Origin of the sequence: Enterobacter sp. RIT418 (assembly GCF_003057745.1) — a bacterium.
Taxonomy (GTDB): Bacteria; Pseudomonadota; Gammaproteobacteria; order Enterobacterales; family Enterobacteriaceae; genus Enterobacter.
The window spans coordinates 1-57,671 of record NZ_QBJD02000002.1; the positions used below are offsets into that span (position 1 = coordinate 1).

General features: G+C 60.1%; 42 protein-coding genes. 28 read left to right on the forward strand and 14 right to left on the reverse strand.

From position 1 onward, the window contains the following. Positions 1 to 501, reverse strand: a 501-nt coding sequence (locus DBY73_RS02310; RefSeq protein ID WP_181573194.1) for a type VI secretion system contractile sheath large subunit, incomplete at its 3' end; no start/stop codon positions are given. Between the two features lie 35 nt (positions 502 to 536). Then, positions 537 to 1,028, reverse strand: coding sequence for a type VI secretion system contractile sheath small subunit (gene tssB, locus DBY73_RS02315; RefSeq protein WP_112009617.1), 492 nt, complete (start codon positions 1,026 to 1,028; stop codon positions 537 to 539). 751 nt (positions 1,029 to 1,779) lie between these two features. Here tssB and DBY73_RS02320 point away from each other — a divergent pair. The 7 genes from DBY73_RS02320 to DBY73_RS02350 all read left to right on the forward strand — a co-directional run bounded on the left by DBY73_RS02320 (position 1,780) and on the right by DBY73_RS02350 (position 19,486). Beyond that, positions 1,780 to 2,136 carry a hypothetical protein gene (locus tag DBY73_RS02320; protein WP_112009618.1) on the forward strand — a complete coding sequence of 119 codons (357 nt, stop codon included), beginning with the start codon at positions 1,780 to 1,782 and terminating at the stop codon, positions 2,134 to 2,136. A 753-nt stretch (positions 2,137 to 2,889) separates the two neighbouring features. Then, complete coding sequence (locus DBY73_RS02325; protein WP_112009619.1) at positions 2,890 to 13,764, forward strand: BapA/Bap/LapF family large adhesin; 10,875 nt, start codon at positions 2,890 to 2,892, stop codon at positions 13,762 to 13,764. An 81-nt stretch (positions 13,765 to 13,845) separates the two neighbouring features. Continuing rightward, positions 13,846 to 15,249, forward strand: a complete 1,404-nt coding sequence (locus tag DBY73_RS02330) for a TolC family outer membrane protein (RefSeq protein WP_112009620.1) — start codon at positions 13,846 to 13,848, stop codon at positions 15,247 to 15,249. Next, entirely contained in the window at positions 15,246 to 17,447 is a 2,202-nt protein-coding gene (locus DBY73_RS02335; protein WP_112009621.1) for a type I secretion system permease/ATPase, read from the forward strand. Before DBY73_RS02330 ends, DBY73_RS02335 begins: the two co-directional genes overlap by 4 nt. A 10-nt stretch (positions 17,448 to 17,457) precedes the next feature. Then, positions 17,458 to 18,627, forward strand: coding sequence for an HlyD family efflux transporter periplasmic adaptor subunit (locus DBY73_RS02340; RefSeq protein WP_112009873.1), 1,170 nt, complete (start codon positions 17,458 to 17,460; stop codon positions 18,625 to 18,627). Positions 18,628 to 18,834: 207 nt separating this feature from the next. Then, positions 18,835 to 19,143: a type II toxin-antitoxin system RelE/ParE family toxin gene (locus DBY73_RS02345; RefSeq protein ID WP_112009874.1), complete on the forward strand. Its 309-nt coding sequence runs from the start codon at positions 18,835 to 18,837 to the stop codon at positions 19,141 to 19,143. 10 nt (positions 19,144 to 19,153) lie between these two features. After that, positions 19,154 to 19,486, forward strand: coding sequence for a HigA family addiction module antitoxin (locus DBY73_RS02350; protein WP_112009622.1), 333 nt, complete (start codon positions 19,154 to 19,156; stop codon positions 19,484 to 19,486). A gap of 63 nt (positions 19,487 to 19,549) precedes the next feature. Here the strand turns inward: DBY73_RS02350 and DBY73_RS02355 are convergent, their stop codons facing one another. Continuing rightward, the gene (locus DBY73_RS02355) at positions 19,550 to 20,731 is read right to left on the reverse strand and encodes a PLP-dependent aminotransferase family protein (protein ID WP_112009623.1); all 1,182 of its coding nucleotides are present in this window, start codon (positions 20,729 to 20,731) and stop codon (positions 19,550 to 19,552) included. Positions 20,732 to 21,100: 369 nt separating this feature from the next. Between DBY73_RS02355 and DBY73_RS02360 the strand changes: the two genes are divergently transcribed. The 5 genes from DBY73_RS02360 (at position 21,101) to DBY73_RS02380 (ending at position 32,620) form a co-directional block, all read left to right on the forward strand. Then, positions 21,101 to 22,723: a ShlB/FhaC/HecB family hemolysin secretion/activation protein gene (locus DBY73_RS02360; RefSeq protein ID WP_112009624.1), complete on the forward strand. Its 1,623-nt coding sequence runs from the start codon at positions 21,101 to 21,103 to the stop codon at positions 22,721 to 22,723. Next, positions 22,723 to 23,271, forward strand: coding sequence for a toxin-activating lysine-acyltransferase (locus DBY73_RS02365; protein ID WP_112009625.1), 549 nt, complete (start codon positions 22,723 to 22,725; stop codon positions 23,269 to 23,271). The genes DBY73_RS02360 and DBY73_RS02365 overlap by 1 nt, the downstream gene beginning before the upstream one ends. Beyond that, positions 23,264 to 31,606: a hemagglutinin repeat-containing protein gene (locus tag DBY73_RS02370; RefSeq protein ID WP_112009626.1), complete on the forward strand. Its 8,343-nt coding sequence runs from the start codon at positions 23,264 to 23,266 to the stop codon at positions 31,604 to 31,606. Before DBY73_RS02365 ends, DBY73_RS02370 begins: the two co-directional genes overlap by 8 nt. Next, positions 31,606 to 31,941, forward strand: coding sequence for a hypothetical protein (locus tag DBY73_RS02375; RefSeq protein WP_112009627.1), 336 nt, complete (start codon positions 31,606 to 31,608; stop codon positions 31,939 to 31,941). The genes DBY73_RS02370 and DBY73_RS02375 overlap by 1 nt, the downstream gene beginning before the upstream one ends. A 454-nt stretch (positions 31,942 to 32,395) precedes the next feature. Continuing rightward, complete coding sequence (locus DBY73_RS02380; protein ID WP_112009628.1) at positions 32,396 to 32,620, forward strand: hypothetical protein; 225 nt, start codon at positions 32,396 to 32,398, stop codon at positions 32,618 to 32,620. Positions 32,621 to 32,684: 64 nt separating this feature from the next. Here DBY73_RS02380 and DBY73_RS02385 read toward each other — a convergent pair whose 3' ends face one another. Beyond that, positions 32,685 to 33,566: a LysR family transcriptional regulator gene (locus DBY73_RS02385; protein WP_112009629.1), complete on the reverse strand. Its 882-nt coding sequence runs from the start codon at positions 33,564 to 33,566 to the stop codon at positions 32,685 to 32,687. A 97-nt stretch (positions 33,567 to 33,663) separates the two neighbouring features. Here DBY73_RS02385 and DBY73_RS02390 point away from each other — a divergent pair, with 97 nt between their 5' ends. After that, entirely contained in the window at positions 33,664 to 34,266 is a 603-nt protein-coding gene (locus DBY73_RS02390) for a short chain dehydrogenase (protein WP_112009630.1), read from the forward strand. On the opposite strand, the gene DBY73_RS02395 is transcribed toward DBY73_RS02390, so the two are convergent. The 7 genes from DBY73_RS02395 to DBY73_RS02425 all read right to left on the reverse strand — a co-directional run bounded on the left by DBY73_RS02395 (position 34,260) and on the right by DBY73_RS02425 (position 42,777). Further along, on the reverse strand, positions 34,260 to 34,994 hold the full coding sequence (locus tag DBY73_RS02395) for a class I SAM-dependent methyltransferase (protein WP_112009631.1): 735 nt from the start codon (positions 34,992 to 34,994) through the stop codon (positions 34,260 to 34,262). The two genes, DBY73_RS02390 and DBY73_RS02395, sit on opposite strands and share 7 nt — an antisense overlap. Before the next feature lie 102 nt (positions 34,995 to 35,096). After that, the gene (locus tag DBY73_RS02400; RefSeq protein WP_112009632.1) at positions 35,097 to 36,476 is read right to left on the reverse strand and encodes an amidohydrolase family protein; all 1,380 of its coding nucleotides are present in this window, start codon (positions 36,474 to 36,476) and stop codon (positions 35,097 to 35,099) included. Between the two features lies 1 nt (position 36,477). Then, a complete protein-coding gene (locus DBY73_RS02405; protein WP_112009633.1) occupies positions 36,478 to 37,434 on the reverse strand; it encodes a carbamate kinase family protein in 957 nt (318 codons plus the stop codon). A 117-nt stretch (positions 37,435 to 37,551) separates the two neighbouring features. Continuing rightward, entirely contained in the window at positions 37,552 to 39,096 is a 1,545-nt protein-coding gene (locus DBY73_RS02410; RefSeq protein WP_112009634.1) for a xanthine permease, read from the reverse strand. A gap of 11 nt (positions 39,097 to 39,107) precedes the next feature. After that, complete coding sequence (locus tag DBY73_RS02415; protein ID WP_181573195.1) at positions 39,108 to 40,523, reverse strand: DUF1116 domain-containing protein; 1,416 nt, start codon at positions 40,521 to 40,523, stop codon at positions 39,108 to 39,110. Further along, positions 40,523 to 42,064 (reverse strand): acyl-CoA synthetase FdrA, encoded by a 1,542-nt coding sequence (gene fdrA / locus DBY73_RS02420; RefSeq protein ID WP_112009635.1) that lies wholly within the window; start codon positions 42,062 to 42,064, stop codon positions 40,523 to 40,525. The genes DBY73_RS02415 and fdrA overlap by 1 nt, the downstream gene beginning before the upstream one ends. 107 nt (positions 42,065 to 42,171) lie before the next feature. Continuing rightward, positions 42,172 to 42,777: an ankyrin repeat domain-containing protein gene (locus DBY73_RS02425; RefSeq protein WP_112009636.1), complete on the reverse strand. Its 606-nt coding sequence runs from the start codon at positions 42,775 to 42,777 to the stop codon at positions 42,172 to 42,174. Positions 42,778 to 43,099: 322 nt separating this feature from the next. Between DBY73_RS02425 and DBY73_RS02430 the strand changes: the two genes are divergently transcribed. Then, positions 43,100 to 44,029, forward strand: a complete 930-nt coding sequence (locus tag DBY73_RS02430) for a LysR substrate-binding domain-containing protein (RefSeq protein WP_112009637.1) — start codon at positions 43,100 to 43,102, stop codon at positions 44,027 to 44,029. Here DBY73_RS02430 and DBY73_RS02435 read toward each other — a convergent pair. Beyond that, entirely contained in the window at positions 44,026 to 44,184 is a 159-nt protein-coding gene (locus tag DBY73_RS02435; protein ID WP_014884952.1) for a YqaE/Pmp3 family membrane protein, read from the reverse strand. The two genes, DBY73_RS02430 and DBY73_RS02435, sit on opposite strands and share 4 nt — an antisense overlap. 180 nt (positions 44,185 to 44,364) lie before the next feature. Between DBY73_RS02435 and DBY73_RS02440 the strand changes: the two genes are divergently transcribed. The 3 genes from DBY73_RS02440 to DBY73_RS02450 all read left to right on the forward strand — a co-directional run bounded on the left by DBY73_RS02440 (position 44,365) and on the right by DBY73_RS02450 (position 45,453). Then, positions 44,365 to 44,664, forward strand: a complete 300-nt coding sequence (locus tag DBY73_RS02440; RefSeq protein WP_112009638.1) for a metalloregulator ArsR/SmtB family transcription factor — start codon at positions 44,365 to 44,367, stop codon at positions 44,662 to 44,664. Positions 44,665 to 44,673: 9 nt separating this feature from the next. Beyond that, positions 44,674 to 45,195 (forward strand): rhodanese family protein, encoded by a 522-nt coding sequence (locus DBY73_RS02445; protein ID WP_112009639.1) that lies wholly within the window; start codon positions 44,674 to 44,676, stop codon positions 45,193 to 45,195. Between the two features lie 78 nt (positions 45,196 to 45,273). Beyond that, positions 45,274 to 45,453, forward strand: coding sequence for a hypothetical protein (locus DBY73_RS02450; RefSeq protein ID WP_112009640.1), 180 nt, complete (start codon positions 45,274 to 45,276; stop codon positions 45,451 to 45,453). 39 nt (positions 45,454 to 45,492) lie between these two features. Here the strand turns inward: DBY73_RS02450 and stpA are convergent, their stop codons facing one another. Continuing rightward, complete coding sequence (gene stpA, locus DBY73_RS02455; RefSeq protein WP_112009641.1) at positions 45,493 to 45,897, reverse strand: DNA-binding protein StpA; 405 nt, start codon at positions 45,895 to 45,897, stop codon at positions 45,493 to 45,495. Between the two features lie 619 nt (positions 45,898 to 46,516). Between stpA and alaE the strand changes: the two genes are divergently transcribed. Continuing rightward, entirely contained in the window at positions 46,517 to 46,966 is a 450-nt protein-coding gene (gene alaE / locus DBY73_RS02460) for an L-alanine exporter AlaE (protein ID WP_112009642.1), read from the forward strand. A 32-nt stretch (positions 46,967 to 46,998) separates the two neighbouring features. Here the strand turns inward: alaE and DBY73_RS02465 are convergent, their stop codons facing one another. Then, positions 46,999 to 47,343, reverse strand: a complete 345-nt coding sequence (locus DBY73_RS02465) for a DUF2002 family protein (protein ID WP_112009643.1) — start codon at positions 47,341 to 47,343, stop codon at positions 46,999 to 47,001. 160 nt (positions 47,344 to 47,503) lie between these two features. Between DBY73_RS02465 and DBY73_RS02470 the strand changes: the two genes are divergently transcribed. From DBY73_RS02470 to mprA, 10 genes are all read left to right on the forward strand, one after another. Continuing rightward, positions 47,504 to 47,830 carry a DUF883 domain-containing protein gene (locus DBY73_RS02470; RefSeq protein WP_112009644.1) on the forward strand — a complete coding sequence of 109 codons (327 nt, stop codon included), beginning with the start codon at positions 47,504 to 47,506 and terminating at the stop codon, positions 47,828 to 47,830. Positions 47,831 to 48,076: 246 nt separating this feature from the next. Next, on the forward strand, positions 48,077 to 48,316 hold the full coding sequence (nrdH, locus tag DBY73_RS02475; protein WP_112009645.1) for a glutaredoxin-like protein NrdH: 240 nt from the start codon (positions 48,077 to 48,079) through the stop codon (positions 48,314 to 48,316). After that, positions 48,313 to 48,723: a class Ib ribonucleoside-diphosphate reductase assembly flavoprotein NrdI gene (gene nrdI, locus DBY73_RS02480; protein ID WP_112009646.1), complete on the forward strand. Its 411-nt coding sequence runs from the start codon at positions 48,313 to 48,315 to the stop codon at positions 48,721 to 48,723. The genes nrdH and nrdI overlap by 4 nt, the downstream gene beginning before the upstream one ends. Continuing rightward, positions 48,696 to 50,840 (forward strand): class 1b ribonucleoside-diphosphate reductase subunit alpha, encoded by a 2,145-nt coding sequence (gene nrdE, locus DBY73_RS02485; RefSeq protein ID WP_112009647.1) that lies wholly within the window; start codon positions 48,696 to 48,698, stop codon positions 50,838 to 50,840. The genes nrdI and nrdE overlap by 28 nt, the downstream gene beginning before the upstream one ends. A gap of 9 nt (positions 50,841 to 50,849) precedes the next feature. After that, positions 50,850 to 51,809 (forward strand): class 1b ribonucleoside-diphosphate reductase subunit beta, encoded by a 960-nt coding sequence (gene nrdF / locus DBY73_RS02490; protein WP_112009648.1) that lies wholly within the window; start codon positions 50,850 to 50,852, stop codon positions 51,807 to 51,809. 333 nt (positions 51,810 to 52,142) lie between these two features. Next, positions 52,143 to 53,354, forward strand: coding sequence for a glycine betaine/L-proline ABC transporter ATP-binding protein ProV (gene proV, locus DBY73_RS02495; protein WP_112009649.1), 1,212 nt, complete (start codon positions 52,143 to 52,145; stop codon positions 53,352 to 53,354). Next, on the forward strand, positions 53,338 to 54,408 hold the full coding sequence (gene proW, locus DBY73_RS02500) for a glycine betaine/L-proline ABC transporter permease ProW (RefSeq protein WP_112009650.1): 1,071 nt from the start codon (positions 53,338 to 53,340) through the stop codon (positions 54,406 to 54,408). Before proV ends, proW begins: the two co-directional genes overlap by 17 nt. A 9-nt stretch (positions 54,409 to 54,417) precedes the next feature. Beyond that, the gene (proX, locus tag DBY73_RS02505; RefSeq protein ID WP_112009651.1) at positions 54,418 to 55,413 is read left to right on the forward strand and encodes a glycine betaine/L-proline ABC transporter substrate-binding protein ProX; all 996 of its coding nucleotides are present in this window, start codon (positions 54,418 to 54,420) and stop codon (positions 55,411 to 55,413) included. A 210-nt stretch (positions 55,414 to 55,623) separates the two neighbouring features. Further along, positions 55,624 to 56,808: an MFS transporter gene (locus DBY73_RS02510; protein ID WP_112009652.1), complete on the forward strand. Its 1,185-nt coding sequence runs from the start codon at positions 55,624 to 55,626 to the stop codon at positions 56,806 to 56,808. 313 nt (positions 56,809 to 57,121) lie between these two features. Then, entirely contained in the window at positions 57,122 to 57,652 is a 531-nt protein-coding gene (gene mprA / locus DBY73_RS02515; protein WP_112009653.1) for a transcriptional repressor MprA, read from the forward strand. Positions 57,653 to 57,671: the final 19 nt, after the last annotated feature.

The following is a 57,671-nucleotide window of genomic DNA, read 5'->3' on the forward strand; positions in this document are numbered from 1 at the left end:
GGTGTAGGTGTGCCAGTACAGGCCGCTTTGAATCAGTTCAGGCGCATCTTCGAAGTCCTGGCGCAGGTCGTCTTTCGAAACGTCCAGGATTTCGGTTTTCACGTTCTGGCGGTAGTCGGTGTTGTCCACCAGCTGCTTCAGGCCGCGCCACAGGGATTCCACCTTCTGGAACTCGTGGTGGTGCATCACCGCGTCGAGCTGGCGGCTGATCTGGAAGTCCAGTTCGGCGATGTGGTGGTCAATCAGCGTTTTGTCGAGTTTTTCCACCTGCTGTCCGGACTTGCGGATGCAGTCCATGAAGACCTGCATCGCGGCGGTCAGGCGTTCGCCCGCCGGGGCTTCGGACAGCGCCGCATCGTCCAGAAACGCGTTGATATCGCCCAGGCTTGACGCCGGAGCAAGATTAATTTTTTCAAAAAGAGACGCGTAAACGCCCTCTTTCTCAAGAACCGTGGTTTGCCCCTGTGCCGGGCTTGTTTCAGTATTAACAGACATCAGCATTCTCTCGTGTAATCCATTAAAAAAACGTGCGCGCCTTATTTCGGGGCAAGCGCGCTCATCTCATCGCGTAATTCCTGGGACAGCGCCGGATCTTTAAGAATTTTCTCGAGCTCTTTTCTGAAAGTGGCGTTATCCAGCAGATTGGATTTGAGGTCGCGTAATAAATTACGCATGGCCAGCATGGCGCGCAGCTGAGGGATCTGGCGTGCAACCTGCTCTGGCTCGAAGTCTTTCATATCTGAGAAGCGTAATTTCACGCTCTCCTCCGAGCCGTCGCCCGCCAGCGTATTCTTGACGGTAAGATTTACTTCCGGAGAAAATTCTGAGAGCACGCTGTTGAAGTTATTTTTGTTGACGTTGATTTTCTCTCTTTCAGATAACGGACGGGACTCTTTGCCATTACTGAAATCGCCAACGGTCAATAGCTTCAGAGGCAATTCAACTTTCTTTTGCGCTCCCCCCGTGTGTAAAGCCAGTTTTAAATTGATGCGTGCCTTAGGCACTTCGTTCTGGAACGTATCAGCCATAGCAGTCCCTTTCCTTAAGGAATGAAGAGTAATTGAACAGCGGTTTTTTAGCGAAGCCATAATAGAATAAAAATCCACCCAAGATCAACTTAGCAGATCAATGATCCATTTTAGGAATTTTATTAAGAATTTTCTTCTGAATTGAGGAGAGAAGCCTACTGCAAACGCAGCGTAAAAGAGGGTGGAGTCACTACTTATTAAACAAATGAAAGAATGATTATCTAATTATGTTAAAAATATTGGCTCAATACAACCTTACGGGCCGTAAATTGATATTTATCAATACAGAAAAAGCACACCTTGCGGGGAGCATAAGATACACAGCGTAAAAAGAAATTCAAACCGTTATGCTCCTTACACTGGGTCCATAATAAGACTTTCATTAATAATATGATATATCTTCTTAAATCCGAGAAAAAACCTAGGAATTTTCTTGCAGAAAAAACCGTGAGCCAGGATACAAAACGCAAAAGATAAGTTCGATTCCATACATTATGCAAAAACCCATCAATGAAAAATTCACTACATAAATACCCTCGACCGCCTTATTAATTGAAAGCGTGAATCCTCTACGCAGGCTCATGGCCAGAGCTAATGCTTCCGGGATATATTTTCTTACATGTGCTCCTTCTTATAAGAAAGCCCCTCGCGATAGCGCCACGATCCACTTACAGTTTTTTCCTGGAGACTCATCGGTTCGCTTATGTCATGCTGAATCCCGCTCATAACCGAAACGTTAAATGAGGATATTATGAAAAAAACAATCATTGCACTGTCTGCCGTTCTGCTGGCTTCTCCCGTTTTTGCTGCAACTACACACGCAACTGACGACACCGTAGCTGCGGCAAACGCTAACGCCAACGACGCAAAGCAAAAGCTGCATGAAGAGCAGAACAAGGGTGAAGAGCTGAAGCTTAAGCAGCAGCACGCCGCTGAAGGTAAAAGCGAGAGCTTTGGCAGCAAGGTGAGTGAAGATTCACAGAAAGCCTGGCATAAAACCAAAGAAGGCACTGAAAAAGGGTGGGATGCCACTAAAGAAGGTGCAGAGAAAGGCTGGAACAAAACCAAGCAAGGTGCCAGCGATTTAGAGAAAAAAGTTACCGAGTAATCCACGCTCGTTCAAAAGGCCGCCCTCGCGGCCTTTTTTCATTTTGCGGCTTCGCTTGCGTCACCGAAAAACTCATACATCCATCGTATTATCTCAACGAATTTATTGGAGTATTTTTTTCTACTCGGCTTGCGCGCATTATTATTTCCTGTGCCGTAGCATAACATTCATTATTCGCCATAATTTATTAAAAAAACATAAGAATACATCATATATCAAAATCACAAATACTTTACCCTATCTTAAACTCTATTTAAGCGACGTTAAACTAATAACAAAATATATTAATAAATAACGCTATTCCTTTATTTTCTCTTTACACCCCCACCACCGTGCAGCACCCAGGCGCGGCGCTACAGGCCGCACCACGCCTCAAAAGGTGAAACGTGAAACCATGTCTAAGGTCACAGTTGTTGTGCATCAAAATAAAATACCTGCCGATTACACAGGCTGGGTTTGCATATTTATAACTTTATGGCTATATCATTTTTAGGTCGTCTAAAATAATACCTCTATTAATCACAAGGTTTATATATCACGAAAAAATAAAAAGACAACGCCACTTCTAATAAATAATGAGATTCGCCCCTGATGTTGCCACTCTGATGCTGGCGGGCATCGGCCGCTCTAAAGAAATGTCACGGTGAGCGCTTTATTAATAACAGCGGCTCCGCCGGGAGCGCGTTTTCCCACATCACGGAGGGGGTAATGTCCTGCACGCCGTTTAAATAACTCTGCTGGAGTAATAATTGTATGAGCCAAATCTCTGTTATATCGAAACTTACTGGCGTGGAAACCACCACAGAGGGCACCCAGGTCGCACTGGACCACTCCTCTATCGTTAAGCTTCACGTAGCGCGAGCCGATATCGCTCACTACTCCCGCAGCGGTAACGATCTGGTGATATCACTTCATTCAGGTGAAGTGATTACGCTCAAAAATTTCTACGTTAACGACGCGCAGGGGGCGAGCCAGCTGGTGCTGGAAGAGAGTAACGGCGCGCTGTGGTGGATTGAAGATCCAACCGGCGTAGAACACTACGAAGCGATTTCCTCCGTCGATGCGCTGATAGCGTCATCGGGCTCCGATACCGGCGGCGCCGCGGTCTGGCCCTGGGTGCTGGGCGCTCTGGCGGTCGGCGGCGGCATTGCGCTGGCAGCCGGCGGCGGTGGAGGAGGTGGTGGTGGCGATGACGATAACGGCAACAACGGTAATCCTGGCAATCCGGGCAATCCGTCGACTCCCGACACGACGGCGCCTGGCGCACCATCGAATCTGAAGTTTTCCCCGGACGGCTCCACCGTGACCGGTTCCGCGGAGCCGGGCAGCACCATCACGCTGAAAGACAGCAGCGGCCACGTAGTGGGGACAGGCAAAGCCGGCAGCGACGGCAAATTTACGATTGAGCTTGGCACGCCCCTGACCAACGGCGAGCAGATCACCGCCACGGCAACGGACTCGTCGGGCAACACCAGCCAGGCCGGACACGTCACCGCGCCTGACCTCACCGTGCCGGACGCCCCGGACATTGTGACCGTTGACGACAACGTGGGTGCCGAAACGGGGCCGCTCTCCAACGGCCAGCGTACCGACGACGCTCGCCCAACCCTCAGCGGTATCTCAGAGGCCGGTGCCACCATCACGATTTACGACAACGGCAAGCAGATTGGCACTGCCAGGGCGGACGCCAGCGGCAAGTGGACCTTTACGCCGGGCACGGCCCTTTCTGAAGGAAGTCATTCGATCACCACCACCGCCACCGATGCCGCCGGAAACACCAGCGCGCCGTCAACGGCGGTGACCTTTATCGTCGATACCGTTGCCCCCGCGGCCCCCGTCGTCACCGCCATTACCGATGACGTGGCACCTAACACCGGCGCGCTCAGCAACGGCTCCAGCACCAATGACCAGCGCCCTGCCCTCAGCGGAACGGCGGAAGCAGGGGCGACCGTCACGATCTATGACAACGGCACCGCCATTGGTACGGCGGTCGCCAACGCCAGCGGCGCCTGGACATTCACGCCGTCCGTTAACCTGAGCGAGGGCGCTCACAAAATCACCACCACCGCCACCGACGCGGCGGGCAACGTGGGCGTTCCTTCTGCGGCCATCACCCTGATCGTCGACGTGACCGCGCCAGACAGGCCGACGGCCTCACTGAACGCCGCGGGCACGGTGGCGACCGGGCACGCTGATGCCAATACCACGATTATCATCACCGACAGCAACGGCAACCGGATTGGTTCGGCTCCCGTGGATGCGAACGGAAACTACAGCATTACCCTCGCTCCTCCGCAGCCCGGCGGCGCGCTCATACACGTCACGGCAGTTGATGCCGCCGGTAACGTTAGCCCGGTGGCGAACGCCAACTCGATTCAGGTCGTGCCCGACACCACGCCGCCGATCCCGCCGAGCGATCTGGTGGTCTCCGGCGACGGCAAAACGGTAACGGGTAAAGCCGAAGCCAACAGCACGGTGACGATAAAAGATTCGGCCGGAGACGTCATCGGCACCGGCAAGGCGGGCAGCGACGGCACGTTCTCTATCGGCATTACGCCAGCGCAAACCAACGGCGAAACGCTGCAGGTGGTCGCGACCGACGCGGCGAACAACGTCAGCCAGCCGGGCACAGCCACCGCGCCTGACACCACCGATCCGCTCGCCCCTGAAAACGTGAAGGTGCTTCCTGACGGCACCGCCATTACGGGCACGGCCGAGCCGGGCAGCACCGTCAGCATCAAGGGCCCCGGCGGTACCGAGATCGCCAGCGGCAAAGCAGGAGACGACGGCACGTTCCTTATTCAGCTCGTGCCCAAAGTGCTTAACGGCGAAACGCTGACCGCCGATGCCACCGATAAGGCCGGAAACACCGGCCCGACGGCCTCCGCGATCGCGCCGGACCTGCTCCCCGCCGAGACGCCGGTTATCACCTCAGTGGTAGATGATGTGCAAACTTCCGTAGGGCCGATCGCTAACGGCGGCCTGACCAACGACGGCACTCCGACCCTTAACGGCACCGGCGAAGCGGGCACCCGCCTGTACATTTTTGACGGTCAGACGCAAATCGGCACGCTGGTGATCCCGGCGGGCGGGGTCTGGACCTTTACGCCACCGGCCAACCTGACGGCGGGCGGGCACGTCTTTACCGCCACCGCCGTCGACAGCGCAGGCAACGCCAGCGGCACATCGAACAGCTGGAGCATCACCATCGATCTCACGCCGCCCGCGACCCCGGCTATAACCCAGGTGGTGGATGCCGTCGAAGGCTACACCGGGCCGCTGACCAGCAACCAGCCGACGAACGATAACCGCCCGGTCATCAGCGGGACCGGCGAGCCGGGCAGCACCATCAGCATTCGCATTGACGGCACGCAGATCGGCACCGCGACGGTGGACGCAAACGGCAGCTGGAGCTTCCAGCCGCCAACCGCCATCCCGGACGGCAGCCACGCGCTGACCGCCGTGGCAATCGACCCGGCGGGCAACGCCAGCGATCCTACCGGCGGCTTTACCCTGAACATCGACACCACGCCAGCGGGCACGCCGACGATCGGTACGGTAACCGATAACACCGGGGACGTGACCGGCCCGGTCACCAGCGGCACGCCAACGGATGAAACTCGCCCCGTACTGCAGGGCACCGCGCCGGCGGGCAGCACCATTACCGTGTATGACGGCACGACGCTGCTCGGCACCGCCACGCTCAACGGCAGCGGCGGCTGGAGCTTCACCCCAACCACCCCGCTGACCGACGGCACGCACACCCTCACCGTCAGGGCCACCGACGCGGCGGGTAACATCACCACCTCGCCGCCGTTCAGCCTGGTGATCGATACCGTTGCGCCGGGCACGCCGGATGCGCCGGCCGTCACCGTTAACCCTGACGGCGGCGCGGGAGTCGCGCTGAACCCGGGGGAAACCACCCGCGATACCACCCCTACCCTGAGCGGCACGGGCACGGCGGGCGATACGGTCGCCATTTACGTGGACGGCGTGAAGCAGACCGAGGTCACCGTTGGCAACGACGGCACCTGGACCTGGACCGCCCCGCCGCTCGCTAACGGCACCTATGACGTGACCCTGACCGTCACCAACAAGGACGGCGCGGGCAACGAAAGCTCGCCATCGCAGCCGGTTACCATCGTGATTGATACCGACGCGCCGGACAAACCGGCCACCCCAACCGTTACCGACAGCGTCAGCCAAATCACCGGCCCGGTGGCGGACGGCGGCAGCACCAACGACCCGCGTCCGGTGCTGAGCGGTAAAACCGAACCGAACGCCGAAGTGATTATTTATGACAGCCAGGACGGGGCCGCGCCGGTTGAGGTGGGCCGCGTCACCGCCAACGCCAGCGGGGACTGGAGCTGGAGGCCGGACGCCAACATCGATGAAGGCTCTCACCAGTACACCGCCACCGCGACCGACGAAGCGGGCAACGTATCGCTGACCTCCGATCCGATCACCATCAACGTCGATACCACGCCGTCGGCCTCTCCGGTCATTACCCTGGCCGGTGGCGCGACAGCCGGCGGCGCCACGGACGACAATACCCCGGCCATTACCGGCACGGGCGTAAACGGCGACAGGGTGATTGTTTACAACAACGGCGTGGCGATTGGCGAAGCGACGGTGGTGAACGGCACCTGGACGGTGACGCCTTCCGCCCTGCCGGACGGCACCCTGCACCTGACCGCCGTCTCGGTAGACGCGGCGGGCAACCCGAGCGCGCCGAGCGCCCAGTTTAACGTCACCGTCGATACCGTGCCGCCCGCCATTCCGCAGATCGACAGCATCTCCAGCAGCACGCTGGCAAACAACGTGCTCTACACCAACGACACCACGCCGACGATCTCCGGCAAAACGGAGCCGGGCAGCACCGTAGAGGTATTCGTTAACGAAACGTCGGTGGGCTTCGCCAACGTGGCCGCCGACGGCACCTGGACCTTCACGCCGACCGCCCCGCTCGACCAGGGCAGCACCGGCATCGCCGTTATCGCGACGGACGCCGCGGGCAACAGCACCACCAGCCCGACCACGGTAGTCACCGTGGACAGCATTCCTCCGGCGGACCCGAGCAATCTGGCCATCAACGCCCAGGGCACGCCGGTAACCGGGAATGCCGATCCGGGCACCACCATCACCATTAAAGACAGTGGCGGTACGGTGATTGGCACCGGCGTCGCGGACGGCAGCGGCGCGTTCTCCGTAGCGGTCAGCCCGGCGCAGGCCAACGGCGCGGACCTCACCGTGACCTCAACCGATGCGGCGGGCAACGCCAGCGATCCGTCGTCGCTCACCGTCACGGGCGTCACCGCGGGCCTGCCCGACGTGCCGATCATCACCGATATCACCGACGACGTCGGCAGCGTGACCGGCAGCGTGCTGGGCAAAACCTCCGACGACACCACCCCAACCATCAGCGGGACCGCCGTGGCGGGCAGCACCGTGACGCTCTACCTGGACGGCAGCCTGATCCCATTCGCCATTATTCCGGTCGGCGCTGGCGGCACCTGGACGTACACCGCAACGGCGCTTCAGGCGCTGGGCGAAGGCCCGCACACCTTCGAAGCGACCACTACCGTGGGGCTGTTCACCAGCGGCCGCTCCCCTGCCGCCAGCGTGACCATCGACCTGACCGCGCCGACAACGCCGGTTATCGGCTCGGTGATTGACGACGTCGGCCCGGGCACGGGCGCGCTTACCAGCGGCCAGTCCACCAACGATACCCAGCCGACCCTGACCGGCAGCGCGAAGGCGGGCGACACCATCACCGTCTACAGCGACGGCGTCTCCATCGGCAGCGTGGTCGTCGGCCAAACGGGCACCTGGAGCTTTACTCCGTCGACGCCGCTGGCGGAAGGCAGCCACGCGCTGACCATTCGGGAAACGGACCCGGCGGGGAACCAGAGCGCGGCCTCTCCGGCCTTTAACGTGGTGGTCGACACGAGCGCCGTCACGCCGGTCATCGTTGGCGTCAGCGATAACGTCGACACCGTCACGGGCAACGTGCCGAGCGGCAGTACAACCGATGACACCACGCCAACGCTGAGCGGCACGGCAGAGCCAAACAGCACGGTGGCGATCTTTGACGGTGCCACGCAAATTGGCGTCGTCACCGCCAACGCCAGCGGTGCCTGGACCTTTACGCCGGAAACGGCGCTTGGCGAAGGCGCCCACAGCTTCACGGCAGTGGCGACAGACCCGGTAGGAAACGTCAGCAGCGCCTCCGCGGCCTGGAACGTGACGGTCGATACCGTCGCGCCAACCGTGCCAACCCTGACCGGCGTCGAAGATAACGTCGTCGGCGGCATCCTCGGCAATATCGCGACCGGACAGGTGACCAACGACAACACGCCAACGCTGAGCGGAACCGGCGCGGTCGGCAGCGTGGTGCATATTTTCAACAACGGGACTGAAATAGGTTCTGCAACGGTTATCGCAGGGGGAACGTGGAGCTTTACGCCTGCCACGCCGCTGGCGGACGGCAGCTATTCGATCAGGATCAACGCCACCGACGCGGCGGGCAACGTTTCGGCTAACTCACCGGTCTACAGCTTCACCGTCGACACGGCCGGGCCAGCCCTGCCCGCGCTGTCGACCGTGATTGACGACGTTGGCCCGGTCACCGGCACGCTGACCAGCGGCAGCGCCACCAACGACGCGCGCCCAACGTTCAACGGCACCGGGGAAGTCGGCGCGACCGTCCACGTCATCGTGGACGGCACCGAGGTCGGCACCGCGCTGGTCAATGCCCAGGGCAACTGGACCTTCACGCCGACCACGGCGCTGGCGGACGGCCCGCACGCGGTCACGCTCAACGCCACCGACGCGGCGGGCAATACCGGCCCGACCAGCCAGCCGTTTAACCTGACGGTGGATACGGGCGTGCCGCTGGCCCCGGCCATTACCACGGCCAGCGACAACGTCGGCACGATTCAGACCCCGCTCACCTCCGGCCAGAGCACCGACGACACCACGCCAACGCTGAACGGCACGGCCGAGCCGAACTCGACCGTCACGATTTATGAAAACGGCGCGGCGGTTGGCACCGCGCAGGCGGACGGTGCCGGCGCGTGGACCTTTACCCCGCCGGCATTAGCCAACGGCAGCCACACCTGGACCGCCACGGCCACCGACGCAGCGGGCAACGTCAGCCCTGCCTCGCCGGGCTTTACGGTGATTGTCGATACCGCTGCGCCAAACGCGCCGGTCATCACCTACGCGCTGGACGACGTCGGCGCGGTGACCGGGCAGCTCGGCAGCGGCCAGACCACCGACGACACCGTGCCGCGCCTGATCGGCACCAGCGAACCGAACGCGACGGTGCGGATCTATGAAGGCACAACGCTGGTGGGAACCGGCGTGGCCGACGCCAGCGGCAGCTGGGCGATAACCCTCACCACCACGCTGGGCACGGGCCCGCATAGCTTTACCGCCCAGGCGACGGACGCCGCGGGCAACACCAGCCAGCCGTCGGCGAGCTTTAGCCTGACGATTGACACCACGCCGCCTGCCGTACCGGTCATCGTCAGCGTCACCGACGACGTGGGCAATGCCGCCACGCCGATTACCAACGGCGGCCTGACCAACGATAACCAGCCGACGCTCAGCGGCACCGCGGAAGCGGGAACGACGATCAAAATCTACGACGGCACGACGCTAGTCGGCACCGTGACCGCCACCGGCGGCGCGTGGAGCTATACGCCAACGCTTGGCGACGGGCAGCACTCGTTTACCGTGACGGCGACGGACGCGGCGGGTAACGTCAGCGATCCTACCGCCGCGTACGTGGTTAACGTCGATGCCACCGCGCCGACCGTCCCGACCATCACCTCGATCGTCGATGACGTGGGCAGCGTGACCGGCCCGATTACCGGCAGCAACCCGACCAACGACCCGCGCCCAACGCTGAACGGCACCGCCGAAGCCAATTCGACCGTGCGCATCTATGACGGCACCACGCTGGTGGGCACGGTAACGGCCGATGCCAACGGCACCTGGACGCTGCCGCAAACCAGCATTGCGCTGGGCGAGGGGCCGCACAGCTTTACCGTTACCGCCACCGACGCGGCGGGCAACACCAGCGCCGCCTCCGCGCCAACCAGCATCACGGTGGACCTGACGCCGCCTGCGCTGCCCACCACGCTTGCCGTCATCACCAACGGGACGCACGTGACCGGCGTCGCGGAAGCGGGCAGTACCGTCACGATTACCTCCAGCACCGGGACGGTGCTCGGCACGGCGACGGCGGACGGTAACGGCAACTTTAACGCCACCATTACGCCGGCGCAGACGGGCGGCGAATCGCTGCTGGTTTACGCTACCGACAGGGCCGGAAACGCGGGCGCAAGCGCGTCGGTGTCCGCGCCGTTCACCACCGTGCCAAACGCGCCGATTATTGTGACCGTGGCCGATAACGTCGGCACGATCCAGGGGAATCTGACCAACGGGAAAGCGACCGATGACGCGACGCCGACCCTGAGCGGCACGGCGCAGCCCAATTCCACCGTCACGCTGTACAACAACGGCGTGGCGATGGGCACCGTGGTTGCCGACGGCACCGGCAGCTGGACCTTCACCACCCCAACGCTGACGGAAGGCTCTCATGCCTTCACGGCCACGGCGGGTAACGGTTCCGGCACCAGCCCGGTCTCCATTGCCACCACCGTGATTGTCGACCTCACGCCTCCGGGAGCGCCGTCCGGCACCTTTAACGCCGACGGCAGCGTGCTGACCGGCACCGCCGAAGCGGGCAGCACCGTCACCATCAACCTCGGCGGAGGCAACACGGTCACTACCGTCGCGGGCAGCAACAGCACCTACAGCTACACCTTCCTCAACAAGCAGACCGAAGGCCAGACGCTGCAAATCACCGCCACGGACGCGGCCGGTAACGTCTCACAGCCGGGGTCCGTGGTCGCACCGGTCGTGCCGCTGTCGGCCAGCACCAACCTTGAGGAGCTGGAACTTAGCACTACCGCCACCGTCACCAATACGCAGTACAGCGACTACGGCTTCCTGCTGGTGGGCGCGCTCGGCAATGCCCTGACCCTGCTCGGCAACGACACCGCGCAGGTCGGCTTTACCGTCGGCACCGGCGGCAGCGCGGATATCGTGGTGAACGCCAACGCCACGGGCGCGGTGCTTTCGCTGCTGAACACCCTCGAGCTGGTGGTGCAGCGCTTTGACGCCGCGAACAACACCTGGACGACCGTGGTTGATACCGGGCAGCCGCAGTGGGCCTACCTGCTGACGCTCGGGGCGAACGGCGTGTCGCTCAACCTGAACGGGCTTGCCGACGGCCAGTACCGCGTGCTGAGCTACAACACCAACCTGCTGGCGACCGGCTCTTACACCAGCATTGACGTGGGCGTGAAGGAGACCAGCGCGGGCACCGTGACGGGCGAAACCAGCCTGACCGGGAACGTGATCCTTGACGTCGATCCGACAACGGGCAGCGACAACGCCCCTGCGGGCACTACCGTCAGCGCGGTCACAAACGCCAACGGCGACACGGTGAACGTCACCGCCAACGGCACCGTGGTTCAGGGCCTGTACGGCACGCTGACCATCAACCTCGACGGCAGCTATACCTATAATCTGACCAACACCAGCGCCGCCGTGCTGGGGCGCACGGAGAGCTTCACCTACACCATCACCCACAACGGGGCGTCGGCGTCGGCCAGCCTGGTGCTGAACCTCGGCGCAGGCACCGTGGCGACCGGCATCGTGGCGGTGGACGACACGGCGTCGCTGACCTACGACACCACGGTGCATGAGATCAATAACGGCACTTCGTCGCAGGGCGGCTTCACCGTCGTGGGGATCAACCTCGGCAGCACGCTGGGGCTGAACCTGCTGGACGACCTGAGCAACCCGATCATTTATAACGTGGAGGAAGGCACCACCCGCACCATGACCATCCAGGCCTCCGTCGGCGGCGTGGCCCTGGCCTCGGTGTTCGATCTCTACATCTACAAGTTCAACGACGCGACCCAGACCTTCGAGCAGATGCGCGTCCAGCCGGGCTGGCTGCGCGCGCCGCTGCTGGGCGGCACCTCGTCCCAGCTGACGCTTAACCTGCCTTCCGGCGAGTACCTGTTCCTGCTCAACACCGCGGCGGGGATCACCGCGCTGACCGCCTACACGCTCAACGTGCTGGAAGATCACGTCTACAGCGTGTCGAGCGTCGGGGCGAGCACCACGGGCGACGTGCTGGCGGACGATATTGCGCCGTCAGGGACCACGGTCACGGACGTCAACGGCGTGGCGGTTAACGCCAACGGTACGACCACCATCGTCGGGGAATACGGCACGCTGACCATTAACGCCTCCGGCCAGTACACCTACACCCTTAAAACCGGTATCGGCGCGGACCACATCAGCACGCCGGACACCTTCGTCTACACCATCACCTCGCCAACGGGCGCGAAGGACACCGCCTCGCTGAACATCACCCCTACCGCGCGGGCGATGGACGCGGTCAACGACGTCAGCAGCGTGATGGACGTGACCTCGGTACACCACACGTCGCTGTACTCGGATACCACGGTGGGGACCGCAAGCTGGAACGCGGCGCTGCTGGCAACCACCTCGGGCAGCGGCAGCGGCACCTTCGTGGTTGACCCGAACACGGCGCTGCATAACGTGGTGCTGCACTTCAACGTCGCCTCGCTCCTCACGCTGGGCGGCCTGACGGTCAACTGGACGATTTCGCAGGGCGGCACCACGGTCCGCTCGGGCTCCTTCGGCGGCGGGCTGCTGCTGGGCGGCAATGCGGATATTGCCCTGACGGGCCTCGATCTGAACGCGGGAACCTACACCCTGAGCTACACCGGCAGCATACCGGCGCTCGGCGTGGGGAATATCACCATTACCCCGAGCGTCACCGGGACCTCCTACTCCCTGAGCCAGTTTGATTCCACCAGCGGGCATACCGTCAACGGCAATATCTTTGACGGCACGGACTCCGCCGGGGCGATGGATCAGCTGCACTCGGTGGATACGCGCCTGAGCATCACCGGCTATAACGGCGTCAGCACCACCCTTGACCCGTACGCCGGCAGCGCCACGGTCAACGTCGTCGGGCACTACGGCACGCTGGCGATTGCCGCAGACGGCCACTACACCTACACCCTGAACGCTGGCGTTTCGCTCTCCAGCATCACCTCGAAGGAGGTCTTCAACTACACCCTGACCGACGCGGGCGGGAAAACGGACAGCGCGACGCTGACCATCAACATGGCGCCGCAGTTCATCAGCTCGGAACACAACGATCTGATTACCGGCACCGCGTATGCCGACACGCTGATCTACCAGGTGCTGAACACCACCGCAGGCAACGGTACGGGCGGCAACGTCAGCAGCACCGCGGGCGACCACTGGACCAACTTCTCGCTCTCGCAGGGGGACAAAATCGACATCGGCGACCTGCTGGTGGGCTGGAACGGCAGCGCCTCAACGCTGGGGAACTATCTCCACGTCACCCAGAGCGGCGGCAGTACGGTGATCTCCATCGACCGCGACGGCGCGGGAAGCACGTACACCAACACCACGCTGGTGACGCTGGATAACGTGCAAACCACCTACGACGAGCTGGTCAATCAGCAGCACATCATTACCTGACAATAACAAGCACCACCTGACCCGGGCGCGCAGCGCCCGGGCATAAACAATAAAGCTGTACTCATTTATTAGGGACATGACATGGGAAAGAAGATGCCTTGCTGGTGGCTCTCGTGCTGCCTGATATCTGTACCCACGCTCGCGGCAAACCCGGCCTCGACGATCAATACCGAAGACCTGCGCGACGCGCAGGAGCTTCCCTCCCTGAGCGGACGCGTGGCCCCGGTGGCCAGCAAAGCCGCACCCGGCACGCTGCAGCTCGGCGAAGCCGTTAACCGCGCGGTGACCTGGCACCCCGCCATCAGCGAAGCGGTGGGCAAGCTCTACCAGCAGAGCGAAGAGGTGGACGTCGCTAAATCGAAATACTATCCGCAGATCAGCGCCGGGATGGAAAACGGCTACACCCACGACGGGGACGACAACGGCTTTACGCCGTCGCTGGTGCTTTCGCTTTCACAGATGCTGTACGACTTTGGCAAGGTGGCAAGCCAGGTGCGCGCCGAAAGCGCGGGCGTGGCCCAGCAGCAGGCGAACGTGCTGGTCAGCATCGACACCATCGCCCACGACACCGCCATCGCCCTGGTGCAGGTGCAGACCTGGCAGCAGATGGTCGACACCGCCAAAGAGCAGCTCGACGCCCTCTCCTCCATCGGCACGCTGGCGAAGCAGCGTAACGACGAGGGGGCCAGCTCGCTCTCCGACGTGGTGCAGACCGATGCCCGCATCGAAGGCGCGCGGGCGCAGCTGATGCAGTACCAGGCGAGCCTCGACAGCGCCCGCGCCACGCTCGCGAGCTTCCTCGGCTGGGACGGGCTGAACGGCGTGAGCAATGACTTTCCTGCAAGCCTGACGCGAAGCTGCGATATCGCCGAGCCGGACGATCGCCTGGTGCCCGCGGTGCTGGCGGCCTGGGCGCAGGCCAACGTCGCGCAGGCGAACCTCGACTACGCCAACGCGCAGATGACGCCGACCGTCTCGCTGGAGCCGGAGGTGCGCCACTACCTTAACGACCGCTACTCCGGCAGCGAGGTGCGTGACCGCACCCAGTACTCCGCGTGGGTTAAGGTGCAAATGCCGCTCTACCAGGGCGGCGGGCTGACCGCGCGGCGCGACGCCGCCGGGCATGCGGTGGAATCCGCCCAGGCCACCATCCAGCGCACGCGCCTCGACGTGCGGCAAAAGCTGCTGGAGGCGCGCAGCCAGGTGATGAGCCTGCTCAGCACCCTGCAAATTCAGGGCCGCCAGGAGACGCTCAGCGCCCGCACCCGCGAGCTGTACCAGCAGCAGTATCTCGACCTCGGCTCCCGCCCGCTGCTCGACGTGCTCAACGCGGAGCAGGAGGTCTACCAGGCCCGCTTCACCCAGCAGCAGACCGCCGGGCAATTGCACCAGCTGCAGCTTAACTGCCTGTACAACACCGGGCGCCTGCGTCACGCGTTCGATCTTGATAACCGCACCATCCAGACCGTGGAGATCCAGCCATGAAGCCAGGTGATATTCCGCAAGGGGAAAGCATAACGGATGATGCGCTGGCGCAGTGGGCGCAGGCGTTCGGCTACGTCGCCACCCGCTACCGCGTGGCCTGTTCGCCCGGGGCGCTGATCGCCGGCGCGCCGTGGCTAAAAGGGAAGCCGATGGTGCCCGCCCTCACCCAGCTCGCCCGCGAGGCGGGGCTGTCGTTTCAGCTGCTGACGGCGGACCAGCAGGCCATCAACAGCTGGCGCCTGCCGGTGGTGGTTGAGCTGGACGGGGGGAAAATTGGCGTGATTGAGCATTTCGACGGCGAAGACACCCTTGAGGTCTGTTTTTTCGACGACAAGATGCACACCAACCGCCTGTCGATGGCGGCGATGCTGCCCGCCGTCCGCCACGTGATCGCCCTGCGCCCGCTGGCCGCGCTGAAGGACAGCCGCGTGGACGCCTACATTTCGAAATACCGCCCGGACTGGCTTTACCGCCTGGTGATGCGCGACCTGCGGCCCTACAGCTGGGTGATGCTCGCCGCGCTGTTCATCAACGTGCTGTCGCTTTCCGGGATTGTTTTTTCCATGCAGGTGTACGACCGGGTGATCCCCGCCCAGTCCTACCCGACGCTCTACGTTCTGACCATCGGGGTGCTGATCGCCACGCTGTTCGGCTTCGTGCTGCGCGTGGCGCGCGGGCACATCATGGATCTGCTGGGCAAGCGTTCCGATCTGCGCGTCTCGGATCGCGTCTTCGGCCACGCCCTGCGCCTGCGCAACAGCGCGGTCCCGCGCTCGACCGGGAGCTTTATCTCCCAGCTGCGCGAGCTGGAGCAGATCCGCGAGATGGTTACCTCCTCCACCATTTCCACCATCGTCGATCTGCCGTTCTTCTTCCTGTTCGTGATCGTGCTGGCGATCATCGCCCCGCAGCTGGCGTGGATCGCCCCGGTGGCGGCGGTGATCATGGTGCTGCCCGGCCTGCTGCTGCAAAAGCGGCTCGCCGAGCTGGCGAAGCAGTCGGCGCATGAATCGACCCTGCGCAACGCGGTGCTGGTGGAGAGCGTGCAGGGGCTGGAGGACATCAAGCTGATGCAGGCGGAGAACCGCTTCCTGCAGCAGTGGAACAGCTATATCCAGATCACCGCCGAATCGGGCCTGCGCACCCGCGAGCTGACGCAGAACCTGATCAACTGGGGCATGACGATCCAGAGCCTGGTCTACGCCGGGGTGATCGTGGTGGGCGCCCCGATGGTGATCGACGGCACCCTGACCACCGGCTCGGTGGTGGCGGCCTCGATGCTGGCGTCGCGGATGATCGCCCCGATGGCGACCCTGTGCGGCGTGCTGGCCCGCTGGCAGCAGGTTAAGGCGGCGAAAGAGGGGCTGGACAGCATTATGCAGCTGCCGACCGAGAACCAGCGGGAAGAGACGCCGATCCGCCAGGACGTGCTGCGCGGTCACTATCTGTTTGAGCAGGCACAGTTCCGCTATCACCCGGACGATCCGCGCATGGCGCTGCGCATCAACCGCCTTGAGATCAAGCCCGGCGAAAAGGTGGCGATCCTCGGGCGCAACGGCGCGGGCAAATCCACCCTGCTGCAGGCGCTGGCGGGCGGTATGGATCTGGCCGGAGGTGAAGTGCGGCTCGACAACCTCAGCCTGCCGCACCTGGACGTGGCGGACGTGCGGCGCAACGTCGGCTTTATGACCCAGAACGCGCGGCTGTTTTACGGCACCCTGCGCGAGAACATCACCCTCGGCATGCCGCGCGCCACCGACGAGGAGATCTTTGAGGCGCTGGAGATGTGCGGCGCGGCGGGCTTCGTGCAGAAGCTGCCGAAGGGGCTGGACTATCCGATTATGGAGAACGGCGTGGGGCTGTCCGGCGGGCAGCGGCAGTCTATCCTGCTGGCGCGCATGCTGCTTCGCGATCCGAACATCGTGCTGCTGGATGAACCGACCGCGTCGCTGGACGAGCACACCGAGCGCGAGTTTATTCAGCGCCTGGGGGCCTGGCTCGGCAACCGCACGCTGATTGTTGCTACCCACCGCGTGCCGGTGCTGGAGCTGGTCGAGCGGGTCGTCGTCCTGAAAGAGGGCATGCTGGTGATGGATGCGCCGAAAGCGCAGGCGCTCAGCAACAGCCGTATGCAACAGCAGCAGCAACAGCAGCAGGCAACCGGACGGGAGTGGAAAAATGAAAATCAGTCAGCGTGACGTTGCCGCAATGGAAGATCTGGACAACGCCCTCGACTCGGAGAGCGGCTATACCGGCGCCCGGCGCATCGTGATTTTCTCCCTGCTGCTGTTCGTCGCCGTCGGGATCTGGGCGTGGTTCGGGGTGCTGGACGAGGTCTCGACGGGAACGGGCAAAGTGATCCCCAGCTCGCGCGAGCAGGTGTTGCAGTCACTTGACGGCGGGATCCTCACCGAGCTGAACGTTCACGAGGGGGATCAGGTACAGGCCGGACAGGTGCTGGCGCGCCTCGATCCGACGCGTTCGGAGTCAAACGTCGGCGAAAGCGCGGCGCGCTACCGGGCCGCCCTCGCCTCCAGCGTGCGCCTGTACGCCGAGGTGAACGATCTGCCCCTTAAGTTCCCGCCGTCGCTGGCGAAGTGGACGGATCTGACGGGGGCCGAAACGCGCCTGTACAACTCCCGGCGCGCGCAGCTGGAGGACACCCAGCGGGAGCTGCGCTCGGCGCTGGATCTGGCGAACAAAGAGCTGGCGATCACCCAGCGGCTGGTCAAAACCGGCGCGGCCAGCCACGTTGAGGTGCTGCGGCTGCAGCGGCAAAAAAGCGATCTGGAGCTGAAGCTGACCGACGTGCGCTCGCAGTACTACGTGCAGGCGCGCGAGGCGCTGTCCAAGGCCAACGCGGAGGTGGATATGGTGTCGGCGATCCTCAAAGGACGCGAGGATTCGGTCACGCGCCTGACGGTGAAATCCCCGGTGCGCGGGATCGTGAAAAACATCAAGGTCACCACCATCGGCGGCGTTATTCCGCCCAACGGCGAGCTGATGGAGATTGTGCCGGTGGACGATCACCTGCTGATTGAAACCCGCCTCTCCCCGCGCGACATCGCCTTTATCCACCCCAACCAGGAGGCGCTGGTGAAGATCACCGCCTACGATTACGCCATTTACGGCGGCCTGCACGGCGTGGTTGAAACGATATCGCCGGACACCATTCAGGACGAAGCCAAGCCGGAGGTGTTCTACTATCGGGTATTTATCCGCACCAGCCAGGATTATCTGGTGAACAAGGCGGGCAGACACTTTTCGATCGTGCCGGGGATGATCGCCACGGTGGATATCAAGACCGGCGAGAAAACGGTGCTGGATTATATGATCAAGCCGTTCAACCGGGCGAAAGAGGCGCTGCGGGAGCGGTAAACGCATTATCCGTCCCCTCTCTCATTTGAGATGAGGGGATTTCCCTGAAACCGCCTCGCAGAATCAACACATTTTCACTTGCTCCCCTTTCCTCCATTTTCATACCCCGTAACACTATCGTTATTAACGAAAGACATGCACTTGCGCACAGTGCATCGGTGCATTACCATGACCTCAGCTTCACAGGGACAGGAGCTAACCACCATGATGCTAAAAAGCATTAAACATTTTCGCGATGAATGGCTTAGGGATTTTTTTCTGTATGGCAAGACGAGTAGCGTCATTCCATCGAGCATCGAGTCCGTTTTGGCAAGAAAGCTGGATATGGTCAATGCCGCCGCGTCGTACAACGATCTCCGTTCGCCGCCGGGAAACAGGTTCGAAGCGCTGAATCCTCCCCTTGACGGCTTTTTCTCTATTCGCATTAACAGACAGTATCGGCTGGTATTCAGGTGGGCGGACGGCAAGGCAGAAGATCTTTACCTCTCCCCCCACAAATACACGCTACACAAGTGAGGTATCACCCATGACTTTTCAACAGGCATTACGTAAGCCGACAACGCCGGGCGACGTGTTGCAGTATGAATATCTTGAACCGCTCAACCTCAAAGTTGCAGACCTCGCGGACATGCTCAACGTGCATCGCAATACCGCTAGCGCACTGGTGAACAATAACCGGAAACTTACCGCCGACATGGCCGTCAGGCTGGCGAAAGCGTTCGATACCAGCATCGAATTCTGGCTGAACCTGCAGCTAAATGTTGATATCTGGGAAGTGCAAACTAACGCCAGAACGCAGGAAGAGCTGAGCCGGGTAAAAACCGCAGCGGAATTAATGGCAAAGCGAAAAGTGGGATAATGTTTTTGGCTGAACCCGAATGCAACAGCCCGGCAGCGTTCACTCAACCTGCCGGGGCATTGCTTACAGCGAGATTTTCAGGCGTCTGACCGCTTCAACAAGCTGTTCATCGGTCGGCGTCACGAACGACATGCGCAGCGTCGTCTGGTCCGGCTCATTACAGTAAAAGAACTCGCCCGGGACGAACACCACGCCGTTGCTGAGCGTTTTTTCCAGCCATTTCGTCGTATTGATGCCGTTGTTCATTTTCGCCCACAGGAACATGCCGCCTTTCGGCTTGTGGAACGTCATCACGTCACCCAGCTCCGCTTCCAGCGCAGTGGCAAACGTCAGGTACTTCTGGCGATACGCTTCGCGGATCAGCGTAATTTGCCCTGCCAGACGGCCCGTTTTCAGGTACTCGTAGGTCATCAGCTGCGACAGCGTACTGGTATGCAGATCGGTGGTTTGCTTCAGGTTAACCACCGCGCGCTTTAGCCACTCGGGCACCACCACCCAGCCCACGCGGGTTCCCGGCGCGAGGATTTTGGAGAAGGTTGAGGTGTATACCACGTTATCTTCATTGCCGATATCTTTCGCATGGGCAATTAACGGGCGGAACGTCTCGTCGGTATAATTAATTTCGCTGTAGGGATCGTCTTCAATAATAACGAAATCATAGCGCTTCGATAATTCCACCAGCTGTTTACGACGCGCTTCAGAAAGCGTTACGCCGCCCGGGTTACCAAACGTCGGAACAATATATACGGCTTTGATGTTTTTATTTGCCGCCAGCGCTTCCAGTTCATCGACTTTCATTCCGTCACCGTCGGTGCCCACGGATTCAACGTTTGCCTGCGCCAGGCCAAATACCTGCAGCGCGGCCAGATAGGTCGGGCGTTCGACAACGACGGTGTCGCCTGGGTTAATTAACGCGCGGGCCAGCACGTCGAGAGACTGTTGCGAACCGGACGTGATCGCCACGTCATCGGCCTTGCAGGCAATGCCCCTTCCTGCGCAGATGCGCTGGATCGCGTCGCGCAGCCCCGGCACGCCCTCGGTCAGGCCGTATTGAAACGCCTCGCCAAAATGCTGCGATAGCACGGCATCCGCGGCTATCTTCAGCCCTTCGTGATCGAACAGGTCGGGGTTAGGAATACCGCCGCCAAGCGAAATCACGCCCGCCATTTTGCTGTGTTTTAATAATTCCCGGATGGCGGACGATTGCAGGGCCTGCGCGCTGCTGGCGAGTTTACTGACAGACATTCTCTGTTTCCCTTCTTTTTTTATGATATGACCCGTCTTAGTAGCACATGTCAGCGGCCTTGATAACTCCTTTTCGCGCGTTGTGCAGGGTCGTCGCGCCATAACCTCACCCTTATTAAGGAATAAGGAATATTTCGGACTAAAGCCAAATTTATTTAGCCGACGAACATGAACTACCAGATTTAAGGATATTCAGGCTCGGAACTTTCTTAGCTTTAGGATTAATCCCCCTTTTATTACCCCGCCAATATTTAAACAATCTTACACATATTCACATTGCGTCCATTTTGCTTACACAGCGCGGAATACCCGATGATAGCCCGACAAAATAGAGCGATAATAATATCGACGGCCGCTGGCCTGTTTTTGATGTTTTCCGCCCGTGCCGCTGAGCCGGAAAATCAGTTTATTATTCAGCAGCAGCGCCAGAAAGCGCTGGAACAGCAGCTGACGCCGCCCGTTCCGGACGTGCGCCTCTCTGAGCCTGCCTCCAGTTTCGGCAGAATCAACTTCCCGACCGAAACGCCCTGCTTCCCGATTCACCGCGTTGAGCTGAGCGGTCAGGATGCCCTGCCGCACTGGCTGCCCCTGCAGCGCATGGCGGATCAGGCTCAGGGACGCTGCCTGGGCGGCAAAGGCATCAACCTGCTGATGACCACGATGCAAAACCGCATCGTCGACCACGGCTGGATCACCACCCGCGTGCTGGCCCCTTCGCAGGATCTGAAAAGCGGCACGCTGAAGCTCGCCATCGTGCCGGGCTACGTTCGCCACGTGAAGCTTACCGAAGAGAGCGATAGGTACATTCAGCTCTACAGCGCGTTCCCGGCGCACGAGGGCAACCTGCTGGATCTGCGTGATATTGAGCAAGGGCTGGAAAACCTGCAGCGGCTGCCGACGGTGGAAGCGAATATGGAGATCCTGCCCGGTGAAAAACCCGGTGAAAGCGACGTCATCATCACCCGTAAGCAGAGCAAGATGTGGCGCGTGGGCCTGTCGCTCGACGATGCTGGCACCGAAACCACCGGGCGCTATCAGGGCGGCGTGACGCTGTCGCTGGATAATCCCTTCTCGCTGAGCGATCTGCTCTACGTTTCTGCCAGCCACGATCTGAACGACAGGGGCGGTAAGGGCAGCAAAAACTACACCGCGCACTACTCCGTGCCGTTTGGCTACTGGATGCTCGGCGTGACCGGCAGCGATTACGACTATCACCAGACCGTCGCCGGGCAGAACGGAGACTACCGCTACAGCGGGAAAAGCAAAAACCTCGACGTACAGCTGAGCCGCGTGCTGCACCGCAGCGGCACGCAAAAAACCACGCTGACCTACGACGTGCTGGCGCGCGAAACCCGCAACTACATCGACGATACCGAAGTCGGCGTTCAGCGCCGACAGACGGCGGGATGGCGCATCGGGCTGGAACATCGCCACTATATCGGCCAGGCCACGCTGGATGCCGGAATAAGCTACCAGCGCGGTACCCGCTGGTTTGGCGCACGGCCTGCGCCGGAAGAGACCTTTGGCGATGCCACCGCGCTTGGCAAAATCACCCAGCTTAACGCCCAGCTCAACCTGCCGTTTGACGTCGGCTCGCAGAACTTCCGCTACAGCGTGCAGTACCTGCGCCAGATCAGCAACACGCCGCTGACGCCGCAGGATCAGTTCGCCATCGGCAACCGCTGGACGGTGCGCGGCTTTGACGGGGAACGCACCCTGAACGCTAGCCACGGCTGGTACGTGCGTAACGATCTGGCCTGGAGCACGCCGCTGCCGAATCAGGAACTGTATCTCGGCGCGGATTATGGCGAGGTCGGCGGCTACAGCTCGGACTACCTGATCGGTAAACACCTCGCCGGCGGCGTAGTGGGCCTGCGCGGCAGCGCGTTCAATACGGGCTATGACCTTTTCGCCGGCACGCCGTTCTCGAAGCCGGACGGCTTTACCACCAGCAGCCTGACCCTCGGGTTTAACCTCAACTGGAGCTGGTAATGCGCATCGGAAATCTGGATATCAAAGCCCCGCTGATGCTCGGCGGTGAAGAGAGCGAAGCCGAGGTGCTGGGCGCAACCGTCTGGCTGTGGATGCACTCCCCGATGCACCGCGATGCCCCGCTGCACGCCCTGCCAACGCTGCTACTGCCCATAATCAAGCGCGGTCAGTACGTGCTTGTTTCCGAGAACAACCGGCCGGTGTTTTTCCTCAGCTGGGCCTGGCTGAACGAGGAGTCCGAAGCGCGCTACCTGACCCGCCCGGCTATCGAGATGCGGGAGGAGGACTGGGACAGCGGGGATCGGTTCTGGTTTTGCGACTGGATCGCCCCGTTCGGGCACACCGCGCAGATGTACGCCCTGATGTGCCGCGACGTTTTCCCGGACCATATCTGCCGCGCGCTCTATCACCGCGGCGCGGAGCGCGGCAAGCGCGTGATGATTTTCCACGGCAGCCGCGTCAGCCGTAAAGAGGCAAGAGAGTGGCAACGGCAACACCCGCTCGCCGTGAACCTGCCGGAAGCGTTTAAAGGAACGAACCATGAATAAGAACCTGTACCGAATTGTCTTCAACAAAGCGCGCGGCATGCTGATGGTGGTGGCGGATATCGCCCGCTCCGGCCGCGCCGGTTCGCCTCGTTCTTCCGGTATCGCTCACGCCCACAGCCAGATGATCGGCAGGGTAAGCGCGCTCAGCCTGAGCCTGTGGCTGGCCACGGGGGTTGTGCAAACGGCGCAGGCCGCGATCGTTGCCAATACCGGTGCGCCCAAAAGCCAGCAGCCGACGGTGGTCAGCAGCGCCAACGGCACGCCGCAGGTCAATATCCAGACGCCATCGAAAGCGGGCGTCTCGCGCAATAACTACACCCGGTTCGACGTAGACAAAAACGGCGCCATCCTCAACAACTCCCATAAAAACGTGCAGACCAACCTTGGCGGCATGGTGGCGGGCAACCCGTGGCTCGCCAAAGGGGAAGCCAAAGTCATTCTCAACGAAGTCAGCTCACGCGATCCGAGCAGGCTAAACGGCATGATTGAAGTGGCCGGGCAAAAGGCACAGGTGGTGATCGCCAACCCGGCGGGCATTACCTGCAGCGGCTGCGGCTTTATCAACGCTAACCGGGCGACCCTCACCACCGGCCAGGCGCAGATGAAGGACGGGCAGCTAACGGGTTACAAGGTCGAGCGCGGCGAAGTGACGGTAGACGGTGCCGGGATGGACACCTCCGGCGCGGATTACACCGATATCATCGCCCGTTCGGTAAAGGTTAACGCCGGGCTATGGGCGAAAGACCTCAAGGTCACCACCGGGCGCAATACGGTGGATGCCGCCCACGCGAAGATTGAAAAAGGGGGCGATGACGCCACCGCGCGCCCTACGCTGGCGGTGGACGTTTCCAGCCTGGGCGGCATGTACGCGGGTAAAATTCGCATGGTCGGCACCGAGCGCGGCGTGGGCGTGCGCAATGCCGGGGCGATAGGCGCGCAGGCGGGCAATGTGACGATCACCGCCGACGGACGCATTGAGAACAGCGGCACCCTGCGCGCCAGCGGCAGCGCCAGCGTTCAGGCCGCAGGCGAACTCGCCAACAGCGGCATGCTCACCGCGGCCAGCGGCGTACAGGTCAAGGCCGCGAGCCTCACCAGCAGCAAAGGGAGCGTGCTGGCAGCCGGGGTAAAAAACGACGGCAGGCTGGGCGATGCGGGTGATTTACAGCTTAGCACCACCGGCCAGCTCAGCGCCCACGGGCAGACGCTGGCGGGCGGCAACCTGAGCGCTCGCGGTAAGGGCCTGGACCTGAGCGGCAGCCAGACGCAGGGGAAGCGCGTTGTGCTTGATGGCGGCGCGGGCGACGTGAACACCGCCAGCGCGAAGGTGAACGCCAGCGAGCTGAGCGTCCGCACCGGCAACATGCTCAATAATACCGGCGGCACGCTGGGCGCGGCGAAGACGGTGCAGATCGGCGCCGGTGCCGTCGAGAATACCCAGGGCAAGATCATCGCCGTGGCGGGCAAAAACCATATTGAAACCGGCACGCTGAACAACGCGCAGGGGCTGATTTCGGCGGTATCGGATGACGGCGAGATCGCCGCCGGGCGGGAGATCAACAACGCGAAGGGCCGTATCGAATCCGCCAAAACCCAGCGCATCACCGCCTTCGGGCTGAACAACCGCCAGGGTACGATCGTCGCGAACGGTGCGACGGTTGCCCTCGGCGGCGGCGCGCTGGATAACGCCTCCGGCTCCCTGCTCTCGCGCGGCGCGCTAAGCCTTGAAAGCGGCGCGCTCGCCAACCGGGGCGGCTTCCTCGCCAGCAAGGGCAATTTCACCCTCCACAGCGGCGATGTGGACAACCGCGGCGGGCAGATTGGCGCAAACCAGACTCTCAGCGCGACGTTCAACGCCCTGCATAATGACGGCGGCGCGGTGAAATCCGTCGGCGCGATGGCCCTCAGCGGCGGCCTGCTGGATAACGCGCGCGGCACCGCCTTCTCGGGCGCGGGCCTCGCCTTTACGGGCGAAACGCTGAACAACGAGGCGGGACAGCTGGCCGCAACGGGCGATCTGTCGCTGAACGCAGCGAATCAACTAGGCAACGCGGCGGGCATTCTCCAGGGCAGCGGCATCAGCATCACCACCGGCGCGCTCGATAACCGCAGCGGTCGCCTCGTCGGCCTCTCCGGCACGGACCTGCACAGCGATAGCCTGCAAAACGGCGGCGGGCAGATCCAGAGCGTCGGCGATCTGCTTATCGACAGCGCCAGAGGGCTGGTGGATAACGCCTCGGGCCTGATCCGCAGCGGCAAAGCGGTGACGGTGAACGCCCTTAACGTTATCAACCAGAACACCCTCGGGGAGAATCAGGGCCTGGAAGGACAGCGCGTGACCCTCACCGCCACGGCCCTCGATAACCAGAGCGGGAGCCTGCTGGCAAACGATGCCCTCGCCGTTCGCACCGACGGCGTACTCAACAACAGCGCGGGCGCGCTGGCCTCTGGCGGCACGCTGGATCTGAACGGTAGCGGCCTGAACCTGATAAATGCTGGCGGTACGGTCAACGCGGGCAAGGCGTTGAGCATTCAGGCGCAAACCCTCGATGCCAGCGGCCAGCTGCTGTCGCAGGGGGATATGACGCTGGGCAGCGCCAGCAGCGTCATCAACAGCGGGAACATCGTTGCCAACGGCAATCTTACCTTCACCACGCCGGGCGATATCGCCAACAGCGGCAGGCTGATGGCAGGCAGCGCGCTGAACGTGCAGAGCGCCAACCTGACGAACGCGGCCAGCGGTGAAATCAACGCCGGAAGCAACGCGCTGAACGCCGCGGGCACGGTGCTGAACTACGGCCTGATTGACGGGGTTCACACCCTTATTCATGCCGATACGCTGACCAACGTCGGCTCGGGGCGCATCTACGGCGACGCCGTGGGCGTTAACAGCATCACCTTCAATAACCTGGCCGAGAACGGCACGGCCGCGACGCTTGCCGGGCGCGAGCGGGTCGATCTTGGCGTGCAGACGCTGAACAACGTTGGCCATAGCCTGGTTTACAGCGCCGGTACGATGCTGATCGGCGGCGCGCTGAACGACAGCGGCGCGGCGACCGGGCGCGCGGGCGCGATTAACAACCACAGCGCCACCATCGAATCCGCCGGGGATATGGCGATCGCCGCCTCGCAGATCAACAACATCAACGATAACTTCTCCACCGAGGTGGTCCGCGTCTCGGAAGAACAGCTAACCGACTACCAGCATTCCGGCTCCACCACCCGCTGGAGCTCGACGGAGAACGGCGTCTGGGTGGACCGCAACTCTTCCGACGGGCTGCGGAACCTGAATACGCCAGAAGATACCGGCGCGAACAACGACAATTTTAACCAGTACGACTACACCCGCACGATTGACGAAACGCGCATCAAAGAGAGCGATCCGGCGAAGATCCTCGCGGGCGGCAGCATGAGCCTGACCGGCGACAGGCTGTTTAACGACAAGAGTCAGGTGATTGCAGGCGGTACGCTGCAGATTGACCAGATGGGCAGCGTGCAGAACGACGACGTGCCCGGTCAGCGCTTCACCACGGATGAGGGTACCGTTACCCACTACTACCGTATTCGCCACAAGGGCGACGACGAGCAGGGGCGCGACCGCACCGCGTATACCCCGCCGACGACCATTCAGAGCATCTCCCTTAAGCCGGGCCAGCTGGTGAGCAACGGCAGCGTCGAGGGCAGCAGCCTCACCATCGCGCCGCGGGTTTTACAGGGCACAAGCGTGGCGATTGGCCAGGCTGGAACCCCTGCGGCGCAGCAAACCGTGAAGCCGGGGGAGCCCGTGGTACCGCCAGCGGGCCAGCAGTTTGAGGTGACGCCTGCCGACGGCGCTATTCGCATCATTGGCCCGAACACCACCCTGCCGGACAACAGCCTGTTCAAGGTCAATCCGTCGGCGGACGTACCGTATCTGGTGGAAACCGATCCGCGCTTTACCAACGAACGCCAGTGGCTCGGCAGCGATTACATGCAGGACGCCTTCGCCAGCGACGGTGATAACACGCTGAAACGCCTGGGCGATGGCTATTACGAGCAGCGCCTGATCCGCGAGCAGGTGATTGGCATTACGGGCCAGCGCTATCTCGACGGCTATAGCAACGATGAAGAGCAGTACAAAGCGCTGATGGATCGCGGCATTACCTTCGGCAAGCAGTACGACCTGAAGATCGGCGTGGCGCTGACGCCGGAGCAGATGGCGCTGCTGACCGGGGATATCGTCTGGCTGGTCAACACCCAGGTGAAGATGCCGAACGGCTCAATGGAAACCGTGCTGGTGCCGCAGGTGTACGCCAAAGTGAAGCAGGGCGATATCGACGGCTCCGGCGCGCTGATTGCCGGGAACAACGTCTCCATTAAGCTCAACGGCGATCTCTTTAACAGCGGCACGCTCGCCGGGCGCAAGGTGCTGCAGCTGGATGCCGACAACATCATCAACCAGAGCGGCACGATCCAGGGGGCAGACGTCAGCCTGAACGCCCGCACCGATATCAGCAACGTTGGCGGGGCCATCGTGGGCGACAGCAGCGTGCTGGCGAGCGCTGGACGTGATATCACCCTCACCAGCACGACCAACAGCGCGTCCAGCGTGAACGGTGAGAACCGCTTCGCCCGCACCACCATTGACAGCGTATCCGGCATTTACGTCCAGGGCGACGACGGCAGGCTGGCGCTGCAGTCCGGGCGGGATATCACCCTGACCGGAGCGCAGGTTGTCGCCAGCGGCGAAAACGGCAAAGCGCAGCTGGTGGCCGGAAGGGATATGAACCTGAACACGGTGGAAACCGCCAGCCGCGACAGCCTGGTGTGGGATGCCGACAACAGCCTGAAACAGGGGCAGACCAACAGCGTCGGCAGCGAAGTGACGGGCAAAGGGGACGTCACGCTGGCCGCCGGTAACGACCTCAGCGCGCGCGCCGCCGCTCTCTCCGCTGGCGAGGCGCTGAACGTCAGCGCCGGGAATAACCTGACGCTGGCGGCGGGTGAAAACACCCAGGATCTGGACGAACGGCATAAAGTGGTGGGCGGTAACGGCTTCCTGTCGAAAACCACCACAGCCACGCGCGACGTGATTTCCCGTCAAACCGCCGAGGGCAGCGAGCTAAACGGCAACACGGTCAGCCTGACGGCGGGCAACAATCTGACCGTTCGCGGCAGCAGCGTGGCGGGCACGGACGACGTTGCCCTGCTGGCGGGCAACGACCTGACCGTGGAAACCGCCGAAGAGCGCAATGCCGAAGAGCACATGAAGCAGGAGAAAAAATCCGGGCTGATGAGCTCCGGCGGCATCGGCTTTAGCGTGGGCTCGCAGAGCATCAAAACTACCGATACCGGCAGCGATGCCACCCAGGCGGGCAGCACCGTCGGCAGCGTCAACGGCGACCTGACGCTGCGCGCGGGCAATCGCCTGGCGGTGAGCGGCTCCGATCTGGTGGCCGGTCAGAATATGGCCCTCAGCGGTAAAAACGTTGATATCACGGCGGTGAACAACCGCAGCCAGCAGACCCACGAGGTGGAGCAGAAAACTTCCGGGCTGACGCTGGCGCTCTCCGGCACCGTCGGCAGCGCGCTGAACAGCGCCGTGGAGGCTTCGCAGCAGGCGAAATCCTCCGGCAGCGGCCGTCTGCAGGCATTGCAGGGGGTGAAGGCGGCGCTTTCCGGCGTGCAGGCCGCGCAGGCTGCGCGGATGGATCAGGCCCTGGGCGCGGATGCGTCTAATACCAACACGGTAGGCATTAGCCTCTCCTACGGCAGCCAGTCGTCGAAATCCACCCAGTACAGCGAGCAGAACACCGCCCAGGGCAGCACCCTCAACGCCGGGCGCGATCTCAGCGTCATTGCCACCGGCAGCGGCGAACGGGGCGCGGACGGCGATTTGACGGTAGAAGGCAGCCAGTTGAAAGCGGGCAACGACCTGACGCTTGCCGCCAACCGCGATCTGTACCTGCGCTCGGCGCAAAATACGCAGCTGCTGGACGGCAAAAACGAGAGCAAGGGCGGCAGCGTCGGGGTTGGCATCGGATACGGCTCCGGCGGCGCGGGCATCAACATCTCCGCCAGCGTTAATCGCGGTAAAGGCAGCGAGAGCGGCAACGGCACCACCCACAGCGAAACTACCGTCGACGCGGGCCGCCAGGTAAATCTTCTGACCGGACGCGACGCCACGCTGACCGGCGCGCAGGTGAGCGGCGAAACCGTGAAAGCGGACATTGGGCGCAACCTGACCCTCACCTCCGAGCAGGACAGCGATCGCTACGACTCAAAACAGCAGAACGCCAGCGCGGGCGGAAGCTTCAGCATCGGTTCCATGACCGGCTCGGCCAGCGTCAACGTCAGCCACGACAAGATGCACAGCAACTACGACTCGGTGGTGGAACAGACCGGGATCTTCGCAGGCAAAGGCGGCTATGACGTCACCGTGGGCGAGCATACCCAGCTCAACGGGGCGGCGATCGGCTCGACGGCAACCGCCGACAAAAACCGTCTCGATACCGGCACCCTTGGCTTTAGCGATATTGAAAACCGCGCCGATTTCGAAGTGGAACACCAGAGCGTGGGCATGAGCACCGGGGGCAGCATCGGCAGCCAGTTTGCCGGCAACATGGCCAACGGCCTGCTGGTGGGCGCGAACCGCGACGGGCATGACAGCAGCACCACGCACGCGGCGGTATCGGACGGTACGCTGATCGTCCGCGATCGGGATCGTCAGGTTCAGGATGTGAATCAGCTCAGCCGCGACGTGGCGCACGCCAACCAGACGCTCTCCCCTATCTTCGACAAAGAGAAAGAGCAGGAGCGACTGCAGCAGGCGCAGCTGATCGGCGAGATTGGCAATCAGGTGGCCGATATTGCCCGCACCGAGGGCAGCATCCGCGCCACTAACGCCGCGAAAGAGAAGCTGAACCACGTCAACGCACAGGATCTGCAGGAGGCGAAAGCGGCGTGGGAAAAAGCCAACCCGGGCAAAACCGCGACCCTTAGCGACATCAACGGCCAGATCTACCAGACGGCCTACAACGATGCGATGAATGCCTCCGGCTTTGGCACCGGCGGTCAGTATCAGCAAGCAATTCAGGCGGCGACGGCGGCGGTGCAGGGCCTGGCCGGGAGCGATCTTAGCGCGGCCCTTGCTGGCGGCGCTGCGCCGTACGTGGCGGAAGTGATTGGTCACTACAGCGGCCTGAACGACGCGGGTAAAGTCGCCGCCCACGCGGTGGTCAACGCCGCGCTGGCTGCCGCCCAGAATCAAAACGCACTCGCGGGTGCCGCCGGTGCCGCCACGGGCGAGCTGGTGGGGATGATCGCCCTCGAGATGTACGGCAAACCGGCCGATAAGCTGGACGAAACGCAGAAGCAGACGGTTTCTGCGCTGGCGACGCTGGCGGCGGGGCTTTCCGGCGGGCTGGCGGGCGACAGCTCTGCGTCTGCCGTGGCGGGCGCGCAGGCGGGTAAAACGACGGTTGAGAATAATTCCCTTGGCGACATCGCCGCGGCGCTGGCACAGGGTAAAACCACCGCGCAGGTGGCCGAAGAGCAAGTGAAGGCCGAAAATGAACGCTACAAGCGCGAAAACTGTGGCGGGATGAGCGCCGAAGCCTGCGCGGTGAAAATGTACACTGAGCGTCGGGACGCGCTGAAAGAGATGGCGTTGTTTGGCGTAGATTTTGTCCCGGTCGTAGGTGACATCAAGAGCTTCGCGGAAGCGCACAGCGCGCTTGATTATCTGGCCGCGACGATTGGCATCATTCCTGGCGCAGGGGATGTTGCGGGCAAAGCCATTAAGGGTGCGGAAAAGGCGCTTAAAGCAGGCGATCTGGAAGCGGCATCCAAGCTGATTAACCAGGCCAGTGATGAGATTTATGCCGTGTCTGGCGCTAAGTGGAACTGGAATAAGGAACTCAACAAGCCGCTCCCTAATAAGACCTATAATCTCGATGGCGACAAAGTCTACAAAACGGACCATCTGGCAAGGCCGCAGCAGGTCGAAGCAACCCTGAGTGCAAACGTAAAAGACAGGAATGGTTATCAACAGTGTAAGGCCGGGAAATGCGGTAATCCCGGTGATGAAGGTGGTCACTTAATCGCCAGTATTTTTAATGGGCCTGGAGAAAAGTTAAACCTGGTGCCGATGGATGGTAATCTGAACAAAGGCGCATGGAAACAGATGGAAAATACCTGGGCCAAGGCAATAAGCGAAGGTAAAGAGGTGAAGGTTAACATTCAACCTACGTATGTGGGTGATAGCGTCAGACCAGATAAGTTCTACATCGAATACACCATCGATGGTGGCAGACCGATAGCTGAAACATTTAAGAATGCACCGGGGGGAAAATAATGCGTTCTGATCAGGAAATCTACAACGATATTGGGTCAGTATTACTGGCAGCAGCACCCGATAACGCGTCAAAAATTATTATGCGGGCAGAGTTATCTCCTGAAGGAGATCACTGTAAATGTGAATTTGATTATGTGGATAGCACCTCAGGGCAGACAAACTGGTTTACTGCAGGCGCGCAAGCCAATGGTCGTTTGCTGGATCTTCTCGTGGAGCTTAGAACGTTATTTGTTAATAACATCAAATCACAACAAACGCCGTTCTGGCAGGGTTGCGAAATAACGCTAGATACAGAGACACTCAGGATTGGTATTGACTTCAAGTATGAGGATTAACAAACGGCCTTCCGCCCCTTCCGGCGGAAGGTTGGTTTTACGGGACATATAAGGGGAAAAGGTCTGTGACTCACTCACATCATTTGATTAAAGTTATTTTACGTTAACCCCATTTAATGAATCGTTCTTACAGACCTGCATTGGCAGGCAACAAATCTACATTATCTATGTTATGGACTTCAAGCCACTGAAAATATGGATAGTAAGACGGTAAAATGACTATCAAGAAAACGACTCTAATCGTAGATAAAATGCAACGAATGGCTACTTTATTAGAATTAGAGGGATATCCCAAATGGTCATCCAGTATTTTTAAACTGGCTAAAAATATGAGCTTGATCGTGATGACACCCAATACATTTTTCTGAATTTCTATAGTGGAATGGGGTCACTAAGCGATCTCGTATTGTATAGAAACGGAAAGGATTCGCTTTCGCAGGTGGGAAATTTAAGAATGAAAAACAGCACTAAATCGTTTATTAACCTTGTTTACCTGTGCTGCGCGATAGGTCTGGCGGCGTTCATTCTGACGCTCCTTGGCCGTTTAGTCGGTGCGGGATTAGCATGGAATGTGAAGGAGGGTTTCCCCTTCTCTTTCAAAGACGTGTGGATATGTCTTGAGTTTAGCTGGCTGGGGCTGCCTGCGGGTTTGATCATCTGGTTTTTTTATCACCGGTAAGAGACCTGGACAGGTTGCAATGTGAATCACCTCCCGTCCCTGCTGGCGGGCGTTACGGACCGCACTATTCCCCGGCCTGCATAATATGGGCGATAAACTGGGTTAACTTCGGTAAGGGTCGTAAATCCTGACGCCACAGCAGATGCACCGGCCTCGGCTGTGGGGTGAAATTCTCCAGCACCCGAATCAGCCGACCATTCGCCAGCTCGTCCGCCACCAGCACTTCCGGCTGGAGCAGCAACCCCGCACCGGCTATCGCCGCCGTTCGCAATCCGTAGCCATCGTTGCAGCGCAAGATCGCATCGCGCTTCCAGCGCACCTCCCCTTCCACGCCCGGCAGCCGCCACTCGTTGCGCGCGGTCCACACCGTGTGCGACAAACAGAGATGATTCACCAGATCGTCCGGCGTCTGCGGCGTGCCGTGACGGGCTAAATAGTCCGGCGCGGCGCAGATCGCCATCCGGTACGGGCAGAGGTATTTCGCCACCAAATCCTCGTTATGGATATCGCCAATGCGGATCGCCAGATCGACCCCCTCCTCCACCAGATCAACCATCCGGTTGGTGAGATCCAGCTCGACGCGCACCTCCGGGAAGCGCTGCAAAAAGGTGGCGACGAGCGGCGCGACGACGCAGCCGCCGAACGAGGTGGGCGCGGTCACGCGCAGGGTTCCGGCTGGGGCTGCGCGCAGCCGTTCGACCGCGCTCTCGGCGACAAAAACCTGCTCCAGCACCCGCTTTGCCTCGTCAAAGTAGACGCGCCCGGCGTCGGTGAGGCTTTGGCGGCGGGTGTTGCGCTCCAGCAGCCGCGTGCCGAGCTGCGATTCCAGCAGCGCAACGTATTTCCCCACCATCACCGCCGACATCTCCAGCCGCGAGGCCGCGCCGGTAAAGCTGCCGCTTTCCACCACCGCGATAAAGGTCTCCATGCCGCGAAGCTTATCCATATTCCAAACCCCTGGTTAGTAATGCCCTAACTTTAGCCCAGTTTATCCGCCTTTTTGTTTATTAAACAATGTAGGCTCACAACTTAAGGAGTCAACTATGAAAATCGTGATTATTGGTGCCAGCGGTACGGTAGGACGTGCGGTGACGGAAGAGCTGAGCCGCCGTCATGAGGTGATTCGCGTCGGCCGCACGCAGGGCGACGAGCAGGTGGATATCACCTCGCAGGCGAGCGTGCAGGCGCTGTTTGAGAGCATCGGCAAGGTCGATGCGATCGTCTCCGCCAGCGGCGGCCTGCACTTCGGCCCGCTCGCAACGATGAAGGACAGCGACTTTAATCAGGGGCTGCAGGATAAGCTGCTCGGGCAGGTGCGCCTGGCGCTGACCGGCCAGCATTACCTGAACGAAGGCGGCTCAATTACCCTGATTAGCGGCATCGTGGCGCACGAGCCGATTGCGCAGGGCGTGAACGCCACCACGGTAAACGCGGCGCTGGAAGGCTTCGTTCGCGCCGCCGCCTGCGAGCTGCCGCGCGGCATTCGCATCAACCTGATTAGCCCAACGGTGCTTACCGAATCCGCCGAAGCCTACGACGGCTTTTTCCCCGGCTTTGAAAGCGTTCCCGCCGCGACCGTCGCCCAGGCCTATCGCCGCAGCGTGGAAGGGGTGCAAACCGGCCGCGTGTATAAAGTGGGTTACTGAGCCCTACGGGCCGAGATCAGCACCAGCATCGGGCGCTCGGCCTCTTCCGCCAGCGCGGGCCACGCCTCGATTTGCGCCCGCGTTGGCCCCCATTCGTTAACGTTGCTGACCGTTAACCCCGCCCCGATCAGCGCGTTTAGCGTCGTGCCCAGCGTGCGGTGATATTTGATGACGCCGTCCGCCAGCCAGCTGCTGACGCGCTGGCCTTCGTCCTGATAGCGATTCACGCCCCAGAAACGCTCGCCGTCGTCGTCGGTCAGCCAGCCCTGCCGCGTGGCGCAGGTGTATATCGGGTGTTCGATGGAAAACACCAGGCTACCGCCGGGCTTCAGCGCCTGTTGCACCTTGCCAAACAGCGTGTCCAGCTCCGGCAGGTAGTGCAGCGCCAGCGAGCTGTAGACCAGATCGAGGCTGTTTTCTTCAAGCGCGATGGATTCCAGATCGCTGCGGCGGTAGTGGATATGCGCGTCGTTGGTCAGCTCCGCGGCCCGGGCGAGCATCTTCTCGGAGATATCAACGCCCGTGATTTCAGACGCCCCCAGCTCGCGCGCCGCGCGGCAGAACCAGCCGTAGCCGCAGCCGAGATCGATAACCGCTTTGCCGGACAGATCCGGCAGCATGCCCTTCAGCGCGGGCCACTCCGGCGCGCCGTCCAGCCCCTGCACCGAGCGCGGAAGCCGGGCGTAGCCTTCGAAGAACGCCGGGTTGTCGTAGATGTTTTGTGCCATGGCAGATCCCTCTTTGAGAATGTGGCTGACAGTATAAAGCATTCCCTGCGGCCTGATGCCCTCACCCCAGCCCTCTCCCACCGGGAGAGGGCGAAATGCACCTTATCCTACAGCGCCCCAGACAAGGTTGCCCTTGTGGAACGTCGCGGTGCGCGGGGAAATGCGCGCCACGGCCTCGGCGGAGCAGGAAGCGTCCACCAGCACGAAGCTGGCGTCATCCTGCGCCTTCGGCCAGACGCGCTCGCCGTTGTCGTTCAGCGGCAGCACGTCGCCGGTCGCGATGCCCAGCGCGCGGGAGAGCGTCTGCTCGTTCGGGCGGATGTAAAGCTGGGCGTAAAGGTTTGCTTTTTCGAGCATGTCCCCCAGGCCGTACGGCGACCAGTGGTCGATCACGCTGTCGGTGCCGGTCATCACAAACACGCCCTTATCGCGCAGCTGCTTGAGCGGCATGTGCAGGGTGCCAATCGGCACCGTCGAGGCAATGGTTACCTGCTGCGCCGCCATGCGGGTGGCGAGCTCGTCCACCTGCTGCGCGTTCAGCGTCGCCAGCGCGAAGGCGTGGCTGATGGTCAGCTTGCCCTTCAGCGCCGGCGTTTTCTCCACGGTTTCCACCATGTAGTTGACCGCCGCCACGCCTGCCGGGCTGGTTTCATGCAGGTGGATATCCACCCCTTTGTCATAATCCAGCGCAATCTGGAACATGGTATCGAGTGATTTTTCCATCGCGCCGTCCACGCTCGTCGGATCCAGCCCGCCCACGTAGTGCGCCCCCGCCTGCATCGCCTCGCGCATCAGCTTTTCAGAATGGGATAACAGCAGGCCGTGCTGCGGGAAGGCCACAATTTCGCAGTCAAACCCCGCGCGGCGGCGCGATAGCACCGCCTGCAGGTTTTCAAGGTTCTTCAGGCCGGACACCGGCTCGATGTTGCAGTGGCTGCGGGCGATAGTCGAGCCTTTGGACTGGATCAGGTCGATAAGCGCCTCCGCCCTCTCCTGGGTATAAGGCTGCAGTTCCGGCAGCAGCTTCTGCTCCAGGCGGATCATGTCCTGGATGGTGGTGCCTGCCGGGCGGTTAAGCGAGCGCCACGGGCCGCCGTAGAAGGTTTTGTCCAGGTGAATGTGCATGTCGCGCATCGCCGGAAGCATCAGCTTGCCGCCCGCGTCATAGTGCGGGAGCGAGGCGTCCGCGTGGCTTTTATTCTCGCGCAGGGCAATGATTTTGCCGTCCTCGATCTCCAGCGTTTTCAGCTCGGTGCGGGTGCTCGTCGCCACGCCGCCGTGGAAGTTAAACCCGGCCTCCAGCAGCACGTTGTCAAGATAGTAGTGGTTTGCGGTGATGTTCATCGGTTTGCCCGTTTCGCAGGTTTGCTTTGCGTTGTCCGCAGCATACGCGACGGAGCCGGTCGCGCCAAACAGCGCGCAGGCGGTGACCATTTTGCCGCTCTGGCTGATAAACTCGCGGCGGCTTTTGTTTTCACTCATCTTATTTTCCTTCATTCACAATGTGGGTGCCGGTTTCGCCGCGCAGCGCCGCGGGCAGGCACTCCGGCGAGGTGATAATCACGCGCCTGCCGCCGTGGTGTAAAAATTCCAGCGAGGCGACGATTTTCGGCAGCATGCTGCCCGCCGGGAAGTGGCCTTCGGCCATATAGCGCGTCATTTGCGCCACGCTGACCACGTCCAGCGCCTGCTGGTTCGGCTTGCCGAAGTGAACGCACACCTTCTCCACGCCGGTGGTGATCACCAGCACGTCGGCGCCGATCTCGCGGGCCAGCAGCGCGGTGGAGAGATCTTTATCGATGACCGCATCAACGCTGTGATAATCCCCCTGCGCCGAGCGCACAACGGGAATGCCGCCGCCGCCCGCGCCGATCACCACAAAGCCTTTTTGCGTCAGCGCCTTGATGGCATCCGCCTCGACGATGCGAACGGGCTGCGGCGAGGCCACCACGCGACGATAGCCCCGGCCTGAATCCTCGACAAAATGCCAGTCCGGATGAGCACGCTGCAGTTCGTCGCGCTGCGCCTCGCTGAAGAAGGCGCCAATCGGTTTTGTCGGGTGCGTAAAGCCGGGATCGTCTTTATCCACTTCTACCTGGGTGACGACCGTGACCGCTTTTTGCTCCCCGCGCCCCGCCAGACGGTTGTTAAGCGCCTGCTGGATCAGGTAGCCGATGCCGCCCTGGGTATCCGCCACGCAGTTCGCCAGCGGCGTCAGCGGCAGCCCTTCCCGTTCGTGGGCAATTTCGGCGCGGCGCAGATCCAGCCCCACCTGCGGGCCGTTGCCGTGGGTGAGGACGATGTCATAGTCCGACGCCAGCATCTCCAGCACGGACTCTGCCACCGCTTTTACCGCCTGCGCCTGGTGCTCGACCGACTGGCTGGCGTTATCTTTGATAATGCTGTTGCCGCCGATGGCGACGACCATGAGTTGTTTCATTTTTGTTCCTTTGAGAAGGTGCGGTATTTTCCCCTCACCCTAACCCTCTCCCCTATGGGGAGAGGGAACGATTACACCCTCTCCCCATAGGGGAGAGGGCTGGGGTGAGGGGCAATATCAGGACTCAGAAACCGTCGCGCTTGCGCTCGCCGTCTCGCGACTATCAAGGAAATGCTTCACCACGAACATGCCGCCCATCATCAGGTAGGCCGTGACGAACATCAGCGAGCTGCCCTCGGCGAAGCCGACCGCCGGCGCGTGGATCACGCCAAACAGCGCCAGCAGCGCCCCGCCCGCGGCGGCGACGGCTCCGCGCAGCGGCTTGTTGATGATGGCGAAGATGGCAATGCAGCCCCAGAGCATGCTGGCAAGCGGCGCGCCGCTGCCCAGATGCACCAGGCCTTCGTAGTAAATGCCCTTGCTGTGCAGCACGTCGGTGCCGATTGTTGCCGCGCTGGTGCCCGCCGCCCCCATCACGCTGTTCATCATGGTCAGCGCCCAGTTGGCGATCCACGGGAACAGGCAGATGAAGATCACGGGCACCTCCACCTTCGGCGTTTCGCGCACCACCTGGTTGGCGGTGACCACCCCGATAAAGACCAGAATCGGCACGATGGCGGTCATCGGGATGATGGCGAGCATAAAGGCCCCCAGCCCGAACAGCGGCACGATGAACATGGTGACGCCGGAGGCCAGCGTATAACCGATGCTCGCCCCCATCGCTTTCCAGCCCGCGTGGCCGACGTAGACCGTCACCGGGAACGGGTTGCCCATCAGGCAGCCGAGCATCGACGCCAGGCCGTTCGCCAGCATCACCTTGCGGGTCGGGTATTCATCCCCCGCCGCGTGGGCGCTCTCGATATTTTCGAGGTCGAAGATGTAGTTCGCCAGCCCCAGAGGAACCGCCGAGGCCAGGTACGGCAGCGCGTGCGGCAGCCCCTGCATAAAGCCTTCGATATGCACCGACGGCGGGTTAAAGCCGAACGAGGACATCGACGCTTTTATCGCCTCCGGGCTTTGCAGGCCGGAGATCCACGCAAGCAGAGTGCCGGCAACCAGCAGCAGCAGGCCGGTCGGGATGCGGGCGAAGATCGGCTTTTTGCCAAACCAGTTAATGAATATCAGCAGCAGCACGATGAAGGAGACGGTCGGCGCTTCGAACGCCTGCAGCATCGGGTTCATCGCCAGCAGCAGCAGGCCTAAGCCGGAGAGGCACGACAGCAGCACGGTGCGCGGGATCATCCTGCGGATGGTTTCGCCTAAGAACGAACCGCCCGCCAGAATCAGCGCCTCCACGAAGCACCACACCAGGCCAATCTGGATGGCGAAATCCGCGTCGCCCGTCTGCTGATAAACCGGCATCAGCACCAGAAAGGTGACGGTAAAAATCGACGGGGCGCTCGGGCCCGACGGCAGTGCGGTGACGTCCGTTCGCCCGGTGGCACGGGCCATCTGCAGACCAAACCACGTATAGCAAACGCTGGCCACCAGCACCGCCAGCCCGAAGGCCGGCGCGATGCGTCCATAAACAATTTCCTTCGGGATGCCGACGACAAAAATGAGCAGCCCCATCATGGTCAGCAGATTGGTCAGGTTGTTGGTCATCAACCCGAAATACGCCGCCCAGTCACCTCTTTTCCACTCCAGCTTGATGTTTTTCATGGATGCTTGCCTTATAAAAAGTAGCGTTCGCGGAAGGTCAACAGCGCCTTTTCAAAACAGCTAAACGGCGGGTGAACGATGCCCGCCCCGATCATGCCAATGCCCGCGTCTTTATGGGCAATGGCGGTGTTGATCACCGGCAGAATGCCGCTGCCGGCCACTTTGGTGATGTCGATGGCGCTCGGTATGCCCATAAAGGAGAGCAGCGGAATGGTGACGTTCGGATTTTCACCGAGGGTGATTTCGCGCATCTGGCGCGAGAAGTCGATGGCTTCGTCCACCGTGCCGCCCACCAGCGCCACAATCGCCGGGGCCGTCGCCATCGCAAAGCCGCCGATGCCGTAGGTTTCGGTAATCGCGCTGTCGCCGATGTCCAGCCCGGAGTCTTCCGGCTTATAGCCCGCGAACATCGGGCCAATCACCTGCTGCGCCGGGCCGGTAAACCACTGCCCCGGCAGGCCGGACACGCGCAGGCCAAACTCGTAGCCGTTGCGCGCCATGGTGGTGACCACGGTGCTGTACTCGATGCCGTGCGCGGCGTCCAGCGCGGCTTTGCACATCGCCATCCACGTCGGGCCGGAGAAGTAGTCGCTGCTGGCGACGAACTCGAACACCTCGCGCTGCTGCTCCACCGGATAACCGGCCTGAATCAGACCCGGCGTCAGCGCCTGGATCAGCAGCGTGGTGCCCGCGTTGTTGCGGTTGTGGCACTCGTCGCCCATGTGCAGGGCCTGGGCCAGCATCAGGCGCAGATCGATTTCGCCGATAATCTTCATCGCGTCGCGCAGCATCGGGCCGAGCACGTCGCGCATCCAGTTCAGGCGGTCGATCACGCTCTGGTCGTTAGCGCCCATGCGCAGGATCTTCGCCATCTGCTCGCTGAGGTTGGTAAACGCGCGGTTGCCGTAGGTTTTGTTCTCGACGATGTGCATAAACATCGACGCGGAGGTGACGCCCGCCATCGATCCCACGCAGTCGTGCTCGTGACACGGCGAGAAGGTGATGTCGCCCGACGCCGCGACGCGCTCCGCGTCTTCGATATCTTTCGCCAGCCCTTCAAACACCAGCGCCCCGGTCACCGCGCCCTTCATCGCGCCGCACATGTTTTCCCACGAGACGGGCGGACCGGCGTGAAGAATGGTGGTGCGGGTCATTCCCGGCACGACGTTAATCGCCTGGTCATAGCCCACCAGCACCGGATGAGACTGAATAATGCGCTCCAGCGCAATGGCGTTAGCGGCGGCGATTTTTTCCGCCAGCGGCTTTTCCGCAAGCTGGTCGAGTGCGTCCACCACCTGCATATTGCCCTGCCCCGGCGGCGTCCAGTCGAGCCGGGTGACGGGAACGTGCTGCTTTTTGAGATCGTCACTGAACATCGCAATGCCGACGTTAATGACGTTCAGCGGCTGGTTGAATAAGGTCGTCATTATGCTTTCTCCCCTTTGCAGACAAATTCGCGCGCCAGCAGTCCGGTATTGGTGCTGCTGCTGGCCCAGATGACGCCCGCGTCGGTCAGCAGCTGGCACTGCTGCGCCAGCGTCTGCGGATCCTGGTCGGTGCCGAGCACGTAGCCGAGGATCGCCAGCGGGCGGCCGTCGGTCTTCGCGATCGCCTGCGCCTCTTCGATCGCCTCAAGCATGACCCCCACCGGATCCTCGTGCGCGCCGAAGCCCAGCACGAAGTCCATCACGATCACTCCCACTTCGGGATCGCGCGCCTCCTGCAGCAGGCGGCTGATGCGGTTGGTCGGGTCGATCATCGGGTGCGGCCTGCCGTGGGTGAAATCGTCGTCGCCGAAGTCGAGGAAGGTATGGGCCTGGCTGACGTTGATGTCTTGCAGGCGTTTAGCCGGATCCGGCTGGATGTTGCTGTAGACGTCGTCGAACTTCTCCAGCGCGGCGAACATCGCCTCGTCGCACAGGGTGCCGCCGCAGAACAGGCCGCGAATGTACTTCTGCTGCGGAGTCAGGCGGGCGCGCACCTCTTCAATCAGCGGCCAGTTGAGCGGGTGCAGATCGAGAGACTCTTTTTTAATGCCGGTCAGCAGCACCGCCTTCAGCGCCGCCTCTTTGGTGCCGCGGGCAAACTGAAGGCCGTCCTCATCGGCGGGCGGTTCGCTGCGGCCAAGGAAGCAAACGACCACCGGCTTACGGCAGGCGCGGGCGCGGGCCAGCACCTTTTCGGCTACGGCGGGCGCAGGCGGCTTAGAGATCAGCGCAATCACCTCGGTGGCATCATCGGCTTCGAGCATGGCGATGGCGTCGAGCATCATCAGGCCGCCGATCTTTTCGCTAAGATCGCGCCCGCCGGTGCCGATCAGCTGCGATATGCCGCCGCCAAACTCGTGAATGCGCACGCTCAGCTCCTGGCTGCCGGTGCCGGAGGCGCCGACGATGCCGATCGGCCCGCGGCGCACCGCGTTGGCAAAGCAAAGACCCGCGCCGTTGATGATGGCGGTGCCGCAGTCCGGCCCCATCATCAGCAGCCCTTTCTGGTGCGCCAGCTGCTTCAGCGCCAGCTCGTCGTCGAGCGACACGTTGTCGGAAAACAGCATCACGTTGAGATCGTTTTCCAGCGCCTGGCGCGCCTCGCGGGCGGCAAAGGTGCCGTTGACGGAGATGACCGCCAGGTTAGCGTCGGGGCGATGGGTTTTGGCGCTGGCAATCGTCGCGTAGCGCGCCTCGTGGGAGCCCGCGCTCTCCTTACGCGTGAACAGCGCTTCAATGGCGGCCAGGGTTTCATCATTCGCCGCCTCGCCTTTAATGACGATCATCAGGTCGCCGTTTTTGGCCTCATTTAATTCCGGCGTCAGCAGCCCGAGGTTTTTTAATACGCCCTTGTTCATTTCGGTCGCCATCGCCACAAACGCCTGCTCAACGCCCGGCAATTTATTGGCTTTGGTGGAGACCGACATTAAGGAGACCGAATCAAAATAGGTATTCTTTTTGATGACAATTTTGGTTGGCATTATTTTCTCCTGATTGCGGATAAAAGGGGGCCGCCAGCGCGCAGAATGCACGTTGGTAAAATGCGTGTAGTGAAAAGCGGCCAGCCGGCTATCGCTGGCCGAAAAGATTATGCGCCTGCCGCCAGCAGCAGCTCGGCGATCGCCGTGAAGCCTTTTTCCCGCGCCAGCTCGAGCGGGGTTTTGCCGTATTTATCGGTCATGTGCGGATTCGCGCCGTGATCCAGCAACAGCTTCACAATTTCCTGCTGTTTGGCGCCGCCGTCGTTTAGCACGATGGCCTCCAGCAGCGGCGTCCAGCCGACGAAGTTGGTGTGGTTGACGTTAATGTCGGTTTTTTCCAGCAGCTCGCGCACGACCTCAACGTGGCCTTTTTCGCTGGCGGGGGTAATACCCACGCCGCCGAAGCGCGTCAGGCGATCGAGATCGGGATTCGCCGGTAGTACGATGCGCAGCAGGGTTACGTCGTTCGTCAGGCAGCTAATCAGGAAGGGGTTAAAGCAGGTCTGATCCTGCATATCGATATCCGCCCCGGCGGAAATTAACCGCTCAACGCAGGCGTAGTGCTTGTTCAGGCTGGCAATAATAATGGCGGTGCGCTTCTGGCGATTGGTGGCGTTAATATCCACGCCCTTCTCGATGCAGGCATTGAGCGCGTCGATATTTCCCTGCTCTGCCGCCAGCAGAAATTCAGTAACGAGTTCAGTTGCAGACATATTCAGACTCCCGATGTATTCATTTCTGATGAGCCGAGAATAGCAACAGCCCCGGCAGAAAAGAATCCGCTTAAAAAGCATTCATCGACAGCCATTTCATTGTTGAGTTAGATTTAACAATCTGGCGAAAACGTGCGGCCGTGCAACCTTTTTCTTATGACACACCGCTTTTTAGCCGCGCAAATCTGCATTATGCTTATGGCTCATGAGGCCTTGCCGCACGCGGCTCGCGAGAAATTGGCAGAACTGTGATCGGCATCAAATGCAGTGTTGCTGTGCTGTTAAAATATGTTCAAAACTGATGGTTGCAGGGAGCCGTGATATGAATTCCATCTTTACCGAAGAGAACCTGCTGGCCTTCACCACCGCGGCGCGGTTTGGCAGCTTCAGCAAAGCGGCGGCGGAGCTTGGCGTGACCACATCCGCGATTAGCTACACCATCAAGCGCATGGAGACCGGGCTGGACGTGGTGCTGTTCGTGCGTAATACCCGCAGCATCGAGCTGACCGAGTCCGGGTTTTACTTTTACCGCAAGGCCACCGACCTGCTGAACGACTTTCACGCCATCAAGCGCGGGATCGATACCATCTCTCAGGGAATTGAGACGCGGGTGCGCATCTGCATTAATCAGCTGCTGTACACGCCGCGCCACACCGCCAGGCTGCTGCAGGTGCTGAAAAAGCAGTTTCCCACCTGCCAGATTACCGTCACGACCGAGGTGTATAACGGCGTCTGGGATTCGATCATCAACAACCAGGCCAATATCGCGATCGGCGCGCCGGATACGCTGCTGGACGGCGGCGGGATTGATTACACCGAAATCGGCGCGATCCGCTGGGTATTTGCCATCGCGCCGACGCATCCGCTGGCGTTTGTGCCGGAGCCGATTGCCGAAAGCCAGCTGCGCCTGTATCCGAACATCATGGTCGAAGATACCGCGCACACCATCAACAAGAAGGTCGGCTGGCTGCTGCACGGCCAGGAGGCGATCCTGGTGCCGGACTTTAACACCAAGTGCCAGTGTCAGATTCTGGGCGACGGGATTGGGTTTCTACCGGAATACATGGTGAGGGACGCGGTGGAAGACGGCCTGCTGATCGCGCGGCGGATTAATAACCCGCGCCAGGATTCCCGCATGCTGCTCGCTACGCAGCATGCGGCTACCGGCCAGGTCACGCGCTGGATCAAACAGCAGTTTGCTCCGCAGGGCGTGTTAACCGGAATTTACAGCGACTTGCTCTGGCGCGCCTAGCTTTTGGTTTGTACCCAGAAGGCGTGGATGAGGCCGGGAATATAGCCCAGCAGCGTCAAAAGAATGTTCAGAATAAACGCCCAGCCGAAGCCTTTGCCAAGCAGCACGCCCAGCGGCGGCAAAATAATGGTAAAGACGATACGCCAAAAACCCATGATGTCTCCCTACAAGCTAACCAGTTGAAAGTCATGAAAAGTATTGCTCTTTAAGCGTAGCCAGATTAGCGGCAAGCGCCACGGCTAAACGCGCTTTTTACCCTCTTTTACGTTTAACGGGCTGGCAGAACGCCCGCCTTTAGTTTAGCATTATCTTAATTAAGCAAAGGCTAAATTAACATGAACGAACTCGAACAGCTCCAGGCCAGCGCCGCGCAGGCCGCCGCGTTACTTAAGGCGATGAGCAACCCAAACCGGCTGCTGATCCTCTGCATGCTCTGCGGCGCGCCGGGCACCAGCGCGGGCGAACTGGCGCGCGCCACGGGCCTTAGCGCATCCGCCACCTCGCAGCATCTGGCGCGTATGCGCGACGAGGGCCTGATCGACAGCACGCGAGACGCCCAGCGCATCCTCTATGCCATCAAAAATGATGCCGTCAACCAGCTCATTAGCACCCTGAAAACCCTTTACTGCCCGTAAGGAGCCGCTATGTCTTTACCTCTACTTTCGCCCCAGCAGGCCAGCGCGCTGCTCGCTGAAGGCGCGACGCTAATCGATATCCGCGATCCGGACGAGCACGCCCGCGAGCGCATCGCCGGGGCGCGCTCTGTTCCGCTCGACGCCCTGCCCGCCGGGCTGCACGTTAAGCCCGGCGATACGGTGATTTTTCACTGCCAGTCCGGCATGCGCACGTCGAACAACGCCGGGCGGCTCGCGCAGGCTGCTCCCCTGGCACACGGCTGGCTTCTTGAGGGCGGCATTCAGGGCTGGAAGCAGGCCGGGCTGCCGACCGTTGAAGATAAATCCCAGCCGCTTCCGCTGATGCGCCAGGTGCAAATTGCCGCAGGCGCGCTGATCCTGTGTGGCGTAGCGCTGGGCTACAGCGTGTCATCGGGCTTTTTCCTGCTCAGCGGGTTTGTCGGCGCGGGCCTGCTGTTTGCCGGGGTGACCGGCTTTTGCGGCATGGCGCGGCTGCTGAAGGTGATGCCGTGGAACCGACGCCCCTCGTAAGGCGTAATCGCTGAAATAGATTGTACGCCCCAGCGCGCGTGGGCTAAGGTGAAAACACACCAATGAAGAGGAGGTACTATGTTTTCTGTCGGCGATTATGTGCAACCGCGCCAGGGCGGTCCAAAACTGAAGGTTCTTGAAGTGAACGGTGAAGAGATCGTGGTGGTACAGGCGAGCAATGAGCAGGGCGAAAAGTTCACGCTCAACGCGGCGGAGGTGACACCCTACACCGAAGCTGGTGATTTTGGCGTTTGCTGAGATAACTAGCCGGGCGGCGCGTTCCGCCCGGCAATGTCGTTAAATCAGGAAATCATCCAGCGACTTACCGTTTTCCAGCGCAATCGCAATTGGCTTCGGCGTGCGGCCCTGGCCTGTCCACGTTTTCTCTTCACCGTTTGCGTCAGTAAAGCGATATTTCGCTTCACGGGTTTTACGTTTTTTCGCCTGATTACCCCCGCTTACCAGTTCAGAACCCAGCAAATCAGACGGGGAAATACCGTCGGCTTTCATCAGCTCCAGCAGAGCATTAATTTTTTCCTGCTGCTCGGCACGCTGCTTTTCAAGCTCTGACTGCTCGTTACGTTTTTCTTCAACAACGGTGTTGAATTTCTCCAGCACGTCCTCGAGAACGTCCAGGGATAATTCACGGGCCAGCGCACGAAGTGTGCGGATATTATTAAGATTCTGTAACGTCAAAGACATATTAATTGAAAACCTTTTCGTTGTATGTAAGCCGAAAATCAGTTAATAGAATAATTCATTTCGTTCGCAATATCCACCCGCGATCGCCTTTCGTTATTATTGTAGATATTTATCTTAAACTAATTATCTATATTACTTAATAACTCTTTTGCAAATTAATCACCACGATAATATCCAGGATCAACGGCGGCTACGCATGGACATTCTCCAGTGCAGCCATATTTTGCATAAAAATTCATTTTTAATGGATGATTAAATGACGTTACAGGCAGAATTTTACGCTACGAAAGCACGGACAAATGGATAAATATTACGCTAATCTGCCATACAGCCCTCCGCTTACCTCTCTGGCGGCGCGTAGCGCAGATACTTACACACACAAAACACTAACCACATGATTTCAAATGCAAAAAATCGAAGAGAGAGAGAAAATAACGAAGCGAGCGAGAAACAGGCAACTTTAGAGAATTTTGTTGACAAAACGCCATTAAATAAAAATTTATCACTAATTGTTAGTTTACAGGCAGAGATATACTCTATGCGCATCAAATTAGCCAACCTAAAGCACTACTCGCTGCGGGTAGGAACGTCTTTTATAGTGCGCTCAAGGAGTTCAGACATGTTTTCACCGCAGTCTCGCCTGCGCCATGCGGTAGCGGATACGTTCGCGATGGTTGTCTATTGTTCCGTCGTCAACATGATGATCGAAATTTTCCTCTCAGGAATGACCTTTGAGCAGTCGCTTTCTTCTCGTCTTGTCGCGATCCCGGTTAACATTCTTATTGCATGGCCATACGGTATGTACCGCGATGCGATCATGCGCTGCGCGCGCCGCGTAAGCCCAACGGGCTGGGTGAAAAACCTGGCAGACGTGCTGGCCTACGTGACGTTCCAGTCACCGTTATACGTTGCGATTCTGCTGGTAGTGGGCGCAGACTGGCACCAGATTGCCGCAGCCGTAAGCTCAAATATCGTGGTGTCGATGCTGATGGGCGCGGTATATGGCTATTTCCTGGACTACTGCCGTCGCCTGTTTAAAGTCAGCCACTATGGCCAGGCTAAAGCGTGAAGGAAGACGACTGGCTTAGGCCAGTCGAAAACTTACTGCACTTCGCCGAACACCCCTGTCAGGAAGCGCTCCAGCGCCATTCGGGAGCTAAAACCGTGCGGAATACCATAATGCTCATGCGTTTCACCGCCTAAATAGAGCGGAAATTGCTGGTAATGATCGCAGGTTTTAATTTCCGAGGCAGGCTCAGCAAATGACAAACTTCTGTCTTTCAGCGTCGGGTGAATAATGAGAGCCGTGCGCCCCATTCTCGCTTCACGATTGACGTAAACATAATTCTCGCCGCGGCGATATCCATAGGCTTTTGATGTCACTTCGTCCATGGTGAATCCCGCTTTTTCAAGAACGCGTGCCACCTCATCCGGTCGTAAATACATATATATTCCTCGTTATCTTTTCCTGCCCGGCAACCTTACAGTAATCAGCATTAGCAGTGCTTTCAGAATATTCCATAAACTGTCTTTTACGTCGTGACTCGCTTCAGACATTTGATTCGTGAGCTAGACTTAATGGGAACGCCAAATTAAGGAGGATCGTATGTTTAACAGACCGAACCGAAACGATATTAACGACGACGCTCAGGATATTCGTAATGATGTCAGCCAATTAGCCGACACGCTGGAAGAGGTGTTGAAATCCTGGGGAAGTGACGCCAAGGACGAAGCGGATGCCGCGAAACGTAAGGCTCAGTCTTTGCTGCGCGAAACGCGCGCCAGAATGAACGGCCGTTCGCGCGCCTCTCAGGCCGCCTGCGATGCCATCAGCTGCGCAAATACCTTCGTGCGTGAAAAACCGATGTACGCGCTGGGCACCGTTGCCGCGGTAGGGATCTTCGTGGGTGCCCTGCTCAGCCTGCGAAAATAAGTTAGTGGCTTCATATCGGCCCCGTTAGCCTTCGGTTACGGGGCTTTTCTTTGTCCAATAGCTAAAATCGCGTACGGCAACCCCTGTCCCGCCCTGCTCATCATCTGGAACACATCAATCGAAATTTCCCATATCTTGTATGGTTGAAACTTATCACAACTACATCTAGTATCCTTCTTAGCAAGAGATACACAACCCGACGCGAAGCTTCGCGCCGCTTTCTCATTCTAAATGGAAATACGAATCATGAGCATTATTATTTACACTCGTAACGATTGTGTTCAGTGCCACGCTACCAAGCGCGCCATGGAAAGCCGCGGCGTTGCCTTTGAGATGGTGAATATCGACCTGGTCCCGGACGCCGCCGACGCGCTGCGCGCGCAGGGCTTCCGCCAGCTTCCGGTGGTTGTTGCCGGTGAAACCAGCTGGTCCGGCTTTCGCCCGGATATGATCAACCGCCTTAGCGCTCAGGCCGCCCGTGCATGAGCACGCTGGTCTACTTCTCCAGCAGTTCGGAAAACACGCTTCGCTTTATTGAGCGCGTCGGGCTGCCCGCGATCCGCATTCCGCTCAACGAGCGGGAGCGTATTCAGGTGGATGAACCTTACATCCTGGTGGTGCCCAGCTACGGTGGCGGCGGCACGGCCGGCGCGGTGCCCCGCCAGGTGATCCGCTTTCTGAACGATCCGCACAACCGGCAGCGCATTCGCGGCGTGATCGCGGCGGGCAATCGCAACTTCGGCGACGCGTTTTGCCGCGCCGGCGATCTCATCTCTCAAAAATGCGGCGTGCCGTATCTCTATCGTTTCGAACTGATGGGGACACCGCAGGACGTTGAAAACGTGCGTAAAGGAGTGAACGAATTTTGGCAACGACAACCGCAGAACGCGTAATCCAGGGGACGCCGGATTACCACGCGCTGAACGCGATGCTTAACCTGTACGATCGCGAGGGGCGCATCCAGTTCGGCAAAGATCACGAGGCGGTGGACGCCTTTTTTGCCGCCCACGTCCGTCCGAACAGCGTGACGTTTGGCAGCCAGCAGGAGCGTCTCGACTATCTGGTCAAAGAAGGCTATTACGAAGAGCGCGCGCTGGCCCGCTATGACCGCGCCTTCGTGGTGAAGCTGTTCGAGCGCGCCCACGCCAGCGGCTTTCGCTTCCAGACGTTTCTCGGCGCGTGGAAGTATTACACCAGCTATACCCTGAAGACCTTCGACGGCAAACGCTATCTTGAAAGCTTTGAGGATCGCACCGTGATGGTGGCGCTGACGCTCGCCCAGGGTGATGAAGCGCTGGCCGGGCGGCTGACCGACGAGATCCTCTCCGGCCGCTTCCAGCCCGCCACGCCCACCTTCCTCAACTGCGGCAAGGCCCAGCGCGGCGAGCTGGTCTCCTGCTTCCTGCTGCGCATCGAAGACAACATGGAGTCGATTGGCCGCGCGGTAAATTCGGCGCTACAGCTTTCGAAACGCGGCGGCGGCGTGGCGTTTCTGCTCTCCAACCTGCGCGAAGCGGGTGCGCCAATCAAGCGCATAGAAAACCAGTCCTCCGGGGTGATCCCGGTGATGAAAATGCTGGAAGATGCGTTCTCGTACGCCAACCAGCTCGGCGCGCGCCAGGGCGCGGGCGCGGTGTATCTGCACGCGCACCACCCGGACATCCTGCGCTTTCTCGATACCAAGCGCGAAAACGCCGACGAAAAAATCCGCATTAAGACCCTGTCGCTCGGCGTCGTCATCCCGGACATCACCTTTGCGCTCGCCAAAGAAAATGCCGACATGGCGCTGTTCTCGCCCTACGATATCGAGCGCATCTACGGTAAAGCGTTCGGCGACGTGGCCATCAGCGAGCTGTACGACGAGCTGGTTGCCGACGACCGCATCCGCAAGACGTACATCAACGCCCGCGACTTCTTCCAGACGCTGGCCGAAATTCAGTTTGAGTCCGGCTATCCGTACATCATGTATGAGGACACGGTGAACCGCGCCAATCCGATTGCCGGGCGCATCAACATGAGCAACCTGTGCTCGGAGATCCTGCAGGTCAACAGCGCCTCCACCTATGACGAGAACCTGGACTACGCGGACGTGGGGAAAGATATCTCCTGCAACCTCGGGTCGCTGAATATCGCCCACACCATGGATTCCCCCGACTTTGGCCGCACGGTCGAGACGGCGATCCGCGGGCTGACGGCGGTGTCGGACATGAGCCACATCCGCAGCGTGCCGTCCATCGCGGCGGGCAACGCCGCGTCGCACGCCATTGGGCTGGGGCAGATGAACCTGCACGGCTATCTGGCACGGGAAGGCATCGCCTACGGCAGCCCGGAAGGGCTGGATTTCACCAACCTCTATTTCTACACCGTCACCTGGCACGCGCTGCACGCCTCGATGATGCTGGCCCGCGAGCGCGGCCAGCGTTTTGCGGGGTTTGAGCAGTCGCGCTACGCCAGCGGCGAATATTTCAGCCAGTATCTTGAAGGCGACTGGCAGCCGAAAACCGCGAAGGTGCGGGCGCTGTTTGCCCGCGCCGGGATCGTTTTGCCGACGCGCGCGATGTGGCAGCAGCTTCGCGCCGACGTCATGCAATACGGCATCTATAACCAGAACCTGCAGGCGGTGCCGCCAACCGGATCGATTTCCTACATCAACCACGCCACGTCGAGCATTCACCCGATCGTGTCGAAAATCGAGATCCGTAAGGAAGGCAAAACCGGGCGCGTTTACTATCCCGCCCCGTTTATGACCAACGAAAACCTGGCGCTGTACCAGGACGCGTACGAGATCGGCCCGGAGAAGATCATCGATACCTACGCCGAGGCGACGAAGCACGTGGATCAGGGGCTGTCCTTAACGCTCTTCTTCCCGGATACCGCCACCACGCGCGATATCAACAGGGCGCAGATCTACGCCTGGAAGAAAGGCATCAAGACGCTGTACTACATTCGCCTGCGCCAGCTTGCGCTGGAAGGCACCGAAATTGAAGGCTGCGTGTCCTGCGCGCTGTAAGGAGAAGGGATGAAACTGTCACGCGTGAGCGCCGTTAACTGGAACAAGATCCAGGATGATAAAGACCTGGAAGTGTGGAACCGCCTCACCAGCAACTTCTGGCTGCCGGAAAAGGTGCCGCTCTCTAACGATATTCCGGCCTGGCAAACGCTGAGCCACGCCGAACAGCAGCTGACGATCCGCGTGTTTACCGGCCTGACGCTGCTGGACACCATTCAGAATACCGTCGGCGCGCCCGCGCTGATGTGCGACGCGCTGACGCCGCACGAAGAGGCGGTGATGTCGAACATCAGCTTTATGGAAGCGGTGCACGCCCGATCCTACAGCTCGATTTTCTCGACGCTGTGCCAGACCAAAGACGTGGACGCGGCCTACGCGTGGAGCGAAGAGAGCGCGTCGCTGCAGCGAAAGGCAGAGCTGGTGCTGGCGTACTATCGCGCCGACGAGCCGTTGAAAAAGAAAATTGCCAGCGTGTTTCTGGAATCCTTCCTCTTCTATTCCGGCTTCTGGCTGCCGATGTACTGGTCGAGCCGCGGCAAGCTCACCAACACCGCGGATTTGATTCGCCTGATTATTCGTGATGAAGCGGTTCACGGCTATTACATTGGCTATAAGTATCAGAAAGGGCTGGAGAAAGTGAGCGCTGAGAAGCGCGAGGAGCTGAAAGGCTTCGCGCTCGATTTGCTGATGGACTTGTACGATAACGAGCTGAGCTATACCGACGAGCTCTATGCCGGAACGGGCTGGGCGGAAGACGTTAAGGCGTTCCTTTGCTACAACGCCAACAAGGCGCTGATGAACCTCGGCTACGAGGCGCTGTTCCCGCCGGAAATGGCGGAGGTGAACCCGGCCATTCTGGCGGCGCTTTCGCCTAATGCCGACGAAAACCACGATTTCTTCTCCGGGTCGGGTTCGTCGTACGTGATGGGCAAAGCGGTAGAGACGGAAGATGAAGATTGGGATTTTTAATGAACCGATTAACGTTCATTAATTAAATATAAATCTCATTATTTCCCACTTAATATTTACAATACAACTACACTGTAATTTCCGCGTCATATTCGCCTGATTCATACCGATTCAGGCGAAATCTCCCGATGCAGCAGCAAAAAATTCAGAAAAATTCAAACCGCGCTCAGCCCTTTACTCATGGGAAATTCAGCCGTTTCGCTTGCGGCAAAATTCATGCCACCAGCACACGTAGGGTTGTCTCAGATTCTCAGTATGTTAGGGTTATGCCAGTTAACTATTTACCATGGTAATCATATCGACATAATCAAATAACAGGACACTCTCTATTGCATGGCAATTAAATTAGAAGTGAAGAATCTTTATAAGGTATTTGGCGAGCACCCGCAGCGCGCATTCAAATACATCGAAAAAGGACTTTCGAAAGAGCAAATTCTGGAAAAAACCGGGCTATCGCTTGGCGTTAAAGACGCCAGTCTGGCCATTGAAGAAGGCGAGATTTTTGTCATCATGGGGTTATCCGGCTCGGGTAAATCCACTATGGTTCGCCTTCTCAATCGCCTGATTGAACCCACCCGCGGACAGGTGCTGATTGACGGCGTGGATATTGCCAAAATATCTGACGCCGAGCTTCGCGAGGTGCGCAGAAAAAAGATTGCGATGGTGTTCCAGTCATTCGCGTTAATGCCGCACATGACGGTATTAGATAATACCGCATTTGGAATGGAATTAGCGGGCGTTTCCGCCGCTGAGCGTCAGGAAAAAGCGCTGGACGCGCTGCGTCAGGTTGGGCTGGAGAATTATGCTCACGGCTATCCGGATGAACTTTCTGGCGGCATGCGTCAGCGCGTGGGATTAGCCCGCGCCCTCGCCATTAATCCCGATATTTTATTAATGGATGAAGCCTTCTCGGCGCTCGATCCGTTAATTCGCACCGAGATGCAGGATGAGCTGGTAAAATTACAGGCGAAACATCAGCGCACCATTGTCTTTATTTCCCACGATCTGGACGAAGCGATGCGTATTGGCGATCGTATTGCCATTATGCAAAACGGCGAAGTGGTGCAGGTCGGCACGCCGGATGAAATTCTCAATAATCCGGCCAATGATTATGTCCGCACCTTCTTCCGCGGCGTGGATATTAGCCAGGTGTTTAGCGCCAAAGATATCGCCCGTCGTTCACCAAACGGTCTTATTCGTAAAACGCCGGGATTTGGCCCGCGCTCTGCGCTCAAGCTGCTGCAGGATGAGGACCGTGAATACGGTTATCTGATCGAACGCGGTAATAAATTTGTTGGCATTGTCTCCATCGATTCTCTGAAAACCGCGCTTGGCGAAAATCAGGGTATTGATGCGGCGGTTATCGACGCCCCGCTTGCCGTGGACGCCGAAACGCCGCTCAGCGAACTGCTCTCACACGTCGGCCAGGCGCCGTGCGCCGTGCCGGTGGTGGGTGAAGAACAACAGTACGTCGGCATCATCTCAAAACGGATGCTGCTGCAGGCTTTAGATCGCGAGGGGGCAAACAATGACCGATCAAACTAACCCGTGGGGCACTGCTGACGCTGCGGACAGCGCGGCACAATCCGCCGACGCGTGGGGCTCATCCACGCCTGCGCCAGCCGACGGCGGCACGGCGGACTGGCTCAACAGCGCGCCTGCACCGGCGCCTGAACACTTCAATATTATGGATCCATTCCACAAAACGCTGATCCCGCTCGACCGCTGGGTCACCGAAGGGATCGACTGGGTGGTGACGCACTTCCGCCCGGTGTTCCAGGGGATCCGCGTGCCGGTGGATTACATCCTGAACGGCTTCCAGCAGATGTTGCTGGGCATGCCCGCGCCGGTGGCGATTATCCTGTTCTCCCTGATCGCCTGGCAGTTCGGCAGCGCCGGAATGGGCGTTGCCACGCTGGTCTCGCTGATTGCCATCGGCGCGATCGGCGCGTGGTCGCAGGCGATGATCACCCTGGCGCTGGTGCTGACCGCCCTGCTCTTCTGTATCGTTATCGGCCTGCCGATGGGGATCTGGCTGGCCCGCAGCCCGCGGGCGGCGAAGATCATTCGACCGCTGATGGATGCGATGCAGACCACCCCGGCGTTCGTGTATCTGGTGCCGATCGTCATGCTGTTCGGGATCGGCAACGTGCCGGGCGTGGTAGTGACCATTATCTTCGCCCTGCCGCCGATTATTCGCCTGACCATTCTGGGCATTAATCAGGTGCCAGCCGATCTCATTGAGGCGTCACGCTCGTTCGGCGCCAGCCCGCGCCAGATGCTGTTTAAGGTTCAGCTCCCGCTGGCCATGCCAACCATTATGGCGGGCGTTAACCAGACGCTGATGCTGGCGCTGTCGATGGTGGTTATCGCCTCTATGATCGCCGTGGGCGGCCTGGGCCAGATGGTGCTGCGCGGCATTGGCCGCCTCGATATGGGGCTGGCAACCGTCGGCGGCGTCGGCATCGTGATCCTCGCCATTATTCTTGACCGCCTCACGCAGGCCGTCGGTCGTGATTCACGCAGTCGCGGCAACCGTCGCTGGTATACCACCGGCCCCGTCGGGTTACTCACCCGCCCTTTCACGAAATCAAAATAAGGAACAACGATGCGACATAGCGTACTTTTTGCCACAGCGTTTGCCACCCTTGTCTCTTCCAGCGCGTTTGCGGCCGACCTGCCGGGCAAAGGCATTACCGTGCAGCCGGTGCAGAGCACCATTTCGGAAGAGTCCTTCCAGACCCAGATCGTGAGCCGCGCGCTGGAAAAGCTGGGCTATACGGTCAACACCGCCAGCGAAGTGGATTACAACGTGGGCTACACCTCGATTGCCTCCGGCGATGCTACCTTTACCGCCGTTAACTGGCAGCCGCTGCACGACGATATGTATGCCGCCGCGGGCGGCGACAAGAAGTTCTACCGCGAAGGGACCTTCGTGACCGGCGCGGCGCAGGGATACCTGATCGACAAGAAAACCGCCGACAAGTATCACATCACCAATATTGAACAGCTGAAAGATCCGAAGATTGCGAAGCTGTTCGACACCAACGGCGACGGCAAGGCCGACATGATGGGCTGCTCGCCGGGCTGGGGCTGCGAGGCGGTGATTAACCACCAGAACAAAGCGTTCGATCTGGCGAAGACCGTCGACGTGAGCCACGGCAACTACTCGGCGATGATGGCCGACACCATCGCCCGCTTTAAGGAAGGCAAGCCGGTTATCTACTACACCTGGACGCCGTACTGGGTGAGCGACGTGCTGAAGCCTGGCAAAGACGTGGTATGGCTGCAGGTGCCGTTCTCCTCCCTGCCGGGCGAGCAGAAAGACATCGACACCAAGCTGCCGAACGGCATGAACTACGGCTTCCCGGTGAATACCATGCACATTGTGGCCAACAAGGCCTGGGCAGAGAAAAACCCGGCGGCCGCGAAGCTGTTCTCGGTGATGAAGCTGCCGCTGGCGGACATCAACGCCCAGAACGCGATGATGCACGCGGGCAAATCCTCCGAGGCGGACGTGAAAGGCCACGTTGACGGCTGGATCAAGGCCCACCAGCAGCAGTTCGACGGCTGGGTGAAAGAGGCGCTTGACGCCCAGAAGTAAAATACTGCCCCTCACCCTAACCCTCTCCCCAAAGGGGAGAGGGGACGTTGACCACCCTCTCCCCTTTGGGGAGAGGGCCGGGGTGAGGGGATCACACAGCACCCAACCTAAACCGCACAATCCAGCACGTAACAATCCCCCAACATTCACAATCATTCGCTATTATGGTTTCCGGAAAATTAATCACTTAACTCACGATTCCTGAACCTAATGACGAAAACACCTCACGGGCTTAGCCCGGCTCTCATTATTTTGATGTCCGTGGCAACGGGTCTGGCCGTCGCCAGCAATTATTACGCCCAGCCTCTGCTGGATACCATCGCCCGCGCGTTTGATCTTTCCGCCAGTTCCGCAGGCTTTATTGTTACCGCCGCCCAGCTCGGCTATGCCGCCGGGCTGCTGTTCCTCGTCCCGCTGGGCGATATGTTTGAGCGCCGGATGCTGATTGTCACCATGACGCTGCTGGCCGCCGGCGGGATGCTGATCACCGCCAGCAGCCAGTCGCTGACGATGATGATTGTGGGCACCGCGCTGACGGGGCTGTTCTCCGTCGTGGCGCAGATCCTGGTGCCGCTGGCGGCCACGCTTGCCTCGCCGGATAAACGCGGCAAGGTCGTCGGGACGATCATGAGCGGCCTGCTGCTGGGGATCCTGCTGGCGCGAACCGTGGCGGGCCTGCTGGCAAGCCTCGGCGGCTGGCGAACGGTCTACTGGGTTGCGAGCGCGCTGATGGCCGTCATGGCGCTGGCGCTGTGGCGCGGGCTGCCGAAGGTGAAGCAGGAAAACAACCTGAACTACCCGCAGCTTCTCGCCTCCGTTTTCAGCCTCTTCACGCAGGATAAGCTGCTGCGAACTCGCGCACTACTCGGCTGTTTAACCTTCGCGAACTTCAGCATCCTCTGGACGTCGATGGCGTTTTTGCTTGCCGCGCCGCCGTTTAACTATTCCGAAGCGGTTATTGGCCTGTTCGGCCTTGCCGGTGCCGCCGGTGCGCTGGGCGCGCGTCCCGCTGGCGGGCTCGCCGATAAGGGCAAATCACACCTCACCACCACCGCTGGGCTCGTTCTGCTGCTGCTCTCATGGGCGGCAATCTGGTACGGGCACGTTTCGGTGCTGGCGCTGATCGTCGGGATTTTGGTGCTCGACCTCACCGTACAGGGCGTCCATATCACTAACCAAACCGTTATCTATCGGGTGAAGCCCGAGGCGCGAAACCGCCTCACGGCCGGGTATATGACCAGCTACTTTATCGGCGGCGCGGCGGGGTCGTTAATTTCAGCCTCGGCGTGGCAGCATGCGGGCTGGACGGGCGTCTGCGCGATTGGCGCCATCGTGGCGGCGCTCAACCTGCTGGTCTGGTGGCGCGGATATCATCGCCAGGAAGCCGCTCACTAAGTTTTACAATGCTTTAGGCCTCCCGGGGTGTAAAGGAGGCCTGCATCTGTTAAGGTGAGCGCAATCATTTATCCCAGAAATTTTAATGTGGGTGACATATTAGCTAACGGCATGAATAGTTCAGACCCCCATCCTCACATCCTCTCGTCTTCGGGTTCATCACCCACGCTTTCTGTGCTCACCGGGTCACGGATTTACCCGGCACTTTCCGATAGTGGCATTCCTTTGGCGGATATAACCGCACAAATAATTCATTTACATTATTTGTCACTATCGTTACTATATCGGCTGTAATTAATGAGGTTATGCCCAAATGGATAGTTCGTTTACGCCCATTGAACAAATGCTTAAATTCCGCGCCAGTCGTCACGAGGACTTCCCGTATCAGGAAATCCTGCTGACCCGCCTGTGCATGCACATGCAGGGTAAGCTGCTGGAAAACCGTAATAAGATGCTGAAAGCTCAAGGGATTAACGAGACGTTATTTATGGCGTTGATTACGCTGGAGTCTCAGGAAAACCATAGCATTCAGCCGTCTGAACTGAGCTGCGCGCTGGGTTCATCACGCACCAACGCTACCCGCATTGCCGATGAGCTGGAAAAGCGCGGCTGGATTGAACGCCGTGAAAGCGATAACGATCGCCGCTGTCTGCATCTGCAGCTGACCGATAAGGGTCACGAATTCCTGCGTGAGGTGCTGCCACCTCAGCACAACTGCCTGCACAAACTGTGGTCCGCCCTGAGCACCGCCGAGCGCGACCAGCTTGAGCACATCACCCGCAAGCTGCTCACCCGTCTGGACCAGATGGATGAAGATGGCGCCGTTCTTGAGGCGCTGCGCTAACGCGACGACACGCTCAACA

What these genes read in the sequence shown, in the direction of transcription:
- tssB (WP_112009617.1), bottom strand. Translation starts at nt 1,028, where the DNA reads ATGGCTGATACGTTCCAGAACGAAGTGCCTAAGGCACGCATCAATTTA.
- DBY73_RS02320 (WP_112009618.1), top strand. Translation starts at nt 1,780, where the DNA reads ATGAAAAAAACAATCATTGCACTGTCTGCCGTTCTGCTGGCTTCTCCC.
- DBY73_RS02325 (WP_112009619.1), top strand. Translation starts at nt 2,890, where the DNA reads ATGAGCCAAATCTCTGTTATATCGAAACTTACTGGCGTGGAAACCACC.
- DBY73_RS02330 (WP_112009620.1), top strand. Translation starts at nt 13,846, where the DNA reads ATGGGAAAGAAGATGCCTTGCTGGTGGCTCTCGTGCTGCCTGATATCT.
- DBY73_RS02335 (WP_112009621.1), top strand. Translation starts at nt 15,246, where the DNA reads ATGAAGCCAGGTGATATTCCGCAAGGGGAAAGCATAACGGATGATGCG.
- DBY73_RS02340 (WP_112009873.1), top strand. Translation starts at nt 17,458, where the DNA reads ATGGAAGATCTGGACAACGCCCTCGACTCGGAGAGCGGCTATACCGGC.
- DBY73_RS02345 (WP_112009874.1), top strand. Translation starts at nt 18,835, where the DNA reads ATGCTAAAAAGCATTAAACATTTTCGCGATGAATGGCTTAGGGATTTT.
- DBY73_RS02350 (WP_112009622.1), top strand. Translation starts at nt 19,154, where the DNA reads ATGACTTTTCAACAGGCATTACGTAAGCCGACAACGCCGGGCGACGTG.
- DBY73_RS02355 (WP_112009623.1), bottom strand. Translation starts at nt 20,731, where the DNA reads ATGTCTGTCAGTAAACTCGCCAGCAGCGCGCAGGCCCTGCAATCGTCC.
- DBY73_RS02360 (WP_112009624.1), top strand. Translation starts at nt 21,101, where the DNA reads ATGTTTTCCGCCCGTGCCGCTGAGCCGGAAAATCAGTTTATTATTCAG.
- DBY73_RS02365 (WP_112009625.1), top strand. Translation starts at nt 22,723, where the DNA reads ATGCGCATCGGAAATCTGGATATCAAAGCCCCGCTGATGCTCGGCGGT.
- DBY73_RS02370 (WP_112009626.1), top strand. Translation starts at nt 23,264, where the DNA reads ATGAATAAGAACCTGTACCGAATTGTCTTCAACAAAGCGCGCGGCATG.
- DBY73_RS02375 (WP_112009627.1), top strand. Translation starts at nt 31,606, where the DNA reads ATGCGTTCTGATCAGGAAATCTACAACGATATTGGGTCAGTATTACTG.
- DBY73_RS02380 (WP_112009628.1), top strand. Translation starts at nt 32,396, where the DNA reads ATGAAAAACAGCACTAAATCGTTTATTAACCTTGTTTACCTGTGCTGC.
- DBY73_RS02385 (WP_112009629.1), bottom strand. Translation starts at nt 33,566, where the DNA reads ATGGATAAGCTTCGCGGCATGGAGACCTTTATCGCGGTGGTGGAAAGC.
- DBY73_RS02390 (WP_112009630.1), top strand. Translation starts at nt 33,664, where the DNA reads ATGAAAATCGTGATTATTGGTGCCAGCGGTACGGTAGGACGTGCGGTG.
- DBY73_RS02395 (WP_112009631.1), bottom strand. Translation starts at nt 34,994, where the DNA reads ATGGCACAAAACATCTACGACAACCCGGCGTTCTTCGAAGGCTACGCC.
- DBY73_RS02400 (WP_112009632.1), bottom strand. Translation starts at nt 36,476, where the DNA reads ATGAGTGAAAACAAAAGCCGCCGCGAGTTTATCAGCCAGAGCGGCAAA.
- DBY73_RS02405 (WP_112009633.1), bottom strand. Translation starts at nt 37,434, where the DNA reads ATGAAACAACTCATGGTCGTCGCCATCGGCGGCAACAGCATTATCAAA.
- DBY73_RS02410 (WP_112009634.1), bottom strand. Translation starts at nt 39,096, where the DNA reads ATGAAAAACATCAAGCTGGAGTGGAAAAGAGGTGACTGGGCGGCGTAT.
- DBY73_RS02415 (WP_181573195.1), bottom strand. Translation starts at nt 40,523, where the DNA reads ATGACGACCTTATTCAACCAGCCGCTGAACGTCATTAACGTCGGCATT.
- fdrA (WP_112009635.1), bottom strand. Translation starts at nt 42,064, where the DNA reads ATGCCAACCAAAATTGTCATCAAAAAGAATACCTATTTTGATTCGGTC.
- DBY73_RS02425 (WP_112009636.1), bottom strand. Translation starts at nt 42,777, where the DNA reads ATGTCTGCAACTGAACTCGTTACTGAATTTCTGCTGGCGGCAGAGCAG.
- DBY73_RS02430 (WP_112009637.1), top strand. Translation starts at nt 43,100, where the DNA reads ATGAATTCCATCTTTACCGAAGAGAACCTGCTGGCCTTCACCACCGCG.
- DBY73_RS02435 (WP_014884952.1), bottom strand. Translation starts at nt 44,184, where the DNA reads ATGGGTTTTTGGCGTATCGTCTTTACCATTATTTTGCCGCCGCTGGGC.
- DBY73_RS02440 (WP_112009638.1), top strand. Translation starts at nt 44,365, where the DNA reads ATGAACGAACTCGAACAGCTCCAGGCCAGCGCCGCGCAGGCCGCCGCG.
- DBY73_RS02445 (WP_112009639.1), top strand. Translation starts at nt 44,674, where the DNA reads ATGTCTTTACCTCTACTTTCGCCCCAGCAGGCCAGCGCGCTGCTCGCT.
- DBY73_RS02450 (WP_112009640.1), top strand. Translation starts at nt 45,274, where the DNA reads ATGTTTTCTGTCGGCGATTATGTGCAACCGCGCCAGGGCGGTCCAAAA.
- stpA (WP_112009641.1), bottom strand. Translation starts at nt 45,897, where the DNA reads ATGTCTTTGACGTTACAGAATCTTAATAATATCCGCACACTTCGTGCG.
- alaE (WP_112009642.1), top strand. Translation starts at nt 46,517, where the DNA reads ATGTTTTCACCGCAGTCTCGCCTGCGCCATGCGGTAGCGGATACGTTC.
- DBY73_RS02465 (WP_112009643.1), bottom strand. Translation starts at nt 47,343, where the DNA reads ATGTATTTACGACCGGATGAGGTGGCACGCGTTCTTGAAAAAGCGGGA.
- DBY73_RS02470 (WP_112009644.1), top strand. Translation starts at nt 47,504, where the DNA reads ATGTTTAACAGACCGAACCGAAACGATATTAACGACGACGCTCAGGAT.
- nrdH (WP_112009645.1), top strand. Translation starts at nt 48,077, where the DNA reads ATGAGCATTATTATTTACACTCGTAACGATTGTGTTCAGTGCCACGCT.
- nrdI (WP_112009646.1), top strand. Translation starts at nt 48,313, where the DNA reads ATGAGCACGCTGGTCTACTTCTCCAGCAGTTCGGAAAACACGCTTCGC.
- nrdF (WP_112009648.1), top strand. Translation starts at nt 50,850, where the DNA reads ATGAAACTGTCACGCGTGAGCGCCGTTAACTGGAACAAGATCCAGGAT.
- proV (WP_112009649.1), top strand. Translation starts at nt 52,143, where the DNA reads ATGGCAATTAAATTAGAAGTGAAGAATCTTTATAAGGTATTTGGCGAG.
- proW (WP_112009650.1), top strand. Translation starts at nt 53,338, where the DNA reads ATGACCGATCAAACTAACCCGTGGGGCACTGCTGACGCTGCGGACAGC.
- proX (WP_112009651.1), top strand. Translation starts at nt 54,418, where the DNA reads ATGCGACATAGCGTACTTTTTGCCACAGCGTTTGCCACCCTTGTCTCT.
- DBY73_RS02510 (WP_112009652.1), top strand. Translation starts at nt 55,624, where the DNA reads ATGACGAAAACACCTCACGGGCTTAGCCCGGCTCTCATTATTTTGATG.
- mprA (WP_112009653.1), top strand. Translation starts at nt 57,122, where the DNA reads ATGGATAGTTCGTTTACGCCCATTGAACAAATGCTTAAATTCCGCGCC.